Annotated in this window: 51 protein-coding genes, 4 pseudogenes and 1 riboswitch (1 of these 56 cut by a window edge); of the genes and pseudogenes, 21 read left to right on the plus strand and 34 right to left on the minus strand. The window is 64.9% G+C overall.

Features of this window, described 5'->3' with window-relative positions:
- On the minus strand, window positions 1–59 hold the beginning of the coding sequence (locus VE25_RS08320; protein ID WP_046108145.1) for an ABC transporter substrate-binding protein. 1918 nt of this gene lie to the left of the window's left edge; only the first 59 of its 1977 coding nucleotides appear in the window; its start codon is at window positions 57–59; the stop codon falls past the left edge of the window.
- A 227-nt stretch (window positions 60–286) separates the two neighbouring features.
- Between VE25_RS08320 and VE25_RS08325 the strand changes: the two genes are divergently transcribed.
- From VE25_RS08325 to VE25_RS08355, 7 genes are all read left to right on the plus strand, one after another.
- Window positions 287–1318 (plus strand): LacI family DNA-binding transcriptional regulator, encoded by a 1032-nt coding sequence (locus VE25_RS08325; RefSeq protein ID WP_160299966.1) that lies wholly within the window; start codon window positions 287–289, stop codon window positions 1316–1318.
- Window positions 1319–1489: 171 nt separating this feature from the next.
- Complete coding sequence (locus VE25_RS23150) at window positions 1490–2758, plus strand: HAD family hydrolase (RefSeq protein WP_046108146.1); 1269 nt, start codon at window positions 1490–1492, stop codon at window positions 2756–2758.
- Between the two features lie 125 nt (window positions 2759–2883).
- Entirely contained in the window at window positions 2884–4242 is a 1359-nt protein-coding gene (locus tag VE25_RS08335) for an extracellular solute-binding protein (protein WP_083988807.1), read from the plus strand.
- 56 nt (window positions 4243–4298) lie between these two features.
- Complete coding sequence (locus tag VE25_RS08340; RefSeq protein WP_046108148.1) at window positions 4299–5177, plus strand: carbohydrate ABC transporter permease; 879 nt, start codon at window positions 4299–4301, stop codon at window positions 5175–5177.
- Window positions 5177–6010, plus strand: coding sequence for a carbohydrate ABC transporter permease (locus tag VE25_RS08345; RefSeq protein ID WP_046108149.1), 834 nt, complete (start codon window positions 5177–5179; stop codon window positions 6008–6010). Before VE25_RS08340 ends, VE25_RS08345 begins: the two co-directional genes overlap by 1 nt.
- 26 nt (window positions 6011–6036) lie before the next feature.
- The gene (locus tag VE25_RS08350) at window positions 6037–6861 is read left to right on the plus strand and encodes a sugar phosphate isomerase/epimerase family protein (RefSeq protein ID WP_046108150.1); all 825 of its coding nucleotides are present in this window, start codon (window positions 6037–6039) and stop codon (window positions 6859–6861) included.
- Window positions 6862–6865: 4 nt separating this feature from the next.
- Complete coding sequence (locus tag VE25_RS08355; RefSeq protein ID WP_083988808.1) at window positions 6866–7912, plus strand: LacI family DNA-binding transcriptional regulator; 1047 nt, start codon at window positions 6866–6868, stop codon at window positions 7910–7912.
- A 96-nt stretch (window positions 7913–8008) separates the two neighbouring features.
- Here the strand turns inward: VE25_RS08355 and VE25_RS08360 are convergent, their stop codons facing one another.
- The 6 genes from VE25_RS08360 to VE25_RS08385 are packed head-to-tail and all read right to left on the minus strand — an operon-like array spanning window position 8009 to window position 13894.
- On the minus strand, window positions 8009–9121 hold the full coding sequence (locus tag VE25_RS08360) for an ABC transporter ATP-binding protein (protein ID WP_046108152.1): 1113 nt from the start codon (window positions 9119–9121) through the stop codon (window positions 8009–8011).
- A complete protein-coding gene (locus VE25_RS08365; protein WP_046108153.1) occupies window positions 9121–9861 on the minus strand; it encodes a tyrosine-protein phosphatase in 741 nt (246 codons plus the stop codon). Before VE25_RS08365 ends, VE25_RS08360 begins: the two co-directional genes overlap by 1 nt.
- Window positions 9861–10739, minus strand: a complete 879-nt coding sequence (locus VE25_RS08370; RefSeq protein WP_052731817.1) for a carbohydrate ABC transporter permease — start codon at window positions 10737–10739, stop codon at window positions 9861–9863. The genes VE25_RS08365 and VE25_RS08370 overlap by 1 nt, the downstream gene beginning before the upstream one ends.
- Complete coding sequence (locus VE25_RS08375; RefSeq protein ID WP_052731818.1) at window positions 10729–11661, minus strand: carbohydrate ABC transporter permease; 933 nt, start codon at window positions 11659–11661, stop codon at window positions 10729–10731. The genes VE25_RS08370 and VE25_RS08375 overlap by 11 nt, the downstream gene beginning before the upstream one ends.
- Window positions 11662–11717: 56 nt before the next feature.
- Entirely contained in the window at window positions 11718–13007 is a 1290-nt protein-coding gene (locus tag VE25_RS08380) for an ABC transporter substrate-binding protein (RefSeq protein ID WP_046108191.1), read from the minus strand.
- A 14-nt stretch (window positions 13008–13021) separates the two neighbouring features.
- Window positions 13022–13894: a metallophosphoesterase gene (locus VE25_RS08385; RefSeq protein WP_046108154.1), complete on the minus strand. Its 873-nt coding sequence runs from the start codon at window positions 13892–13894 to the stop codon at window positions 13022–13024.
- Between the two features lie 150 nt (window positions 13895–14044).
- Here VE25_RS08385 and VE25_RS08390 point away from each other — a divergent pair, with 150 nt between their 5' ends.
- Window positions 14045–14617 (plus strand): TetR/AcrR family transcriptional regulator, encoded by a 573-nt coding sequence (locus tag VE25_RS08390; protein ID WP_046108155.1) that lies wholly within the window; start codon window positions 14045–14047, stop codon window positions 14615–14617.
- A gap of 5 nt (window positions 14618–14622) precedes the next feature.
- On the opposite strand, the gene VE25_RS08395 is transcribed toward VE25_RS08390, so the two are convergent.
- The 12 genes from VE25_RS08395 to VE25_RS08445 all read right to left on the minus strand — a co-directional run bounded on the left by VE25_RS08395 (window position 14623) and on the right by VE25_RS08445 (window position 25342).
- Complete coding sequence (locus VE25_RS08395; RefSeq protein WP_046108156.1) at window positions 14623–15360, minus strand: tyrosine-protein phosphatase; 738 nt, start codon at window positions 15358–15360, stop codon at window positions 14623–14625.
- A gap of 54 nt (window positions 15361–15414) precedes the next feature.
- On the minus strand, window positions 15415–16713 hold the full coding sequence (locus VE25_RS08400) for an ABC transporter substrate-binding protein (protein ID WP_046108157.1): 1299 nt from the start codon (window positions 16711–16713) through the stop codon (window positions 15415–15417).
- Window positions 16714–16742: 29 nt separating this feature from the next.
- Window positions 16743–17594: a metallophosphoesterase gene (locus tag VE25_RS08405; protein ID WP_046108158.1), complete on the minus strand. Its 852-nt coding sequence runs from the start codon at window positions 17592–17594 to the stop codon at window positions 16743–16745.
- A 43-nt stretch (window positions 17595–17637) separates the two neighbouring features.
- A complete protein-coding gene (locus VE25_RS08410; protein WP_046108159.1) occupies window positions 17638–18309 on the minus strand; it encodes a TetR/AcrR family transcriptional regulator in 672 nt (223 codons plus the stop codon).
- 25 nt (window positions 18310–18334) lie between these two features.
- Window positions 18335–18610 carry a hypothetical protein gene (locus tag VE25_RS22705; RefSeq protein WP_152664555.1) on the minus strand — a complete coding sequence of 92 codons (276 nt, stop codon included), beginning with the start codon at window positions 18608–18610 and terminating at the stop codon, window positions 18335–18337.
- Window positions 18600–19658: a FecCD family ABC transporter permease gene (locus tag VE25_RS08415; RefSeq protein WP_052731819.1), complete on the minus strand. Its 1059-nt coding sequence runs from the start codon at window positions 19656–19658 to the stop codon at window positions 18600–18602. Before VE25_RS08415 ends, VE25_RS22705 begins: the two co-directional genes overlap by 11 nt.
- A 36-nt stretch (window positions 19659–19694) precedes the next feature.
- Window positions 19695–20642 carry an ABC transporter substrate-binding protein gene (locus VE25_RS08420; RefSeq protein WP_046108160.1) on the minus strand — a complete coding sequence of 316 codons (948 nt, stop codon included), beginning with the start codon at window positions 20640–20642 and terminating at the stop codon, window positions 19695–19697.
- A gap of 11 nt (window positions 20643–20653) precedes the next feature.
- Window positions 20654–21457: an ABC transporter ATP-binding protein gene (locus tag VE25_RS08425; RefSeq protein ID WP_046108161.1), complete on the minus strand. Its 804-nt coding sequence runs from the start codon at window positions 21455–21457 to the stop codon at window positions 20654–20656.
- A 108-nt stretch (window positions 21458–21565) separates the two neighbouring features.
- A riboswitch (cobalamin riboswitch) is annotated at window positions 21566–21778 on the minus strand.
- A 57-nt stretch (window positions 21779–21835) separates the two neighbouring features.
- Window positions 21836–22864 carry a WD40 repeat domain-containing protein gene (locus tag VE25_RS08430; RefSeq protein WP_052731820.1) on the minus strand — a complete coding sequence of 343 codons (1029 nt, stop codon included), beginning with the start codon at window positions 22862–22864 and terminating at the stop codon, window positions 21836–21838.
- Window positions 22861–23838 (minus strand): CobW family GTP-binding protein, encoded by a 978-nt coding sequence (locus VE25_RS08435; RefSeq protein WP_046108162.1) that lies wholly within the window; start codon window positions 23836–23838, stop codon window positions 22861–22863. Before VE25_RS08435 ends, VE25_RS08430 begins: the two co-directional genes overlap by 4 nt.
- Before the next feature lie 23 nt (window positions 23839–23861).
- Window positions 23862–24935 (minus strand): CobW family GTP-binding protein, encoded by a 1074-nt coding sequence (locus VE25_RS08440; protein WP_046108163.1) that lies wholly within the window; start codon window positions 24933–24935, stop codon window positions 23862–23864.
- Window positions 24936–24940: 5 nt separating this feature from the next.
- Window positions 24941–25342 carry a Fur family transcriptional regulator gene (locus VE25_RS08445; protein ID WP_046108164.1) on the minus strand — a complete coding sequence of 134 codons (402 nt, stop codon included), beginning with the start codon at window positions 25340–25342 and terminating at the stop codon, window positions 24941–24943.
- Window positions 25343–25428: 86 nt separating this feature from the next.
- On the opposite strand from VE25_RS08445, the gene aztA reads away from it, so the two are divergent.
- The 5 genes and pseudogenes from aztA to VE25_RS23610 all read left to right on the plus strand — a co-directional run bounded on the left by aztA (window position 25429) and on the right by VE25_RS23610 (window position 29905).
- Window positions 25429–26208 carry a zinc ABC transporter ATP-binding protein AztA gene (aztA, locus tag VE25_RS08450; RefSeq protein WP_046108165.1) on the plus strand — a complete coding sequence of 260 codons (780 nt, stop codon included), beginning with the start codon at window positions 25429–25431 and terminating at the stop codon, window positions 26206–26208.
- The gene (gene aztB, locus VE25_RS08455) at window positions 26205–27080 is read left to right on the plus strand and encodes a zinc ABC transporter permease AztB (protein ID WP_152664557.1); all 876 of its coding nucleotides are present in this window, start codon (window positions 26205–26207) and stop codon (window positions 27078–27080) included. Before aztA ends, aztB begins: the two co-directional genes overlap by 4 nt.
- Before the next feature lie 14 nt (window positions 27081–27094).
- Complete coding sequence (aztC, locus tag VE25_RS08460; protein WP_046108166.1) at window positions 27095–28030, plus strand: zinc ABC transporter substrate-binding protein AztC; 936 nt, start codon at window positions 27095–27097, stop codon at window positions 28028–28030.
- A gap of 126 nt (window positions 28031–28156) precedes the next feature.
- Window positions 28157–29266 (plus strand): annotated as a pseudogene (aztD, locus tag VE25_RS23605) (zinc metallochaperone AztD); the annotation flags it as partial.
- Window positions 29261–29905, plus strand: coding sequence for a metal-binding protein ZinT (locus VE25_RS23610; protein WP_439328898.1), 645 nt, complete (start codon window positions 29261–29263; stop codon window positions 29903–29905). The pseudogene aztD and the gene VE25_RS23610, both read left to right, overlap by 6 nt.
- Window positions 29906–30046: 141 nt before the next feature.
- Here the strand turns inward: VE25_RS23610 and VE25_RS08470 are convergent.
- The 4 genes and pseudogenes from VE25_RS08470 to VE25_RS08480 form a co-directional block, all read right to left on the minus strand.
- A pseudogene (locus VE25_RS08470) lies at window positions 30047–30248 on the minus strand (type II toxin-antitoxin system VapC family toxin); the annotation flags it as partial.
- Window positions 30247–30423: pseudogene (locus VE25_RS23310) on the minus strand (type II toxin-antitoxin system prevent-host-death family antitoxin); the annotation flags it as partial. The pseudogenes VE25_RS23310 and VE25_RS08470, both read right to left, overlap by 2 nt.
- 161 nt (window positions 30424–30584) lie before the next feature.
- A pseudogene (locus VE25_RS08475) lies at window positions 30585–31185 on the minus strand (NADPH-dependent F420 reductase).
- 156 nt (window positions 31186–31341) lie between these two features.
- Window positions 31342–32076, minus strand: coding sequence for an SDR family NAD(P)-dependent oxidoreductase (locus VE25_RS08480; RefSeq protein ID WP_046108168.1), 735 nt, complete (start codon window positions 32074–32076; stop codon window positions 31342–31344).
- 267 nt (window positions 32077–32343) lie between these two features.
- Between VE25_RS08480 and VE25_RS08485 the strand changes: the two genes are divergently transcribed.
- The gene (locus tag VE25_RS08485) at window positions 32344–33240 is read left to right on the plus strand and encodes a LysR family transcriptional regulator (RefSeq protein WP_046108169.1); all 897 of its coding nucleotides are present in this window, start codon (window positions 32344–32346) and stop codon (window positions 33238–33240) included.
- A gap of 117 nt (window positions 33241–33357) precedes the next feature.
- On the opposite strand, the gene VE25_RS08490 is transcribed toward VE25_RS08485, so the two are convergent.
- From VE25_RS08490 to VE25_RS08530, 9 genes are read right to left on the minus strand one after another with little or no spacing between them, the layout of a single operon-like run.
- Window positions 33358–34449, minus strand: coding sequence for an ABC transporter ATP-binding protein (locus tag VE25_RS08490; RefSeq protein ID WP_046108170.1), 1092 nt, complete (start codon window positions 34447–34449; stop codon window positions 33358–33360).
- Window positions 34436–35296: a phosphoenolpyruvate hydrolase family protein gene (locus VE25_RS08495; RefSeq protein ID WP_046108171.1), complete on the minus strand. Its 861-nt coding sequence runs from the start codon at window positions 35294–35296 to the stop codon at window positions 34436–34438. The genes VE25_RS08490 and VE25_RS08495 overlap by 14 nt, the downstream gene beginning before the upstream one ends.
- 13 nt (window positions 35297–35309) lie before the next feature.
- A complete protein-coding gene (locus tag VE25_RS08500; protein ID WP_046108172.1) occupies window positions 35310–36545 on the minus strand; it encodes a Tm-1-like ATP-binding domain-containing protein in 1236 nt (411 codons plus the stop codon).
- 27 nt (window positions 36546–36572) lie between these two features.
- A complete protein-coding gene (locus VE25_RS08505) occupies window positions 36573–36989 on the minus strand; it encodes a cupin domain-containing protein (protein WP_046108173.1) in 417 nt (138 codons plus the stop codon).
- A 13-nt stretch (window positions 36990–37002) separates the two neighbouring features.
- On the minus strand, window positions 37003–37893 hold the full coding sequence (locus VE25_RS08510; RefSeq protein ID WP_052731822.1) for an NAD(P)-binding domain-containing protein: 891 nt from the start codon (window positions 37891–37893) through the stop codon (window positions 37003–37005).
- A gap of 20 nt (window positions 37894–37913) precedes the next feature.
- Entirely contained in the window at window positions 37914–38774 is an 861-nt protein-coding gene (locus VE25_RS22710; protein WP_046108174.1) for a carbohydrate ABC transporter permease, read from the minus strand.
- Window positions 38767–39711, minus strand: coding sequence for a carbohydrate ABC transporter permease (locus VE25_RS08520; RefSeq protein ID WP_201776059.1), 945 nt, complete (start codon window positions 39709–39711; stop codon window positions 38767–38769). Before VE25_RS08520 ends, VE25_RS22710 begins: the two co-directional genes overlap by 8 nt.
- Entirely contained in the window at window positions 39708–41000 is a 1293-nt protein-coding gene (locus tag VE25_RS08525; protein WP_046108175.1) for an ABC transporter substrate-binding protein, read from the minus strand. Before VE25_RS08525 ends, VE25_RS08520 begins: the two co-directional genes overlap by 4 nt.
- A gap of 23 nt (window positions 41001–41023) precedes the next feature.
- The gene (locus VE25_RS08530; RefSeq protein ID WP_152664558.1) at window positions 41024–41905 is read right to left on the minus strand and encodes a sugar phosphate isomerase/epimerase family protein; all 882 of its coding nucleotides are present in this window, start codon (window positions 41903–41905) and stop codon (window positions 41024–41026) included.
- Window positions 41906–42265: 360 nt separating this feature from the next.
- On the opposite strand from VE25_RS08530, the gene VE25_RS08535 reads away from it, so the two are divergent.
- The 6 genes from VE25_RS08535 to VE25_RS08560 all read left to right on the plus strand — a co-directional run bounded on the left by VE25_RS08535 (window position 42266) and on the right by VE25_RS08560 (window position 48894).
- Complete coding sequence (locus VE25_RS08535) at window positions 42266–43495, plus strand: extracellular solute-binding protein (RefSeq protein ID WP_160299968.1); 1230 nt, start codon at window positions 42266–42268, stop codon at window positions 43493–43495.
- Between the two features lie 28 nt (window positions 43496–43523).
- On the plus strand, window positions 43524–44459 hold the full coding sequence (locus VE25_RS08540; RefSeq protein ID WP_046108177.1) for a carbohydrate ABC transporter permease: 936 nt from the start codon (window positions 43524–43526) through the stop codon (window positions 44457–44459).
- Window positions 44460–44536: 77 nt separating this feature from the next.
- Window positions 44537–45361 (plus strand): carbohydrate ABC transporter permease, encoded by an 825-nt coding sequence (locus tag VE25_RS08545; protein ID WP_439328899.1) that lies wholly within the window; start codon window positions 44537–44539, stop codon window positions 45359–45361.
- An 18-nt stretch (window positions 45362–45379) separates the two neighbouring features.
- Window positions 45380–46198, plus strand: a complete 819-nt coding sequence (locus VE25_RS08550) for an SDR family NAD(P)-dependent oxidoreductase (protein WP_083988813.1) — start codon at window positions 45380–45382, stop codon at window positions 46196–46198.
- A gap of 9 nt (window positions 46199–46207) precedes the next feature.
- A complete protein-coding gene (locus VE25_RS21765; RefSeq protein WP_052731826.1) occupies window positions 46208–47239 on the plus strand; it encodes a Gfo/Idh/MocA family protein in 1032 nt (343 codons plus the stop codon).
- 242 nt (window positions 47240–47481) lie between these two features.
- A complete protein-coding gene (locus VE25_RS08560; protein WP_046108179.1) occupies window positions 47482–48894 on the plus strand; it encodes an aminotransferase-like domain-containing protein in 1413 nt (470 codons plus the stop codon).
- 1 nt (window position 48895) lies between these two features.
- Here VE25_RS08560 and VE25_RS08565 read toward each other — a convergent pair whose 3' ends face one another.
- Window positions 48896–49912 carry a Gfo/Idh/MocA family protein gene (locus VE25_RS08565; protein WP_046108180.1) on the minus strand — a complete coding sequence of 339 codons (1017 nt, stop codon included), beginning with the start codon at window positions 49910–49912 and terminating at the stop codon, window positions 48896–48898.
- Window positions 49913–49948: 36 nt separating this feature from the next.
- A complete protein-coding gene (locus VE25_RS08570; RefSeq protein WP_046108181.1) occupies window positions 49949–50701 on the minus strand; it encodes an IclR family transcriptional regulator in 753 nt (250 codons plus the stop codon).
- Window positions 50702–50829: 128 nt separating this feature from the next.
- Between VE25_RS08570 and VE25_RS08575 the strand changes: the two genes are divergently transcribed.
- The gene (locus tag VE25_RS08575; protein ID WP_083988814.1) at window positions 50830–51978 is read left to right on the plus strand and encodes an NAD(P)/FAD-dependent oxidoreductase; all 1149 of its coding nucleotides are present in this window, start codon (window positions 50830–50832) and stop codon (window positions 51976–51978) included.
- The last annotated feature ends 100 nt before the right edge of the window (window positions 51979–52078 follow it).

Raw genomic sequence — 52078 nt, forward strand, 5'->3', positions numbered from 1 at the left:
GCGCCAAGGAACAGAGCCGCCACCGCGGCAAGGCTCTTCAAGCGGTCAATATTCTGCATCGGGTTCCCTCCCACACGGATTGAACGGCTGCCTCCCGGGCGCCGGCTGGTGGGGTTGAAAGCCGGGAGCCCATGTTGGGTGCCCGCGGAGCTTTAGTCCCCACCGTTATCGTTTCGGTGACGCTAACTTGTAAACGTTTTCAAAGCAACGTATGAAAAGTGTGGCCGTCACAACCCTCCAAAAAAGAGCCGAAACGGGTACGAATTGGCCGGATAGGGGTAACAGTTTGATAACCATTAAAGACGTAGCGCGACGCGCCAATGTCTCGATCGCCACCGTGTCGCGCGTGGTCAACGGCTACGCCCACGTGCGGCCGGAACTGCGCGAAGCCGTGGCCAAGGCCATCGAGGAACTGGGTTATCGCCCGAACGGTCTGGCCAGCTCCTTTCGCACGCAGCAGTCCAATGTCGTCGGCGTGCTCCTGCGCCAGCAGCGCACACCCTTCAGCAGTGCCCTGGCTTACGCCATCGAGACCACCATGTTCGACGAGGGCTATCGGGTGCTGCTCTGCTCGACCAATGGCGATCCGGACCGCGAGCAGGCCTATCTCGCCACAATGCTCGAGATGCGCGCGCAAGGCGTCATCGTTCGTCCCTCCGGCGCCGCCAGCCGCACGGTGCGGCAGGTGGAAATGCTGCGCGAGCGGGGGATCTCCGTCGCCTTCGTCGACATGAAGCCCCGCATCGCGGCCGTGAGCGCGGTCCTTTGCGACAACTTCTCTGGCGGCTACGAGGGCATGCGCCACCTCATCGAGCTCGGCCACCGCAGGATCGGCGTCGTCGCCGGGCGGATCGCCCAGAAGGGTGGCGCGTCTGACGTCGGCAGCGAGCGGGTGCGCGGCATCCGCCAGGCGGCGAGGGACCTTGCCTCCGACGTCGAGATCGTCTTTTGCGCGCCCTTCGAGGCGACGGCGAGCTTCGAGATCGGCCGGGAGGCCGGCGCCGAGCTGATCTCGGCGGGCAGGGGCCTCACGGCCATCTTCGCCACCACCGACATGCTGGCCCTCGGCGTCATGCACTCGGCCCACGCCATGGGCATCGAGCTGCCGCGCGATCTCTCCATCCTCGGCTATGACGGTGTGCTGGAATCGGCCGTCACCTTCCCGACGCTCTCCACCATCGCCCAGCCGATCCACGAGATGGGCCAGATCGCCGCCCGCACGCTCATCGACCACATGCGGGGCGTGAGCACCGCGCCGCGCCAGGTCGTCCTCGAAAACACCCTTATCCGCCGCGATTCGACGATCGCCCTGCGCTGACTTGTCCCCGCGCCGGCCACGGCTGTTAGGCTCCAGCCTGTCGATGGTATCGCTATCGGCAATAGCGTTCAAAGCGGCAACTGGTCTGACCGGCAATGAAGGAGTGACTTGAAGGTGTGAGTTGAAAACGATTACAAGAAACCCTCCCTCGATTCCACCGGACCATTCGCCATGCCGTCATCGTCCTCCATCGCCGAAACCGCGACGTTTTTCCCGCCAAACGAGGAGGAGATGGCGCTCGCCCGCCGTCTCGCGCCGGTCATCCGCTTTTGCGACAACGAGCCCTTCCTGCCCTCCCGCGTCGGAGTGAGTGTGCTTCACGAATCCACGCAGTCCCCCTCCGCGACGCTGCAGATCTCCTTCGAGCCGGGTATCGCCAAGGTCATTGAGTATGCGATCTGGTGGGACTGGGACATTCAGCACCTCTACGAGCTCGAGCACATCTGGCTGAAGCTCGACGCCGAAGACCGCGTGGTCGCCGTCTGCGCCAGTTCCCACGGCCACATGCTCGAGATGCATGGGCCGGACGGGGCGCTGCCGATGGAGGAGGGGCGCGTCGTCGTCTATTCGACCCCCGGCAAGCACGCCTTCACCGCGACGCTCGAAGAACAATCGAAGACGGCTGAGGGCACGATCGTCTCCTGCCTCGATCTTGCCGGCCGCGGCGGCGTCCTCATCAACGACATGTTCCGGGCCGAGTTCACCGCGCTGACGGCGGAGGACCACCGGGTCGTCAAGCGCTGGCTGCAGGCCCGCTCGTTCCTGCCGGCCTTCCGCTTCGGCCGGCGCTTTGATCTGGCCGATGTCCCGTTCGGCTCCTGGGCCGAGCTCGCCGAGTTCATTCCGGCGCGCGTCAAGTCGGTGCTGGCGGAAGTCCGCAGCGAGCAGCCCCTGCTGAAGGCCGTCTTCCTCGACAGCGGCGATACGCTGGTCGATGAATCGACGGAAAAGTTCGACGCGGAAGGCTACGTCATCGCCGCCGATCTCATTCCCGGTGCACTGGAGATGGTCCGCTCGCTTGCCGAGGAAGGCTACAGGCTCGCGCTCGTCGCCGACGGACGTGTCCGCAGCTTCTCGACGGTCCTCGGCGGCCACGGCATCAGCCCGCACTTCCACGCGCAGGTCATTTCCGAGTCCGAGGGCTGCGAGAAGCCGGATCAGCGCATGTTCCGGAAAGCCCTGGCGTCCCTCGGCCTGACGGCGGACGATGCCGGCTCGGTCGTCATGGTGGGCAACCATCTCGAGCGCGATATCAAGGGCGCCAACGGGCTCGGCATCATCAGCATCTGGCAGAACTGGTCCAAGCGCCGCAGCCACATTCCGGCCGATGGCGACGAGGTGCCGCGCTACACCATCCGCTCTCCCGGAGAGTTGCCCGCGCTCCTCGCCGATATCGAGCGGCAGATGGCGCGGGCCCGCGTCAACCCTTCGCTCGCCTGAGCGAAGGGCCAACCTGGCAGTCCCTCGTCATTTGCGCAACGTTACACGTGTATCGTCATCTGAGTGTCGTCTAGCCCCGATAGGAAGCGCTCCATCCAGCGCGATATCCCCATAAGGAGGGCCAGATGAGCGTGTTCACGGTGTCGAGGCGTACGGTTCTGAAAGGAGGCGCCGCGGCGCTCGGGGCAATGGCGTTGTCGCCGCTCGCGGCCCTCGCGCAGACGGCGCGGTTCCCCATTGCCGAGGCGGCCAGGAACCCGCTGAACCTTGCCGAGGGTACGGCGATCGAGGGCATCTTCTTCGAGGGCGGCTACGGCATCGACTACATCAATCACGCTGCCGACGTGATGAAGGAGCTGCATGCCGGTACGCAGATTTCCGTGACCGGCATCCAGGGCGTCGCCGACCGCTTGCGCCCGCGCTTCATCGCCGGCAACCCGCCCGACGTCATCGACAATGCCGGTGCCGGCTCGATGGATACCTCGGCCCTGCGGACTGAAGGACAGATGGCCGATCTCGCTCCGCTGATGGCGGCTCCGGCGCTCGATACCCCCGATAAGACCTTCGCCGAAACCCTCTTTGCCGGCTCGCAGACCGGCGGCGTCTACGAGGGCAAGCAGGTGAGCCTGACGGCTCCCTACACGGTCCACGGCATCTGGTACGACCAGGCGCTGATGCGCGAGAACGGCTGGGAATACCCGCGCACCTGGAGCGCGATGCTCGACTTCTGCGAGACGCTGAAGTCCGCCGGACATACGCCCTGGGCCTATGGCGGCCGCAATGCCGCCCACTACCTGGTACGCGGCATCGTCTACCCGCTCATCTATAAGCTCGCCGGTCGCCAGGCCGTCGACGACATCATGACGGCGAAGGAAGGCGCATGGCTGAAGCCTGAAGTGCTCGAAGCAGCCCGCATGGTCGCAGAGCTCGGCAAGGGTGGCTTTATCATGGATGGCTCCGAGGCCTTGAGCCACACCGAAGCCCAGGCCGAATGGCTGCTCGGCGGCGCCGTGTTCTATCCCTGCGGCAGCTGGATCGAGAACGAGATGCGCGACGTCATCCCGCAAGGCTACGAGATGACCATGAGCCCCATCCCCGGCCCCACCGAAGAAACGTTCAACTCGGTCCTCGCCGTCGGCTCGGAGACCTTCTTCGTGCCGAGCGCGGCCAAGAACATCACAGGCGGCATGGAGTTCCTGCGCTGCCTTTTCTCCCGCAGCACCGCTGCCTTCTACGCCGAAACGGCCGGCGTCATCATGCCGGTGCAGGGCGTCGAGGTCGAAACCTTGAGCTCGGCGGTCAAATCCGCCATGGCCGCGGTCACCGAAGCGGGCGAAGACGTCTTCCCGCTCGACCTTCCCTACCAGGCCGTCTGGCAGGCTTGGGGCGCGCTTTCGCCCGAACTGCTGCAGGGCCGCCTGTCGCCCGAAGACTACGTCGCGGGCATCGAAGAGGCATCCGCCTCCGCCCGGCAAGCCGCCTGAGGTCCATCGCAGCGCGCATCCGGCGGACCTCCGCCGGATGCGTCCCGAGAACAGCCATGCGCGCGCATCAAATCCGCTTCATCGTCCTGTTGCTGGTCGTCCCGCTGGGGGCGTATTCGCTTTTCGTCGTCTACCCTTACGTCTGGGCCATCGGCATCAGCCTGACGGAATGGCGGGGGCTTGCAACGCCGCCGAGTTGGATCGGCTTGGCCAACTTCGCCGCGATCCTCGGCGATCCGGGCTTCTGGAACGCGCTGCGCAACAACGGCGTCTACCTCCTCTTTGTCCCGGTGGTCACCGTGACGCTCGCGCTCGTGCTCGCCGCACTGATCTGCCAGCGCTGCACGCGCCTGACCGAGTTCTACCGGGTCGTCTTCCTCTTCCCGCAGGTCATGTCGATCGTCGTCGTCGCCATCCTCTGGGGCTATGCCTTCCACCCGCGCATCGGCCTTCTCAACAGCGCGCTCGAAGTCTTTGGCATTAACGGACCTTCCTGGCTCGGTGACCCGAACCTGGCGCAGGCGAGCCTCGTCGCCGTCATCGTCTGGAATTCGGTCGGCTTCCATACGGCGCTCTTCATTGCCGCGATGCGGGCGGTGCCGGAGACCTACTACGAGGCAGCGCGGCTCGACGGGGCCGGCAACTGGCGCATGTTCCGCGACATCACCCTGCCGCTGCTGCGCGATCCCGTCCGCACCTCGCTGATGTTCATGGCCTTCGAGGCTTTCGACCTCTTCGCCATCACCCGCATCATGACCGGCGGCGGCCCCAACCACGCCACCGACGTGCTCGCAACCTACGTCTACGACCAGGCTTTCTCGCTCAGCCGCTTCGGCTACGCTTCGGCGCTGGCGGTGGTGATGTTCGCCCTCATGCTCGGGTTCTCGGCGGTGATGCTGCTCGTCATGCGCGAGAACAAGGTGGAGTTCGCCTGATGCGCTGGCTGGAGCTCGCCTGGGGATCGCTTCGTCACCTCTTCCTCGCCGTCTGGGCAGCGATCGTCATCGGTCCGCTCGTCTGGGTGGTCGTCACCTCGTTTAAGACGGATCGGGAAATCCTGACGGACCCGTGGTCGCTGCCGCAGGATTGGCACGCCGACAACTATTCGCGCGCCTGGGATGTCGCCAACATCGGCGGCTATTTCGTCAACAGCATCACCGTCGTCATCCCGAGCGTGCTCCTGACGCTCGCACTCTCAGCGGCGATCTCCTACGTCATCGCGCGCTTCGACTTCCGCGGACGGCAGTTGCTCAACGCCTTCGCCCTCAGCGGGCTGCTGTTCCCCGTGTTCCTCGCGCTGGTGCCGCTCTTCTTCCTCGCCAATGATCTCGGGCTCACCAACTCGCATCTCGGCCTCTCAGTCATCTACGCGGCCTATTCGATTTCGTTCACGACGCTCTTCCTCACCAACTTCTTCCGTACGATTCCTCAGGAATTGCATGAAGCGGCGACGCTCGACGGGGCGGGGGAGTTCCGCATCTTTCTCACCATCATGCTGCCGCTGGCCGCGCCCGGGCTCGTCACCATGGGCATCTTCAATTTCATCGGCCAGTGGAACCAGTTCATCCTGCCCTATGTGCTCATCAACGACGAGCGCCTGTTCGTGCTGCCGCAGGGCATGCAGTACCTGATGATCCAGCAGCAATACGACAGCGACTGGAGCGCGCTTTTTGCTGCCGTGACCATCGTGATGGTGCCGACCATCGTCATCTACACCGTCTTCCAGCAGCGCATCCAGGCGGCGCTGACCAGCGGTGCGCTCAAATAACCTCCTCCAACAAAGGCAAGAGACCAATGAGGAACAGCCAACGCGCCCTCGGCGCACAATCGCATATCGAAGCCATCACGCCCGACGTCGTCGACTGGCTGAACGAAGCCGGTCGCGCGCTCGAGGTGGACGATTTCGCGCGCGAGTTCGTGCTCGACGATCCGGAGGCCCATATCGCCGAGCTCGCCCGCCGGCTCGACGGCTTCACCGGCTCGTTCGGCATCCACGGACCGGTGCCGACCCCGTCCTTCGTCGTCGGCGATCCGGCGATCCAGGCCATCGTCCTCAAGCGTTTCGAGCAGGCGCTCGGCATCTGCGAACGGATCGGGGCGAGCCACATGGTAGTGCATAGCCCCTTCCTGTTCCTCGGGCGCCCCTACATGACCTACGACAACAAGGACGCGCTGCCGCTCGCCATTCAGCGGGCCGCCGATCTCATCGCGCCGGTCGCGGCGCGCGCGCAGGAAACCGGCGTCGTCCTCTGCCTCGAGAACATCTTCGATCCGACACCCGATCCGATGATCGACCTCGTCGACCTCGTCGACTCCCCCGCGCTGCGATTGAGCCTCGATACCGGACACGCGGCGGTGGCGAGCACCATGGCGCCCGACTTCTGGGTGCGGACCATGGGCGATCGCCTGGCGCACCTGCACGTTTCGGACAGCGACGGCCAAGCTGACAGGCACTGGGTGCCGGGGCAGGGGCAGCTCGGCTGGGCCAGCATCTTCCGCGAGCTCAACGCCCTTCCACAGGACATGCGGCTCATCATGGAGTTTCGCGTGGAAGACCGCGCTGCCGCGGTTTATAAGCGGGCTTCCGACTGGATGGCGGCAAACGACTGGGCGCACTAGCCATATGTTGCAAAAGACCAATGTCAGCCTGGGAGACATTGCGCGAGAACTAGGGGTGTCGGTAACGACGGTGTCGCGGGTGCTGAATGCCCGCGACGGCGACATCCGCATCAGCCGCGAGACGCAGGACCGCGTCCTCAAGGCCGCCGAGAAGCTCGGCTACCAGCGCAACGAGCTGGCATTTGCCATCAGGAGCAAGCGTTCGGGCCTCGTCGGCGCCATCAATCGCAGCGTCAGCGGCTCGATGGGCAGCGTCTTTGCCCATCAATTGCAGGTGCAGGCGCACGAACGCGGCATCGAGGTGCTCTGCGGGCTGATGTGGACCGACCGCACCGGCATGGCCCGGCAGGTGGCCGCGCTCGAGGACCAGCTCTTCGACGGCTACGTCATACTCGGCGAGCCGGTGAACCTGCCCGAAACCATCGACAAGCTGGCACAATCCGGCAAGCCGTTCCTTTGCCTGGGCTCGGTGCAGGACGAGGGCATCGGCTATGTGTGCACGGACTATCCCCGGGGTGTCGAGATGAGCATCGACTATCTCTGGGGAAAGGGGCACCGCCGCATCGCCTATCTCGGCATCGCCGGCATCAAGGCGGTGGCGCACATGCAGGAGCGGTTCACGCAGGTTCTTTCCGGGCGCGGATGCTTCGACCCGTCGCTGGCCTACGACCTCGACGGGCTCGCTTACACGCCCGAAGACATGGCCTTCATGCAAAAGCTCCATCTCGAAACGCGCAAGGCAGCCACGCAGATCCTTGCTTCACCCGAACGGCCGACGGCCGTCGTCTGCGGCGCCGACGGGCTCGCCTTCGGCCTCGTTAAAGCGCTGACGCGGGCAGGGGTGAGGGTCCCGCAGGACATCGCCGTCACCGGATTCGACGACAGCCGCGAGGCTTTCTGGTGCAGTCCGGAGCTGACGACCGTACGCCATCCGCTCGAGGCCATTGTCGACAGCGGCCTCACCAGCCTGATGAACGCCATCGAGACCGGTGAGCCGGTGACCGACCAGCAACTCGTCGCACCCGAGTTCGTCGTGCGCGGCAGCGCCTAGAGCGTTTCCAGGAAAAGTGGACACCACTTTTCCTGGAAACGTGACAAAACGAAGAGTTAGAGATCGTTCAGCGTTTCAAAGAAACGGTGAACAGCTCTAGGCTTCGGCCAACCGTCGCGTCGAGGCGCGCGGTTGGACGAGATTGTCGAGGCGGGTGCCGGTGGTACGGTCGAAGAGGTGCCAGGCGCGCCGGTCGAACTGCAGGTACACCTCGCGGCCCTCGTAGCGCTCGTCGCTGGGTGGCAGGACCACGGCCAGCTCGCGGCCGTTGACGGTGCAGTAGGCGACGCGTGAGCCGCCGAGCTCCTCCACGAGATCGACCGTTGCGGGCAGGCCCCGGCTCGAGTCGAAGGAAAGCGTGATGGCTTCCGGACGCATGCCCAGCACCAGCGGCGTGCCCTTGGCGACGCCCTGCGCTTCGGCGACCGGCAGGTGCGGGGCGATGTCGAGGGCGACAAGCCCGTCGACGTCCACCGAGGCATCAATGAGGTTCATGGCCGGCGCACCCATGAAGCCGGCAACGAACACCGATGCGGGCTTGCGGTAGACCTCGGCCGGCGAGCCGATCTGCTCGACCCGGCCCCCGTTCATGACGATCAGCGTGTCGGCGAGGGTCATCGCCTCGACCTGGTCATGGGTGACGAAGATCGAAGTCGCCTTAAGCCGCTTGTGCAACCGCTTGATCTCGATGCGCATCTGTACGCGCAAAAGCGCGTCGAGATTGGAGAGCGGCTCGTCGAAGAGGAAGACCTCCGGCTCGCGCACGATGGCGCGGCCCATGGCGACGCGCTGGCGCTGGCCGCCCGAGAGCTGCGCCGGGCGGCGGTCGAGATACTCGGTGAGGTTGAGGATGGCGGCCGCCTCCTCGACGCGCCGGTCGCGCTCGGCCTGGGCAACCTTGGCGATGCGCAGCGGATAGGCGATGTTCTGCCGCACCGTCATGTGGGGGTAGAGCGCATAGTTCTGGAAGACCATAGCGCAGCCCCGGTCGGCCGGGTCGATGTCGTTCATGACGATGCCGCCGATGGATATGGTGCCCTCGGTCACGTCCTCGAGCCCCGCGATCATGCGCAGGAGCGTGGACTTGCCGCAGCCGGACGGGCCGACGATGACGACGAAGTGCCCGTCGGGCAGGGTCACGTCGACGCCGTGCAGCACCTGCTTGCCATCATAGGATTTCTTGAGGTGCGAAAGGACGAGTTCGGCCATCAGGCATCTCCCAGCAGGCGGTTGCGAAGGCGCTCGATCGTGTCGGCGGAAAGCCCGATGCGCTCGAGATAAGCCGTGGCCGAGCCATAGGTCTCCTCGAGATGGGCGATGGTGGCCGCCATGGTGGCGGGATCGGCCGCGAGCAGCGGGCGGAAGGCTTCGACGTCCGCTCCGCGGGCGGCGGCGTCGGCCACGATCTCTTCGATCATCGGCGCGATGAGCGCGCCAGTCAGCGCATAGTCCTCGACGATAAGCGCGGCTTCTACGCCGGCGACGGCGAGGAGCAGCGCCGAGACGATGCCGGTTCGGTCCTTGCCGGCGGTGCAGTGGAAGAGCACCGCCCCCTGCGGCGGCGCCTCGGCGATGATGGTCAGGACCCGCGCGACCGCGTCCTGCCGGTGCGTCAGCGCCTGTCGATAGAGCTCGAGCAGCACGTCGATGCCCTCGCGCGGCGTCGGCGAGAGCTGCTCGAAGAGCGGGACGTTGTGGTAGGCGACGACAGGATTGATGCTGAACGGGTTGGGGTGGCTGGCGACCTCGCCGGGGTGGCGCAGGTCAATGATCGTGGTAACGCCTTCGGCGATGAGCGCTGCCATCCCCTCGGCATCGATCCGATGCAGGCCATCGGCACGCAGCACCCGGCGCCAGCGCGTCTCGCCCGCCGCCGTCGCATAGCCGCCGAGATCGCGGATGTTGAAGGTGCCTTTGACCGGCAGGTGGCGGGTGAACTGGCTTTCCATCAGCGGATTCCCGATTTCATGAAGGACTGGATGACCTGCCGCTGTAGGATGACGTAGATCAGGAGGATCGGCAGGCTCGCCATGGTTGAGGCGGCCATCAGCGGCCCCCATTGGTTGCCCTCGGCCGTCATGAACATCTGGATGCCGATCTGGATGACGCTGTTTTCGGGCGTGCGCGAGAGCAGCAGCGGCCAGAAATATTCGTTCCAGGTGGAGATGAAGATGAGGATGGCGAGCGAGGCGATGGTGCCGCGCAGGTTCGGCGTCATGATTTCCCAGAGGATGCGCCAGCTGCGCGCTCCGTCCATTCGCGCCGCCTCGATGACTTCCTTGGGGAAGCTGCGCATGGATTGCGCGAGCAGCAGGATGGCGAGCGCCGAGGCGAAGTGCGGCAGGATCAGCGCTACGACGCTGTCGAGTAGGCCCATCTGCGCAACGAGCAAGTAGTTGGGGATCATCACCACCTGGAACGGCACCAGCCAGGTGAGCGCGACGCCGGTATAGACGAGCTTGTCGAGCGGGAACCGCCAGCGCGCGAAGGCATAGGCGGCAAGTAGGCCCGTGAAAAGCTGGATGACCGTCACTACCACCGAGACGACAAGGGTGTTGACGAGCATCTGCACGATGGGAATGGCGTTGAGCGCATAGACGTAGTTGTCGAGCGACATCGTCGTCGGCCAAAGGCTCGTTTCGAAGATGGCGTTAGTCGGCCGGAATGACGTCGCCACCATCCAGTAAACCGGGAAGAGGCAGAAGATCGACATCAGCACCATGACGAGGTGCCCGGCGGCGCTGTTGAGGCCGGTGCCGGCAGCGGTCTTTTTGCGCAGGCGCGCGGGGGCGGCGGAAAGCGGCTGGGGTACGGCTTCAGTTGTCATGGAACGAGTACCGGTCGATGAGACGGAAGAGGACGAAGGCGATGGCGCCGAACCCGAGGAAGAGGATGACTGCCGAGGCCGAGCCCCAGCCGACGGACATGGTCGAGAAGCCGAAATCCCAGAGCAGGTAATAGATGTTGGTGGTCGCCCCGAGCGGCCCGCCGCCGGTCAGGACGTTGATGTAGGTGAAGCTCCACTGGGCGCCCAAGAGGATCGTCATCATCACGAGGAAGAGGACCGAGGAGCTCAAAAGCGGCAGGCGGATGTCGCGGATGATCTCCCACTTGCTGGCCCCATCCATGCGCGCCGCCTCGATCAGCGACGGGTTGATGTTGGCGTTGGCGGCCGAGAGGATGAGAGTGGAAAAGCCGATGAGCTTCCAGCCGGTGATGGCGATGATCGTCCAGATGGCGACCTTGGGATCGGCGAGGAACTTGACGGGATCGAACCCGAACCACTCGATCATCAGGTTGACCATGCCGTAGCCGGGGTCGAGCAGCCACCGCCACACGGCCGCGGCGACCACCGGGGCGATGATCATCGGCACGAAGATGATGGCCCGGTAGATGTTGCGCCAGCGCGCGGGCAGGTCGTGGGTGTAGATGGCGATGGCGAGCGGAATAAGGACCGAGAGCGGCAGCAGGCCGAGGACATAGATGCCGGTGTTGCGCAGCGCCTGCCAGAACTTGGGCAGCGCGAAGATGCGCTGGTAGTTCTCCCAGCCGACGAAGAGCTGCGGTGAGGTCGGCAGCATGTTCCATTGATAGAAGCTCAAGCGCAGCGCATCGACCAAAGGCCAATAGATCCAGACGACGAGGGTGAGGATCGCCGGGGCGAGATAGAGCCAGGGCGAAACCCGCCACACGCCCGAGCGGCGGGCGGGTGCGGTCGCGCCACGGCTGGAAAGGGTCAGTTCGGCCATCCTCTTGTGCCTCCCGGAAGGTGGCGCCCGCCCCGGTAAAGGGGCGGGCGGTTGGATCAGGGCATCAGCGCCTGGGCGTTGGCCTGCGCATCGGCGAGCGTCGCTTGGACGTCGGCACCGCCGAACACCGCCATCTCGACGCTGTCCATCATGGTCTTGACGATCTGCCGGTAGTTGGGGCCGGGCATAGGGTCCCACGGCTCGAGCACGTCGAGTTGCTCGAGGTTGGGCTGCACCAGCGGGTGCGCCTTGATCCAGTCGCCCAGGTACTGCGGGTCATCGACAATGGCCGGACGCAGCGGCAGGTAGCCGATCTCGGACGTGATGATGGTGTAGCCGTGCTCGGAGGTGAGGAACTTCATCAGTTCCCAGGCAGCGCGTTGCTTGAGTGGGTCGGTGGTGTGGATGGTCAGCGCCGAGCCGGAATTGTTGGGCCGCACCGGCTTGTCGCCGAAGCTGGGCATGGTCGAAGCGCGCAGCTCGAAATTGTTTTCGGCACCGGCAACGAGCACGCCCTGCACGGCGCTGGTCTGTAGGTACATCCCGAAATTGCCAGCCGCCATGCCTTCCATCGCTGCGGCGATGTCGAGGCTGTCGTAGACGCCGGCGTCGTAGAGATCGCGCAGCATCGCCACCGCTTCCACCGCTTCGGGCTCGGCGAACTTGAGGGTGGTGCGGTCGCGCGAGATGACCTCGCCGCCATTGGAGCGGATGACGCCCTGGAACAGCCAGTCGCCGGCGCTGGGGCCGGTGATGCCGGCGGCAAAGCCCTCGGCATCGGTTTTCTCTTCGATGGTGAGGGCGGCTTCCTTGACGGCAGCCCAGGTCTTGGGCGGCTGGTCCGGATCGAGCCCGGCGGCGCGGAAGAGGTCGGCATTGTAGAACAGCACCGGCGTCGAGAAGGTGTAGGCAAGGCCATAGGTCTTGCCGTTTAGGACACCGAGCTTGAGGCCGTTGGGATGCATGCCCGCGAAGTGGGCGGTGAGTTCCTCGGCCGGAATGATGTCTTCCAGCGCCTGCGCGCCGAAATTGGTCACGGCGAAGTCGAGGTCGCTGAAGACGGTCTGCACGAGGTCGACCGGCAGGCCCGCCGCGAGATCGGCCTGGATACGGCTGGCGTCGGCGCTGGAGTAGGGCACGCCTTCGACCGTCACGTTGGGGTTGGCCGCCATGAACTCGTTAATGAGCTTCCTGGTGGCTTCAGCGCCGATGCCGGCACTGCCCAGATTGTAGTTGTAGAAGGTGATGGTCACCGGCTGGTCGATGGTCGCCGGGATGGCCTGGGCGAAGGCCGGGCCGGCGGCGAGGAGCGCCAGGGCGCTGACGAGGAAGGTCTTGCGGTTCATCTTGAACGGTCCGGTCATTCGGCGGCGACGGAGGCGCTGGTTTCGAATTTCTTGAGCATCTCGGCCATGCCCGCGAAGGTGAAGCTGTGGAGCTCGCGGCGGTCGGAAGGCTGCGGCGCGAAGGTGATGGTGAGGCCCGAGGGGCGCACGGTGCCGATGGCGAACGAGGCGCCGGAGAGCATGCGCAGGCCTTCATGCAGCCACAGGACGTCGGTGGCGGCGTGCTGGCCGATGCCGACGACGACCGGGATGCCGTACCAGTTGCTGACGCGGTCGAAGTGGATGTGGCCGGAAAGGATGCCGATGACGTTCCTGCCGGCGACGGCGTCGCGCAGCGCCTCGGTGTCGGCGATGGTGAGCGATTCCCACTGCATGTCCGGCCGGTCGGCGTCGAGCGCCGGCGCGTGGTGCATGACGAGGAGCTTGGGCAGCTCGGCATGGCTGTCGAGCTCGGCCTTCAGCCACTCGATCTGGCCCGGTTCGAAGGCACCGCCGACTTTGCCGGGCACGCTCGAGTCCATGACGATGACGTGGATACCGGCGATGACGGCCGAGTGGTCGTAGGGCGCCATGACGTCGTCGGTGCGGCCGAGCATGGCCGGGTAGAAGCCGTCGCGGCGGTCGTGGTTGCCGAGCGCATAAAGGATCGGCATGTCGAGCCCGGCGGCGGCGATGAGGCGCTTGAGCTCTTCGTAGCTTTCCGTATCGCCCCGGTTGGTCAGGTCACCGCTCGCCACGATGAACTTGGGCTGCGGCACCAGCGTCTTGATGTCGGCAAGGATGCGGGTGAGCGTGGTCGAGGTGTCGGAATAGAGGTGATCATCCTCGACTTGCGGATTGCCGACGTGCAGGTCGGTGAGATGCACGAATGTGACGAGCTCGGACATGGCGTCCTCCTGTTGCAACGGCGGCCGGCTGCGACCGGCTCTGGATGGAAGCTCGCTGCTCGGGCGATACCGGATGCCGGACCCCTTGCGCGAAAGCGGCTGCATCGGTAGCTTGCAGGTATGACAGGTGAATGAACGTTCATTCAGATTATGGATCTCAGCCCAGACAAGCGCGAACGCATTCTCGCCGCCGCCTCTCGCCTCATCGTGCGCAACGGGCTGCAATGCTCGATGTCGGCCATTGCCGAGGAGGCGGGGGTCGCGACCGGTTCGCTCTACAATTACTTCGACTCCAAGGAGGCGCTGGTGCGCGGCGTCTACGGGCGCGTCGCCGAGGTGATGACAGAGCGCCTTTCCGCGCCGCCCGACCCGGCAAGCTCGCATGAAGAGCGCGTGCGTCGGTATATCGAGCGCTACATCGACTTCATCTGGGAGGATCCGCTGCGCGCCCGCCTCTTCGATTATCTCGACAACAATCCGCTGATGCCGATCAGCGAGGCCGCGGCGATCTTTGGCCAATTCGTCGACCATGCGATCGAAATGCTGCAAGAGGCTCAGGCGGTCGGCGTGGTGCGTGCCGGTCCGGTTTCGCTCATGGCGAGCTTCGTGCGTGGGGCCATCCGCAACACGCTGAAGCGCCGTCGCATGAGCGAAACCCCATTCTCGCGTGAAGAGCGTGCGCACATTGCGCAGATGTGCTGGGACTCGATCGCCGTGCACTGACGGGATCATGCACATAACCGAGCGGCCAGCCGGTCCGTGTCGGCGGGTGTCAGCCCGATTCGGCGCATATAGGGTTCGGTCCCGCCATGGGTATCGCGCAGGTGAGCGAGCATGGCGTCTATGGTGGCCGCGTCGCTGGCGAGCACCCGCTCGACATGCACTGCGTCCAGTCCCGCCGAGAGGGCCCGGTGCCGCAACCGCGCCAGCAGCGGATTGGCCATGGTCGCGGTCAGCGCGTAGTCGGCGGCGATTTCGGCTTCGTCGACGCCGGCGATGAGGAGGATGAGCGCGGCGAGGACACCGGTGCGGTCCTTGCCGGCCGTGCAGTGGAAGAGCACCAGTCCCGCCGGCGCCGTCGTGACAGCCATCAGCGCCTCCGCCAGCCGGTCCCCGCACCGGTCGAGAGCCTCGCGGTAGCGCGCTGCCATGTCGAAGACTCCGGCCATCGCCGCCACGGGGGCGAGGGCGTCGAACAGGGCGATGTTGCGGTAGGCGACGCGCTCGTGCCCGGCGAACGGGTTGGGCAGGGCGCCGATCTCCTCGGGCCTGCGCAGGTCTATGACCGTCGAGAGGCCGCGATCGACAAGCGTCCGGGAGCTGTCTTCGCGCAGGTGGCTGAGGCTGTCGCCGCGCAGGATCCGGGACCATTGCGTCGTGCCGCCGCCAGCCCTGCGATAGCCACCGAGATCGCGGATATTGTGCGTGTCGGGCAGGTGCCACTGCCGCATCGGGGCCGCCTGCATGCAAACCTCCAAGTCGTAGATGGAAAAGGGGCGCACGAGGCGCCCCCAGCTAGATCAGGGCATCAGGCTTTGGGCGTTCTGCTGCGCGGCGGTCAGTACTTCGGCGACGTCTCCCTCGCCGAACACGGCTTCGGTCACCGCTTCCTTCATCATGCTTTCGGCCTGACGGTAGTTCGGGCCGGGGAAGGCAACATTGGGCGTGAGGCGCGAGAGCTGCTCGAGGTTGGGGCGGATCAGCGGGTTCTGCTCTGTCCACGGCCCGAGGAATTCCGGATCGTCGACGATGTCGAGGCGCAGCGGCAGGTAGCCGATCTTGCTGGTGATGATGGTGTAGCCGTATTTCGACGTCAGGAACTTCATCAGCTCGTAGGACGCCCGCTGCTTGACCGGGTCCTTGGAGAAGGTGAAGAGGGCGCTGCCCGAGTTGGTGGGCGCGGTCGGCTTGTCGCCGAAAGCCGGCATCGGCGCGACCCGCAGCTCCCACTTGCCTTCGGCCGCGGCCGAGAGGGTGCTCTGCAGCGCGCTGGTATAGAGGAACATGCCGAGCTGACCGGCGAGCATCGCATCGCTCGGGCTCGCCGGATCGAGCCGGGCATGGCCGCCGCCGTCGACCATATCGCGCAGCATCTGCACCGCTTCGATGCCTTCGGGATCGGCGAAGGTCAGGGTGTTGCCGTCTCGCACCTTGCCGCCGTTCGACATCAGGATCGCCTGGTAGACGAAGGTGCCGTCCGCCGGACCGTAGGCGCCCGGGAAGAAGCCCTCGGCGTCGGTTTTCTCGACGATCGCTTCGGCTGCCGCCTTGACTTCGTCCCAGGTGCGCGGCGGCTGGTCCGGATCGAGGCCGGCGGCGCGGAAAAGGTCGGCGTTGTAGTAGAGGATGGGGGTCGAGAAGGTGTAGGCGAGCCCGTAGGTCTTGCCGTCGACGCGTCCGAGGTCGACACCGCGCGGGATCATCCCGTCGACGAGCGCCGCATAGGCCTCCTCTCCCGCCATGTCCTCGAGCGCGTTGCCGCCGAGGTCGCTGGCTATATAGAGCAGGTCGCGGAAGACGAGCTGGGCGACGTCCGGCTGCTGCCCGGCGGCCATATCGGCCTGCAGGCGCGTGATGATCTCGTTGGAGGGCACCCCGATGGTCTCGACCTTGATGTTGGGGTTCTCCGCCTCGAAAGCGGCGATGAGCTCGCGGGTGGCGTCGGCGCCGATGCTCGCGCTGGCGAGATTGTAGTTGTAGAAGGTGATGGTCACCGGCTCGTCGATGCTGGCGGCCATTTCGGCGAACGCCGCGCCGGTCAGGGCCGTGAAGGCCAGGCTGCCGGCGGCCAGCAACTTGATGAAGTCGCGCTTGAGCATTGGGGCAAACTCCTGTTGCGGATGAGGTTCTAGCTTGCGGCCTTGGCGAGCGCGGCGTCCTGCCGCTCGCGCAGAAGCTTCAAGGGATAGCGGTTGAGCTCGGCACGGGTCTGCGGCAGCGGCACCAGCGCCATGGTAAGTCCCGAGCGCCGCACGGTGCCGATGCCGAACGACGCGCCCTCGACCATGCGCAGGGCTTCGGTCTCGAGGATATCGGTCGCCGCGTGCTGGCCCATGCCCACGATAACCGGGATGCCGTGCCAGACCGAGAAACGGTCGTGATGGATATGGCCGCTGAGGATGCCGAGGACGTTGCGACCGCGCAGGACTTCGGCAAGACGCTGCGACTGAGCAAAGTCGATGCAGCGCCAGTGCGCCCAGTCCGGTGCGTCGCCGAGCGCCGGGGCATGGTGGGCAACGATCAGTTTGGGAAGCTCGGGATGAGTATGGAGCACGCGCTCGAGCCACTCGAACTGGCCGGGCTCGATGGTACCGCCGATCTGCCCGGGCGTACTGGTGTCGAGGACCACGATGTGGACCCCGCCGATCACCCGGTCATGGTCGTAGGGCGCATCGAGGTCGTCCTTGTGGTCGAGCATGCCGGCATAGAAGCCGGGACGGGTATCGTGATTGCCGAGCGCATAGACGACCGGCAGGTCGACCTTGGCCATGATGCGCCGCAGCCGCCGGTAGCTCTCCGCGTCGCCTCGGTTGGTGAGGTCCCCGCTCGCGATGATGAAGCTCGGTGCCGGCGAGATCGTGCCGATCATGGAGAGGACCAGCTCGAGCGTTGCCGAGGTGTCGCTGAAAAGATGCGGGTCTGCCACGGCGGGGTCGCCGATATGCAGATCCGTTATGTGGATGAAAGTGGTTTCGGCCATGGCGTCGTGCTCCTTGCGCACGACGACCTAGCCTTGCGTCGTCTCAGCGTCGTGACGGATTTGGAACGCTGTTTGAACCTTGCCGCAGAGGTGTCGTGAACATCGGCTCGGTCGCTGCCACCACGTGGGCGATGACCACCTCCGGATCGCTGAGATCGAGCGCGTGGCCGGTCAGCACCTCGGTCCTGTCGCGGCTGCGCGTCATCTGCGAGCGCACGCCGAGAAGGCAGCTGATGCGGAAGCCGATCTCGACCTCGCTGAGCCACGGAGCGACCTTGCGGAAATGCGGGATGAACATGCGGTGGTGCTCGATATCCTCGACGATCGGCTGGAATATCTCCGGGTGCTGGCTGGCCTGCGCGATGGACGTCATGTGCCGCAGCACCCGGTAGCCGGACTTGGGATCTAGGCTCCAGCGGATGGAGGGGCCGATGAGGGCGGCGATGAGATCGCCCGCCGGCGCCGGTTCGGGCGCCGCCCGCTCGATGGCCTTGTGCAGGAGCGCGAGCCGCTCGGCGTTGAGCCGCAGGTAGGCCCGCTCCCCGACGAGGAAGATCAGCCGCTCGAGGCTGCCGAAGTGGTAGCTGATCGCTCCGACCCCGGTCCTCGCGCGCGCGGCGATGGCGCGCACCGTGACTTCATCGGGATGGCTGGCGCCGAGCAGCAGTTCCTCGCAAGCCGCCTGCAGAGCCCGGGCCGTGGCGCTGTCCCGCATAGATCCCTCCGATGTCCGGCAGCACCTACTTGATGGGCAAATCGGCGCCGTTGACGGGTCGCGAGCTGTTTCGCGCCACCACGCTCGGTTCTACCAGAAAATGCTCCGTTTCGGTGCGGCCACGGATGCGCTCGATGAGCAGGCGGGTTATCTGAAGCTGCGCCTCGAAGACAGCTACGAACCCACGAGCAGGATCTTCCGCTACGACCTTTCCGGCCGAGCGGCCATTCGGGATTGCCCGGACAGACCTTTCCGAGACTGGCGACCGGTTGAGGCGTTCAGCGCCGTCCTCATCCGGCATTCGACCTGCGCCGCATCAGCATGACGAAGAAGACGCCTCCGGCAAGGCCTGTGATGATGCCGATGGGGATGTCCTGCGGCGGGATGATGATGCGGGCCACGGTGTCGGCAACGACGAGGAAGATGGCGCCGACGAGGGCCGATAGCGGCAGGACGCGGCGGTAATCGCCCCCCACCACCAAACGCACCAGATGCGGGATCATCAGGCCGACAAACGAGATGATGCCCGAAAAGGCGACGGCGGCACCGGTAAGCAGGGCGCAGACGACGAAGACGATCATGCGGAAACGGCCGGCGGGAATCCCGAGCGTGGTGGCGCTCTCGTCCCCGAGCGTCATGGCGTTGAAGTTGCGCGCGTTGAGCAGCAGGTAGGTGCCGCATGCGGCGAGCGCCAGCAGGGGGTAGGGCAGCTGCGCCCATTGGGCGAGGCCGAGTCCGCCCAGCATCCAGAAGATCACCGTATGGGCGGCGCGCGGATCACCGAGGAAGATGCCGAGGCTGCCGAGCGAGGTGATGACGAAGGAGATGGCGACGCCCGTCAGCACCAGGCGGCTGGCATTGGTGGCGTTGGCGAGGTTGGCGACCCCGACGACGATGATGGTTGTGGCGAGCGCACCGATGAAGGCGAAGAGCGGCACGGTGGCGAGGCCAAGGAACAGCCCCGTGTGCAAGAGGACGACGATTGCCCCGAGCGCCGCGCCCGACGAAATGCCCAGAAGATGCGGGTCGGCCAGTTGGTTGCGGGTGACCGACTGCAGGGCGGCGCCGACGATGGCAAGGCTCGCGCCCACTATGGCGGCGAGCATGACGCGCGGCAGGCGCACCTCCCAGACGATGCTGTCGCGCCCCGTTGACCAGGTCACCTCGACACTGCCCGGGAAGAAGTGGCTGGCGATGACGCTCCAGACGACGTCGGGGGGAATGCCGATGGCGCCGACACTGACACCCGCAATCATCACAGTAACGAGCAGGACGATGAGCCCGGCCGCCAGCAGCGGCAGGTTGTGGAGGACGGCGTGGCGCGGACCGGCAAGGTGCTTGTGGCTCATGGGAGGTGGCCGGCGCGAGGCCGGCCGTCCGATCGATCAGGAGGGCAAGAAGGCCGCGGCGAGACGCTTGATCGCCTCAATGTTGCGCGGCCCGGGCGTCGCTTCGACATAGTCGAGCACCACGAAGCGGTCGTTGACCACGGCCGGGATGTCCTTGAAGGCCGCGTTCTCTCTCATGAAGGTGATCTTTTCCTCGGCGGTGACCTGGCCGTAGTTGACGATCACCACCACGTCCGGATTGCGCGCGATGACCGGCTCCCAGCCGACCTCCAACCAGCTCGATTCCACGTCGTCCATGATGTTGATGCCGCCCGCCGCTTCGATGAGTGCCGTGGGGATGGCATAGCGGCCGGCGGTGAAGGGTTTTGCTTCGCCCGAGTCGTAGACGAAGACCTTGGGCGCGGTTTGCGCAGTTGGCAGGCTGGCGATGAAATCCGCCAGTTCCTGCCTGTAGTCTGCAATCAGCGCCTCGGCCCTCTCCTCGACGCCGAATATCCGGCCGAGGTTGAGGAGGTCGTTGTACATGTCTTCCATGGAAGCCTTGGGCTTTTCCATGATGTGGATGCAGCTTTCGGTGAGCTCGTAGACCTTTATGCCGAATGCGGCGAGCGTGTCGGGCGTCACCTCGCCGCCGACCCGCATGCCGTAGTTCCAGCCGGCGAAGTAGAAATCGGCGTCGGCGCCCAATAACACTTCCTTGGTGGGGTAATCGGGGGAGAGTTCGGGCAATGCGCCGGTGCTCTCGCGCAGCCGTTCGTCGAGCTTCACCCACTCGGAGACGCCCGTATAGCCGGCCATACTGTCGGCAAGGCCGAGCGCCAGCATCATCTCGGTCAGGTTCACGTCGTTGGAGACCGCCCGCGTCGGCGGCGCCTCGAAAGTCACCTGCCGATTGCAGCTTTCGACGGTGACCGGGAAGGCGAGGACAGATGCGGTAGTGGCGGCCAGCAGGGCAGGCGCGAGAAGGGCGGAAGCGGGACGCACGATGATCTCCGTTATGCGTTGCGGTCGAGATGGAAGGAAAAGCGGGGGCGACCGGTCGCGGGATGCGCGTCGATGACGACCCCGACCGCGAAGGTCTGGCTGATGGTCGCGGGGGTGAGCACATCGAGCGGCGCGCCGAAATGCACCTGACGGCCCTGGTCGATGACCAGCACCCGGTCGGCATGGGCGCAAGCGAGCGCCAGATCGTGCAGCGACACGACGACGGTGATGGGCAGGCTCGAAAGCAGCGCCAGCACTTCGAGCTGGTGGCGGATGTCGAGATGGTTGGTGGGCTCATCGAGAATGATGAGGTCGGGCTTCTGCACCAGCGCGCGGGCGATCATCACCCGCTGCTTCTCGCCGCCGGAGAGGGTTGCGAAATCGCGCGCGGCGAGGGCCGTGAGGCCCATCATGGCGAGGGCGTCCTCGACCGGGCCGTAGACGTGTCCGGTCAAGCGGTCGAGATGCGGGGTGAGGCCAAGCTCGATGATCTCGGCGACGGTGAGGCCGAAATCGGAGGCCGGCTCCTGCAGCACGGTCGCCACGCGCCGGGCGAGCGCGCGTGGCCGCATGCCCCAGATGTCCTCGCCATCGAGGCGCACGACGCCCTTGTCCGGGCGGTGAAAGCGATAGAGGCAGCGCAGGAGGCTCGACTTGCCGGCCCCGTTCGGCCCGACGACGGCCAGCATCTGGCCGGGCTCGACCGTGAAGCCGAGGCGTTCGATGATCCTCCTTCGCCCCGGCCGGCCCCAGCAGAGGGATTCGACCGTGAGGGCGGCCGGCCTATCGCCGACGAGGCAACGCGCACGTTCCATCGGGAACCTCCGCCAATGGGCAGGAGATCCCGGAAGAACCGATCAGGCAACAAGCTGCGATATGGTGGTCGAGCGCCATTTTCGTTCCCTCGGCACACCCCGGCCGGGTTGAAATGAATGTCGAGGGCAGGTCTCCTGGCTCGCGGGTCGCCGCCGCATCCGGCCTTCCCAACCTTGCGGTCAGTGGCAGTTCGGATGCGGCTCTCCGCTTACAGTTGCGGGGGCAGCCACGGCATCGGTCCCTGTTGGGTACGCCTCACCGTGTTCCCTTTTCATCCCCTTGGCGCGAACCGTTGGGGAACCTTCAACGCCCCCGATAGAACGGATTCGCGCCTCGGGCGTCAAGGTTACCGCTGGCCCTGCCGATGTGAAGCCTGTCTAGCTCTCGCCTCCTGCCGACAATGCGAACCGGGCGAGCCTGCCCTGCTCGCTCAGCGCGGCAAGGCTCGCGCCGGCCGGCGAGAAGCTGAGGTGGCTGATCGGCTCGCCGTTCGGTTCCAGTAGCGGCAGCATCGCCCCATCCTCGGCGCGGCAGAGCCGGACGGCGCCATCCCGGTAGCCGAGCGCCAGCATCGGCGCGCCCGGATGCCAGGTGAGTGCGGTCACCTGCACGCCCCGTTTGCCGAGGGTGATGGCCGATGTGCCCATCGGTCCGTCCCGGCCGGCGAACGACCAGATGATCGCGCCATCGGCGCCCGAGGAGGCCAGGAGCCGTCCGTCGGCGGACCAGGAAAGAGAGCGGGGCTTGGCGGGATAGCCGGACATCGCCATGTTTGCCGCGTCCTTGACGCGCCAGCCATGGAGGGCGTTTTCGCTCATGACCGAGACCACGAACTTGCCGTTCGGGCTGAAGGTGACGCGGATATGCGAGCCCTTCCAGACGAGCCGCTGCGGCGCGCGCTTGGGATGGGCGGGATCGAAGAGGCTGACGCCGCCATAATGCGCCACGGCCAGGCTCGCGCCCTTCTGGTCGAAGGTGAGCGCGGCGGCGGTGGTCGGAACCTCGAAAGTGCTCGGAGTCCCCTCGCGCCAGACGAGCACTTCCTTGCCGATCCCGACGGCAACCACGCCCTTGCGCGAAACGGTGACCGCCTCGATCCAGCGTCCGGGCCGGGTCAGCATTTCCTCGCTTCCATCAGGCGTCGCGGCGCAAACGCGGCCGTCATCGCCGCCGGTCACAACTCGCTGGCGCGCGGGATCGGCGGCAATCGCAAAGATGGTGCCGCGGTGCAAATCGAGCGCGTTCAGCGCCTGTGCGCCGGCTTCGGCAAAGTGCAGTCGGCCGTCTCCGGCAGCGGCCACCAGGGTTTCGCCGAGCCAGGCGAGTCCGGTGCCGGGCGCGCCGAGCCGCCAATCCTGCGTCAGCGCGCGAATGCCCGCTTCCGGCGCCTCGATATCCGACATCATGCCCGGCACTGCTCGAAGCCCTCGCGCAAGGTTTCAACGGGCAGGTTGCGGCCGATAAAGACGAGCCGGCTCTGCCGCTTCTCATCGTCCTTCCACGGACGCTGATAGTCGCCTTCGAGCAGCATATGGACGCCCTGCACGACGAAGCGTTCGGGATTGTCCTTCAGGGCGATGATGCCCTTGAGGCGCAGGATGTCGGTGCCATAGGTCTGCGTCATCAGCCGCAGCCAGCCGGAGAACCTGTTGGCATCGAGCGGCTTGTCGCTGATGAGGGAGATGCTCGTCACATCCTCGTCGTGCTCGTGATCGTGCTCTTCGGTCAGGAAATCCGGCTCGATTTCGAGCACGCGCTTGAGGTTAAAGGCGTCGCGGCCAAGCACCTGGTCGAGCGGCAGATTGCAACGCTCCGCGTGCTGGATCGGGGCCATCGGATTGATCTTGCGGATACGCGCTTCGACCTCGGCCAGCTCCTGGGCCGTAACGAGGTCGGTCTTGTTGAGGACGACGAGGTCGGCGAAGGCAAGCTGCTCCTGCGCCTCAGGAGCCGTGTCGATCTCGCCGAGCACGTGCTTGGCGTCGACCACGGTGACGATCGCATCAAGCTTGGTGCGCTCGCGCACGTCCTCGTCGACGAAGAAGGTCTGTGCGACCGGCGCCGGATCGGCAAGGCCGGTGGTTTCGACGATTATGCCGTCGAACCTGTCGGCCCGCTTCATCAGGCCTTCGAGGATGCGGATCAAGTCGCCGCGAACCGTGCAGCAGATGCAGCCGTTGTTCATCTCGAAGATTTCCTCGTCGGCATTGACGATGAGATCGTTGTCGATGCCGACCTCGCCGAACTCGTTGACGATGACGGCGTATTTCTTGCCGTGCTGCTCGGAGAGGATGCGGTTGAGAAGGGTGGTCTTGCCCGAGCCGAGGAAGCCCGTCAGCACGGTGACGGGAGTCTGTGCGATCTCTGCTGATGCGGTCATGCTGGATGGTCCTTTCATAAGGGTCAGGCGCGCTTGCGCTGCGGCTTGCGTTGGAGCGTCAGGAGGAATTTTTCGAGCGAGGTCTCGTCGATGCCGTCGGCGATCAGGACAAGGCGCGTGCGCCGATCGTTGCTCGGCCAAGCCTCTAGCCGTATGGGCGGGTGGAAGATGTCCTGGACGAGGTGCACCAGGATCGGCCGGTCCGGATCGTCGTCGAGCGCCACCAGCCCCTTGAGGCGCAGGAGGCGCTTTCCGGCGGCGCGGCGCAGGATATCGATGAAGGCAAGGAGCTCGTTGGGCGAGACGAGCCCGTCCATGACCATGCTCTTGGTATAGATGCCCGAATGGCGCGCGAGGTTATCGACCGGCGCCTTGGCACGGGGCGCGAATGCGCGCACGATCGGGTTCTCGGCTGCAAGCCAGGCGGCGATGTCGCCGCCCGCCGGCGCGTAGGCGCCGGGCGCCAGAAGCAGCTCCGGCTGCGCCAGCGGATCCTGCACGTCGATGAGCCGCGCGCCCGGATTGATCCGCGCGACAAGGGCGTCGAGACCGCTGCGCCGCTCGGCCGCATCATGGCCGAGAAGATCCGATTTGGTCAGCGCGATGCGATCGGCAAAGGCAAGCTGCTTATGGCCGACGATGCGCTCCTCGACGGTCGCCTCGCCGCGCACCGCATCGAGCGTGGTGATGACGGAGGCGAGCGTGAAGAGCCGGCCGGCGATGCGGTAGGGCGAGGCCAGGAGCATCTGGTTGACGATCGGCGCCGGATCGGCAAGGCCGGTGGTCTCGATGACGACGCGCTCGATCCTGCCGGTCTTGCCTTCGTCCATGGCTTCGGAGAGGCGCGACAGCGTCGAGACGATGTCGTTGCCCGGCTCGCAGCAGATGCAGCCGGTCGAGGTCTCGGCAAAGCTCATGTCGTTGCCGTCGACTTCGATGAGATCATTGTCGATGGGCACATCGCCGTATTCGTTGACGATGACGGCGGTGCGCGGTCCGCCCGGAACCATCATCCGGTTGAGAAGGCTGGTTTTGCCCGAACCCAGGAATCCCGTGAGCAGGAAGACGGGGATGGGGCTCGACAAGCCCGGTTCCATGGACGTCACTGAACATCTCCGTTGCACGTCTCGCACAATCCGCGCATCTCGACCGTCACGCGCTGCGCCTTGAAGGCATGGCCCTTCGACCAGCGCTCGAGCCCCCGTTCGACCGAGGGCTCGAGGAACTCGGCCACCTGCCCACATTTGTCGCAGATGGCGAACGCCACGGGCTGTCGGCAGCGGCCGCCATGCTCGCAGGCGATGAAGGCGTTGAGGCTTTCGAGGCGGTGGACCAGGCCATAGTCGAGGAGCTTTTCAAGCGCCCGGTAGACCTGCAGTGGCGCCTTGATCCGATGACCCTCGATACGCTCGAGGATGGCATAGGCGCTCAGCGGCGTGCGTGCCTTTAGCAGGGCATCGAACACCACTTGCTGGTTGGCTGTCAGTACCCGCTCAATGAGCATCTGGAATCCGTCTTGCGTCGTAGAGTTCGTAATGTAATAACATCACCAACTTTCGTACTCAAGCGCTTCCAACCCCCAAAGGTCTCATGCCGGATGCATGCCTGACATTCACCGATCTGACGCTGGGTTATGGCGGCCATCCGGCCGTGCACCACCTTTCGGGCACGGTGCGCAAAGGGTCTCTCACCGCCGTCGTCGGCGCCAACGGCTCGGGCAAATCGACCTTGATGAAGGGGATCGTCGGCATGCTGGCGCCAATGACCGGCCGTTGCGTGGTGCAGCCGGGCATGCGCGTCGCCTATCTGCCACAGCAATCCGAGCTCGACCGCTCGTTCCCCGCCCGCGTCGCCGATCTGGTTTCGCTCGGCCTCTGGCCGAGACGCGGTCTGTTGGGGCGGCATAGGGCAGGGGACCGCGAAGCCGTGGCCAGGGCGCTGAGCGCCGTCGGTTTGGAAGGATTCGAGAGGCGGCCGATCGACACGCTCTCGGGCGGGCAGATACAGCGGGCGCTGTTCGCGCGCGTGCTGGTGCAGGATGCCGACCTGATCCTCCTCGATGAGCCCTTCAATGCCATCGATACACGCACGGTCGGAGACCTTGTGGAGTTGATCAAGCGCTGGCACGGCGAAGAGCGTACCGTGCTCGTGGTCGTCCACGATCTGGACCTCGTGCGTGAAAACTTCCCGCAAGCCCTGTTGCTAGCCCGGCGGCCGGTGGCCTGGGGCGACGCGCGCGAAACGCTCGCGCCCGAAAACCTCCTGAGGGCACGGCGGTTTCACGAGGCCTGGGACGAGGATGCGCCCTGGTGCGAGCAGGATCACGGCCATGGCGATTCGCGCGCCTGGGAGCAGGGGAGAGTGCCGTGAGCATCCTGCACGAGGCTCTCGTCGCGCCGTTCCTCGAATTCGGCTTCATGCAGCGCGCGCTGCTGGGCGCGCTGATGCTCTCGATCGGCGCCGGGCCGGTCGGCGTCTTCCTCATGCTGCGGCGCATGAGCTTAACGGGCGATGCAATGGCGCATGCCATCCTGCCGGGCGCTGCCGCGGGATTTCTCCTCTACGGGCTGGAACTGGTGCCGATGACCATCGGCGGCCTCGTTGCCGGTGCGGTGGTGGCGCTCGGCGCCGGCGCCGTGTCGCGCCTGACAGTGCAGAAGGAAGACGCGTCCATGGCCGCCTTCTATCTCATCGCGCTGTCGGTCGGCGTGGTGATGGTTTCCATGCGCGGCTCGAGCATCGATCTGATGCATGTGCTGTTCGGCACCGTGCTCGCCCTCAACGGCGATGCGCTCACGCTCATCGGGCTTGTCGCGGCCATCACGCTTACGACCATGCTGGTCTTCCGGCGCGCGCTGATCGCCGAATGCCTCGATCCGCTGTTCCTGCGGTCGGTGTCCCGCCTCGGTTCACCCGTGCATTTCATTTTTCTCGGGCTCGTCGTGCTGAACCTCGTTGCCGGTTTTCAGGCGCTGGGCACTTTGCTTTCGGTCGGGCTGATGGTGCTGCCCGCGGCTGCGGCGCGGTTCTGGGCCAACAGGGTCGAGACCATGTGCCTCATCGCCATGGCCATTGGCGTCCTCGCTTCGGTGTCGGGACTGCTGCTCTCTTATCATTTCAGTCTGCCATCGGGCCCGGCGATCATCCTCTCGGCGGGCTTAGCCTATGCGGTCTCGGTCCTCGTCGGCGCGCGCGGCCTGCTGACGACGCTGCGCCCCCACACCTCCCACCGCATTGCGTAACAAGGAACCCGTCCATGAACCGCTTCTCCAGGCTCACCTTCGCTTGTTCCGTTATATCGTTTGGCGTGCTTTCGGGCGCAGTCGCGCAGGAGAACAGGCTGCAGGTCGTCGCCACCTTCTCCATCATCGGCGATCTTGCCAGGCAGGTCGGCGGCGAACGGATCGAGCTCAAGACCCTGGTGGGTCCGAACGGGGACGCCCACGTCTACGAACCCAAGCCGGCCGATGCGATCGCCCTGGCGCGCGCCGATGTCGTGCTGGTGAATGGGCTCCTGTTCGAGGGTTTTCTCTCCCGTCTCGTCGAAGCGAGCGGCACCGCGGCGCCGATCGTCGAGCTGACGCAAGGCATCGATATCCTCGAGGATCCTGCGGGCGGGCACTACCACTTCGTCAACGGCGAGGCGGTCTTCCATGCCGCCCCTAACGATCCGCACGCCTGGCAGTCGGTCGTCAACGCCAAGCTCTATGTCGAGAACATCGCCGAAGCCTTCTGCGCCGCCGATGCAGGGGGTTGCGCCGACTACCAAGCCAATGCGGCGGTCTATTTCGACGAGCTGACCGCCCTCGACGAGGAGGTCCGGCAGGCGATCGCCGCCATACCCGAGGACAAGCGCGTGGTGGTCGTTGCGCACCACGCCTTCCGCTACTTCGAAGATGCCTACGGGATCACTTTCCTCTCCCCGCAGGGCGTTTCGACCGAATCCGAAGCATCGGCCGCCGATGTGGCGGGGCTCGTGCGCGAGGTGCGCGAGCGCCGCGCTTCAGCGGTTTTTGCCGAGAACATCTCCGACGCGCGCCTTGTCGAGCAGATCGCCGCCGAAGCCGGGCTGACGCTGGGCGGCACGCTCTTTTCCGACGCCCTGTCCGGACCGGAAGGACCGGCGTCGACCTATGTCGATCTCATCCGCGCCAACGTCGCCACCATCACGTCGGCCGTCACTGCCGACTGACTCGCCGCGGGGGGGCCGTGCGGTCCTGCCGCCTCTCTTCATCACCAACTAGGAGACCAATTCATGAAAAGATTGGCATTGGGCACCTCGGCCCTCGCCCTTATGGCCTGCTTCAGCGGCCTCGCTATGGCGGACGAGCACGTGACCGCATGGCGACTGTTCGTTTCCGATCACGCCGAACCAGTCGTTCATGTGATCGACGCGGTGGAAGGCGAGACCCTCGCCACCTTCGACATCAAGGGACCGGCTTCCCTTTATCGCAGCGACAGCGGCGAGGCGGTCTATGCGGTCCAGGGCGACGCGGATGTCGTGACGGCCATCAAGACCGGCATTGCCTTCCACGATCACGGCGATCATGCCGACATCGACGTGGAGGATCCGGCGCTGACCGGCGCCGAGATCATGGGCGACTACCCCGTCCACTTCGTCGAGCACGACGGCCACTGGGCGACCTTCTTCGACAAGGAGGGCGTTGCCCGAATCTTCAGCGAGCGCGATGCGCTTGCGGGGCACGCCGAGACCCGCGAGGTCGATTCCGGTGCGCCGCACCATGGTGTCGTCGTCTCCTATGGCAATTACGACCTCGTTTCCGAGCCGCACCCCGAGGATCCGTCCAACCTGCCCATCGGCATCAAGACGCTCGGCCGCGACGGCAACCAGGTTGGCGATCTCGCCGAATGCCCCGACCTTCACGGAGAGGCAGCCTCAGGCAATGTTCTGGCCTTCGCCTGCGCGACCGGTCTCCTGGTCGTCACCTCGGGTAGCGGCGGCGCCCCGTCGATCGAGCATCTAGCCTACGCCGATACCCTGCCCGAAGGCAAATCGACGACGCTGATCGGCGGCCGCGGTCTGCAGTACTTCCTCGGCAACTACGGCGCCGATGCCGTCGTGCTGATCGACCCGAGCGAAGAGAATGCCTTCCGGCGCGTCGAGTTGCCGACCCGCCGCGTCCACTTCGCCGTCGATCCGGTGCGGGCGCGCTTCGCCTATGTTTTCACAGAGGATGGGCGGCTGCATCAGCTCGACGTCATCGGAGGCGAAATCACCAAGTCGCTGGCCCTCACCGAACCCTACTCCATGGACGGCCATTGGAGCGATCCGCGCCCGCGCATCGCGGTCGCCGGCGAACATGTCGTCGTCACCGATCCGCTGGCTGGCAAGCTCCACCTCGTCGATGCGGTGACCTTTGAAGAGGACGGCGAGATCGATGTCGAGGGGACCCCATTCAATATCGTTGCCGTCGGTGGCACCGGCACGGCTCATGGTCACGCCGAGCGCGAGGAGCACGATCATGGCCATGAAGGCGATGCGCATGATCATGCGCATTCCCACGATCACGATGACCAGATTTACCAGGGCTATTTCGAGGACGACCAGGTAAAGGAGCGAGGACTGTCGGACTGGGCCGGGGACTGGCAGTCGGTCTATCCTTACCTGCAGGATGGAACGCTCGATCCTGTGATGGCTCACAAGGCGGAACACGGCGACAAGAGCGCCGACGAATACCGCGCCTATTACGAAATCGGCTACCGGACCGATGCCGGGCGGATCGCGATCGACGGCGACACGGTCACCTTCTATGAGCAGGGAGAGCCGATTGAAGCGCGCTATGCGAGTGACGGCTATGAAATCCTGACGTACGAGAAGGGTAATCGCGGCGTGCGCTTCATATTCGAGAAGACCGGGGGCGACGAGGCCGCTCCACGATACATCCAGTTCAGCGACCACAAGATCGCGCCGGAAGCGGCCGACCACTATCACCTCTACTGGGGCGATGATCGCGCCGCCCTGCTCGAGGAACTGACGAACTGGCCGACCTACTATCCGTCCTCCTTGAGTGCCGAGGAGATCGTGGCCGAGATGATGGCGCACTGACGAAGGCGGTCGCTGGAATAGTTTGTGCCCGGCAGCTCCGGCCGGGCACTATCCCACCATGCTTTGCCTCTGCGAAGCAGAAGGAAGGCGATCGGCGAATAGTCATGCGGACGGCATTCTCAGTTCCGAATGGACCAGCAAAATCAGCTGCGCGGCCGCGCACTGCTCCAGGCCGATCTTCATGGTCCGCTGCTTGATCGCCATGGCGGATGACATCTCGGTGTGGTCCAGTCGCTGATCACGAGTGCGCCGGGTCCTGCTCCGCCAGCCAAGCCTGAACACGCGGCGTCATCGCTTCGTTGGAGAGCGCCGCGACGATCAGCGACGTGTCGAGATAGAGCATCAGTATCCCACATCGATCGCACAAGATCGGCTGCACTCCGGAACTGGGGCGGCATCGCTGCCGTCAGCGTTTGAAGCAGCGCGGCATCGATCGGCTAGCGCGGTCTGGCGACGGTTGTGAGCCGCGCGACCGGCTTGCCGCGGCAGGTGATGTCGATCGAATGCTGCCCTTTCACTTATGACAACCCCGAAGACGAGGCTCGAATGGTTTTCGCTAGCAGAAACAACATCTTATGATAGGTTCAAATCATAGAGTAGGAGTGACGGAGGTCGCGCGCTGCTCGAAGACGTTAGCGCGCGACCAGTTCTCGGCGTCGATCACGCGGTCGTAGATCGATTACTGTTCCTTCTTGAACAAGTCCTGGAAGATGAGCGGGCCCCAGGTGCGGCCGCGTGCATGCACCAGCGTGCCGCCCTCGTTGAGCTTTCCCAGCGTGACCGGTGCGAACCCGAGTTGTTTGGCCAAGGCCGCCACGGGAGCGATCGCGTCGTCGTCGTCGCTCGACAGAAAGACGACCCGGTGCCCGCCCTCGACGATCGGATCGGCAGCCAGGGTGGCTGCGACCAGGTGATTGAAACCTTTCACGAACTTGGCGCCGGTGAACGCCTTCGCGACGAAGGCAGAGGACGGGAGGCCGTCCAGTTCTTCAGGGACGGGAAACGCGTTCGTCGCGTCGATGACCGTCTTGCCTTCCCAGCTCGGCAGGGCTTTTCGCAACCTCGCGATGCTCCCCGAAGGGGACCGCGAGGATGATCGTATCGGCCTCGAGCGCATCCCGCAGCGACCTGGCGACGACCGTGGGTCCAATCGCCCGAGCCTGCGGCGCCAGCGCCTCGGGTGGCCGGCGGCTCGCGACGGTCACGTCGATGTTTTTGCGGGCGAAGGCGTGGGCGAGGGCCTGGCCGATCTTGCCGAATCCTACAATTGCGTAGCTCATGATAGTTCTCCGATGCGTGTTGACAGTGATTCCCGGCCTTCAACGGCGCTGGGTAACCCGTTCTGCTGTATGGTGATCTTCACGTAGACGTCCCGTCGTGAACCATGGACATGCTGGTTCCCGCCGATCGGCCGCCTGCCGCGATCCGGCGCGAATTCAGATGGCCGAGAGGCCGCCGTCGACAGACAACTCCACCCCATTCACGAAGCTCGAATCGTCCGAAGCCAGAAACACCGCGACCGCCGCGATTTCCTCGGGACGCCCCATCTTTCCCCGCGGGATCACGGATTCGAACATCCACTTGGCTTCCTCGGTGAGAACCTGGTCCTGCATCGGTGTGTCGGTCGGCCCCGGGTGCAGCACGTTCACCCGGATATTCCTGTCCTTGAGTTCGTTGAGCCACCCGCGTGCGAATGCGAGCAACGTCGCCTTGCTCGCCGCATAGACGCTGTAGCCAGGAAAACCTTTGATCGCGGCAACCGACCCGGTCATGAAGATCGACCCGCCATCGTTGAACAGCAGCAACGCCTTCTGCACCGTGAACAGCGTGCCGCGCGCATTGAGGTTAAAGGCCGCATCGAAGTGCTGCTCGGTAATCTCGCCCAGTGGGGCGGCTTCGCCCATGCCGGCGCTCGCATAGAGGACGTCGATCTTGCCCTTTTCCCGCCTGACCGTGTCGAACAGACGGTCGAGGTCGTCGAGATTGGCCGCGTCGCCGCGCACGCCGGTCACGTTCCGGCCGATGAGCCTGACGGCCTCGTCGAGCACTTCCTGCCGACGGCTGGTGATGAAAACATAGGCGCCTTCTTCAACGAACCGCCTGGCGCTCGCCAGCGCCATGCCGCTCGATCCACCGGTGATGACTGCAACCTTACCTTCAAGCTTTCCCATGACTTCTTCTTTCAGATTTCGTCTTTGGTTGTTCGGGGATGCCCCCCGGGAGCCTGAAGATGGGTCTGCCGGTGTCAGGCGTTGAGTGCGCAAGCGCGCATATCGGTGGTGCGAAATCGATCCGGCTGAACGACTGACGCCCACCGCGACGATCGGTGTCCGCCGTTCGCAATTGGGTCCGCTCGAACTATGATGGCCGCCCGCACTGCTGTACGATGCGTTAGATGCGGGCTTGGAAGGCGCACCCCAGCGGTGCCGGATTGCACCATGATCGACTGGGATGACGTTCGCTACTTTCTTGCCGTCGCGCGCGGAGGCTCGGTGCGGGCGGCCGCCGGGCGGCTTGGGGTGAACCACTCGACCGTGCTGCGACGCATCGCCCAGCTCGAGGAACGCCTCGGTGCGCACATGTTCGAAAAGCTGCCTTCAGGCTACCGCCTGACGGCTGCGGGCGAGGAGGTCCTCGAGCTCGCCAACCAGATGGAAGCGTCGTCGCACCAGCTGGAGACGCGCGTCTTCGGACGCGACCAAAGCGTGCGCGGGCTTCTGCGGGTGACGTTGGCGCCGACCCTCGCGACACACCTGCTCATGCCGGACCTCGCCGATTTCGCGCTTCTGCATCCGGACATCGAGATGGAAATCCTGTCGTCCGGCGAGCTGGCAAATCTGACCAACCGAGAAGCCGATGTCGCGATCCGCATCGTTCACGACCGCAAAACCCTGCCGCTCAATCTTCACGGCCTCAAGGGACCGGATCTGTTCAGCGGCGTCTACATATCCCGCGATCGGCTGGCCGCGTGGCGCGCAGGTGCGCCGGATCCCGTCCGGTGGATCGTCATAAGCGTTCAAGGCATCCCGGACTGGGCACGCGAGGGGGAGGTTCGCAGCACAGGGGTTCCGTTCAGGACCACGGACGGCGAGGCGCAGATCGTTGCAGTGCGGCAAGGGCTCGGGATGACGACATTGCCGTGCTTCGTCGGAGATGCCGACCCCCTGTTGGCGAGGGGGCCGGGCACCGACCTGCACATGCATGGAACGCTCTGGCTTCTCACGCAGGGGGAGACACGCAAGACGAAGCGCGTGCAGCTTTTTACCGAGTTCGTATCCCGCAGGCTCGCCGCGTACGCTCCGCTGCTCGCGGGGCTGTCCATATCGCGCGACTGACGCGCGGGAGCTCGCCGGCGACGCTCGGAAGCCGAGCTGCGGTCGCCTGAAATGGCGGCGTGTTGACCATTGCCGCATCCGGAAATGCTGGCGAATTTCGCCAAACAGCTCGTTGAGCTACGTCGACTCCGCTCCGGTTTCTCGTCTCGATTTTCCAGACTTGCGGTCGAAGACCTGCACGAGGTCGGGGTCCACACGAAAATGGAGGGTTTGTCCTGTGCTGACCTGCTCTTCTCCGTCGACCACGACAGTGGCGGACGTGCCGCCGATATCGACGACGAGATGGGTTTGCGCGCCCGTCGGCTCGATGAGGGTGACGTTGCCGAAGAGAGCCGTACGCTCCCGGCTGATCTGGAAGTGCTCCGGACGTACGCCGATGACGACCTGGTCTCCGGCTGACGCTTGGCATTGCGGCAACGCCACGGCGATTCCTTCACCGAGTTTGCCGACGAGCCGGTCGCCGGCCGCTTCGATATGGGTCTCGAAGAAGTTCATGGCCGGGGAGCCGATAAATCCTGCAACGAACGTATTGGCCGGACGCCGATAGAGCTCCAGTGGAGAGCCCTGCTGCTCGATCCGCCCCTGGTTGAGAACGATGATGCGGTCGGCGAGGGTCATGGCCTCGATCTGGTCGTGGGTCACGTAGATCGAGGTGGTCTTGACCTTGCCGTGCAGCGCCTTGATCTCGGTGCGCATCTGCACGCGCAGTTTGGCATCGAGGTTCGAGAGGGGCTCGTCGAAAAGGAAGGTCGCGGGGTCGCGCACGATGGCCCGCCCCATGGCCACGCGCTGGCGCTGTCCGCCCGACAGATGCGCGGGCCTGCGATCCAGCAGGTTGATCAGGTCCAGCATTCGCGCCGCTTCCTCGGTGCGTCGCGCAATCTCAGGCTTGGACATCCCCGAAAGGCGCAGGTTGAAACCTATGTTCTCGGCCACCGTCATATGCGGGTAGAGCGCGTAGTTCTGGAACACCATCGCTACATTGCGTTCGCGCGGGTTGAGCGCATTGACGAGCATGTTGTCGATCCGGATCTCGCCGGAGGTGGGATGCTCCAGGCCGGCGATGATGCGCAGGATGGTGGATTTGCCGCATCCGGAGGGGCCTACAAGCGCGACGAACTCGCCGTCTTCGATACTCAGGTTGATGTCATGGATGACATCGACCACGCCGAACGACTTCTTGAGATCCTTGAGTTCAACGGATGCCATCGTGATCCACTCCGTTTGGCAGCGACATGTTGAGGAACTCCCGAGCCCGGCTCGTCACCGCGACTTCGACCGGCAGCCGCTCCATCGAGGACGCGCCGTAGAAGCCGTTGATGCCGTGGGTCCGGTCGAGCACGTATTGAGCGTCCGCCGGTTCTGCGATCGGGCCGCCGTGGCAGAGGACAATGACGTCTGGCCGGACCCGCCGCGCTGCGGCTGCCCATTCCGCGATTTTATCGACGCAGTCATCGAGGGTTACGGCGGTATGGGCGCCGATCTGGCCCCCCGTCGTCAGGCCCAGGTGGCACACGATGATGTCCGCCCCGGCCTTGGTCATGGCGGCCGCATTCTCGCTCGAGAATACGTAGGGAGTGGTCAGCAGGCCGAGGCTGTTCGCCTTTGCGATCATTTCCACCTCCTTGTAGTAGCCCATGCCGGTCTCTTCGAGGTTGGCGCGGAAGATGCCGTCAATGAGCCCGACCGTCGGGAAGTTCTGGACGCCCGAGAAGCCGATGCGGGCGAGTTCGGGCAGGAAGACATCGGGATCGTAGAACGGGTCGGTCCCGTTCACGCCGGCAAGGACAGGTGTGTGCTTGATCACCGGAAGGACTTCCCGCGCCATGTCGACAACGATTTCGTTCGCGTTGCCGTAGGCCAGCATGCCGGCAAGCGAGCCGCGGCCGGCCATGCGGTAGCGGCCGGAGTTGTAGATGATCAGAAGGTCGATCTCTCCGCCCTCCTGCAGTTTGGCGGTGATGCCGGTGCCTGCGCCGCCTCCCACAATGGGGAGCCCGGCGGCCATCTTGGCTCTCAGCCGGGTCAGAATTTCGGTGCGGGTAAGTCGTGCCATAAGGTTCAGTCCTTCAGTTACGCAACGCAGGCTTGGCGCTTGCCTCGCCGATCAGGTGCTGCAATTCCGCGGCGGCGCGGGCGGCAAAGAGCGGGTCGTTGATGTCGGTGTCGACCTCGATCAGGCGTATTCGACCATCAAGACCGGCGCGGATGGCGCTGAAAAGCGCATCGTCGGCGTCCGGATCGTGGAAGGGGCCATCGGCCTTCGCTATCGCGGAGACTCCGCGCAGCGGCAGCATCACCACGCAGGCAACGTTGAGCGCGGATACGCGCTCGGCGAGCCGGCGGCCGAGCTCCGCGCATTCCTGCGGCGTCGTTCGCATCAGCGTGACGCTCGGATTGTGGACGAAGAGGTTGCGCGCGCGAAACTGGGCCGGCACCGTATCCATCGGACCGAAGTTGACCATGTCGAGCGCGCCGACTGAAACCACGCGGGGCGTCGCCTCGGGCCCCGAATGGGTGAGCCGCCCCGGTCCAGCCGAGAAAACACCCCCGACAAGCTCATCGGCGAGTTCGGTCGTGGTGATGTCCAGGACGCCCGCGAGAAGGCCATTGTCCACCAGCGACTCCAGCGTGCGTCCGCCCGAACCCGTCATATGGAACGTGAGGACCTCGAACCCCTTGCTCTCGAGGATCCGACGTCCCTCCGTCACGCAGGGGGTCGTCACCCCGAACATGCTCGCGGCGACAAGGGGGCTGGCGTCGATGGACTCGACCCGCGAAGCGCCGATCATGCCGGCGAGCGCGGCCGCCGCATTGGCAAGGATGCGGGCCGAGATGCGGTTGACGCCCGCGATATCGACGACGCTGGGAAAGAGCACGAGGTCGGTTTCCCCGACATAGACGCTGGTGTCGGCGGAGGCGGCGGTCGAGACGATCAGTTTGGGAACGCCGAGGGGAAGCCCGCGGAACGCCTGGGCGGCGATGGACGTGCCGCCTGTTCCGCCGAGGCTGATGGCGCCGTCGAGCTTTCCATTCCGATGGAGATCGGCAACGACCCGCTCGGCGCCGCGCGCCATGGTCGTTACTGCCGCCCCACGGTCATTCCTGCCGGCGAGCTCACCAAGATCGCTGCCGGCCGCCTTGGCGACCGCCTCGCGTCCAATGTCGGCAGGGATTGTCGGCTCGCCCAGTACGCCGCAGTCGATGAGCGTGACCGTCAGTCCCGCATTTACCAGCCGGTCCCTGACGAAGGCGAATTCCGCCCCCTTGGTGTCGAGCGTTCCGAGCATCACCACATTGGCCATTTTCCCCTCCCCGAAAGCCGATGCGGATCAGCCGATATTGCCGATGCCGGGGATGGCCCCGGCCGGCGCCTCGCGGAAATCGGGCAGTTCGCGTAGCGCCCGCTCGGCCCCACCTGGGGTGTAGACCACGAGGAGGGTGAGATCGCTCCAGCCGGTGTTCAGCGTGGAGTGGTAGACGCCGCGCGGGATGTAGAACATGTCGCCCGCAGCGATCGGAAACGGCTCCTTGTCATCGATCATCTGGCGTCCATGACCGGCGACCACGTAGATCAGCTCATCGGCGTCGGGATGGTTGTGGCGGTCATGACCCTTGTTGGGAAACACGACCACGTCGCCCGCGGTCATGCTCGCCCCACCGGCCGTCACGTCGGGGCTGACGCGCCACTTGATCCGTCCCCAATCGAAGAGACTGGTGGCAAAGTCGTTGGGATGCAGGTTTTTCACGGAAGTTTCCTCCTCAACGCCGCGCCGGGCTTTCGACGTGGATGCCCATGCGGTCTTCGTAGTAGGTGATGCACGCGCTCTGGCCCCAGAGCTTGTCGCCCTTTTCGAGGGCGCCGCCGAAGACTTCGAGCAGGGCCTCGGAGAAGGGCGTCGTTGCGCCGAGTGCCTTGGCCGTCTCCAGCACGTAGCGCATGTCCTTGGTGTGGAGCGCCAGCTGCCCACCCTGGCCGAATTCGCGTTTGGCGATGCGCGGATAACCGCGCTCGACCTGGTTCACGGCCGCTCCGGTCGTGCGGATGGCCTCCCACACCCTGTCGATATCGAGCCCGGCCTTGGCGGCGAACGCCATACCCTCGGCGACAACGGCGATGTTGACGCCCGAGATCATGTTCTGGACGAGCTTGGTGTAGTGTCCGTGGCCGTTCGGTCCGACGAGAGTGGTGCGGTGCCCGACGATCTCGAAGACCGGATAGATCTCGTCGAACAGGGCCTGCTCGCCACCGACCATGATATCCATGCCGTGGGGACCGAAGCTGATCGGCGCGTCGAGGAAGCGGATGCCCTTTTCCTGGCACAGCCCAACGAGTTCGGCGGTGCGCGAGGGCAGGCTCGTGCTCATGTCGACCAGCACCTGCCCCGGCCGCATGCGTGCGAGCAGACCATCGGGACCGCGGGTCACCGCTTCGACGATGTTGGAGTTCGGCAGCGAAAGCAGCACGACGTCGGTTCGCCCGACCATATCGGCGTAGCTGCCCACGCGCCTGGCCCCGTTCTGCTCGGCCCGCGCGAGTGCCGCCTCCGATGGGTCCATCACCAGGACCTTGTAACCGGCGTCAGCCAGGTCCTTGGCCATGCGGCCACCGACATTGCCAACTCCGATGATGCCGACGTTCTTTTCGGACAATTTCCATTCCTCCCAAGTGTTCAGAGTTTCATGCCGGTCGTGGCGAGGCCCTCGACGATGAGCCTCTGGAAGAGCATGAAGATGATGAGAACCGGCACGACGGAGAGCGTCGACATGGCCAGGAGCTGGCCGTAGAACGACGAGCCGGTCGTATCGAGAAAGCGGTTGAGACCAACGGCGACCGTCAGCTTCTCGGCGCTGTTGAGGTAGACGAGCTGGCCGAAGAAGTCGCCCCAGGTCCAGATGAAGGTGAAGATGGCGACCGTCGCCAACGCCGGCTTGCAGAGCGGCACGATGACGTACCAGAGCACCTGCCAGCGCCCGCACCCGTCGACGATCGCCGCCTGGTCCAGCTCCTTGGGCAGGCCGCGGATGAAGATCGTCATCAGGTAGACGAAGAAGCCGTCGACCGCGAAGAACTTGGGCACCGTCAGCGGCAGGAAGGTGTCGACCCAGCCGATCTGGTTGAACACCAGGTATTGCGGCAGGATCAGGACCTGCAGCGGCAGGATCAGCGATACGATCAGCACGGCGAACATCAGCGTCATGCCGCGGAACTCCATCCGGGCGAAGGCATAGGCCGTGATGGTGCAGGCGACGAGGTTTCCGACCACCGCGAGCCCCGCGATGATGAAGGAATTGAGAAAGAACACGCTGAAGGACTGGCCCTGCGTGCTGCGCCAGCCGAGGACGAAGTTCTCGAGCGTCGGTTCGGCCGGGATCAGCGAGGGGCTGGCGAAGATCTGCCCCTCGGGCATGAAGGACCGGCTGATCATCCAGATCAGCGGATAGAGCATCACATAGGTGCAGCCGAGCAGGACGGCGTGCTTGAGGAGGAGCCTCATCATGGAGCCGGAACCGGTCATGGCGCGATCAGTCATTGTTCACCCACCTGCGTCCGGACTTGAGGATGAGGAAGGTGGCGCAGCCGATCACGACCAGCAGGAACCAGGCCATGGCGGAGGCGTAACCCATCTGAAAATTGGAGAAGCCCTTCTGGTAGAGGTAGAGCGTGTAGAAGAGCAGCGAGTTGGCGGGCGCGCCGGTGCCGCCGCTGATCACATAGGCCTGCGTGAAGGTCTGTGAGGCGCTGATCATCTGCATGATCAGGTTGAAGACCACCACCGGCGCCAGCAGGGGCAGCACGACGAAGCGGAACCGCACCCAGGACGTCGCGCCGTCTATGGCCGCGGCCTCGAGCAGTTCCTTGGGAATCTGGCGCAGCGCCGCCAGGAAGATCACCATCGATGATCCGAATTCCCAGACGCGCAGGGCAATGAGCGTGTAGATGGCGTAGCGCGGGTCGTTGAGCCAATTGGCGCCCTTGATGCCGAAAACGGCGAGGGCCGAGTTGACGATGCCCGGATTGCCGAACACCTGGCTCCAGAGCACCGCGACGGCCACGCTCGCTCCCAGCAGGGACGGCACGAACAATGCCGCGCGATAGAAATCCGCGCCCGCAAAGCGCTTGTTGAGCGCGATCGCGACGAGCAGCGAAAAGGCGACCTGCAAAGGCACGCCGAAGAAGATGTAGATGCCGGTGACCCGTAGCGCCTGGATGAAGCGCGGGTCGTTGAACAGCATCGTCTGGTAGTTGGATAAGCCCACGAACTGCGTGTTCGGCGAAAAGCTGTAGTTCGTGAACGAAATGACGAACGACCAGACGATGGGCAGCGCCATGAAGGCGAGGATGCCCACCAGCCAGGGCGCCATGAAGAACCAGGGCGACTCCACCAGGCTGAACCATGCCGCGCGCCTGCGCGGCATGGGCAGGGCTTCCCCGCCTTCTGGAGGCATGGTTCGGGTCGCCTCGATCACGCCGCGATCTCCGCGATCGAAGCGACCTCGCCGAAGAATTCCTCGACGGTCTGGTCGACCGAGGTCATCCCGAAGACGACACTATCCGACTTGGCATTGAAGAGGGACGTGATGTCCGCCCCATTGGCCGGATAGTTGGGGAAGGTGACTGCGTTCGGTACCATCTCGTCGAGGAACTGCGACACGATCTGGCTCGGGGCCGGCAGCATCGGTTCGACCATCGCCTGGAGATCGCTGTTGCCGAGCCGGCCGTGCTCGTTGAGAAAGACGCGCGCCATCTCCTCGTCGTTGACCCACCAGTTGATGAGCTCGGCCGCGAGCTTGGGATCGCGCGAGTTGTTGGCGATGCCGAAATAGGCACCCACGATCACGCTCTTTCCCGGCTCGCTCGCGTGCGGCAGGTACTGGATGTTGAGCGGATCGTTGCGATGCGCTTCCTGGTAGGCCTGCCAGATGTGCAACTGGTTGGCATTGGTCGACATGATCGCCGCCCGGCCGGTGGAGAAGAGGCGTTGCGGCTCGGGATTGCTTTCGTCCTGGGCGGCCGTCGCGGCGTCGGGAATCCCCCCGCCATCGCGCAGGCGCTGCCAGAGCCCATACCATTCGGCCAGGTGCTCGCGCTTGAAGGCGATGCGTCCATCACCGTCGAACATCGAGGTATCGAACTGGCGCAGGAACACCTCGAACATGTTGGCGTTCTTCGAGCCGTCGGTGGCGCCGTAATAGCCATCGGGCAGCTTGCCGACGAACTCGAGCACCTTGGCCTCGAAATCGGCCCAGGTCGTCGCGTCCGGAAGGGGCTCGACGCCCGCTTCGTCGAACAAGGCTTCGTTGTAGAAGACGACGGGCCCCGAATTGCCGGTCGAGATGGTGTAGGTCACCCCGCCGACCTTGCCGCTGTCGATCACGGACTGAGGAAACTTCGACAGATCGATGGTCCCATCCGCGATGAAATCGTCGAGCGGCAGCATCCAGCCGCGGTCACTCAGGCCACGCAGCTCGCGGTGCGTGACGTTGACGATGTCGGGCAGCTGGCCGCCCACGGCCTGGGTGCCGAGCTTGAGGAAGTAGTCGTTGTAGGGTGCGTATTGCCTGCCGACGGAAACCCCGCGCACCTCCTCGAACATGTCGACGAGCTTGTTGTAGAGGTCGGCACGGGCGTTGCCGCCGAACCAGGAGACCGAGATCGCGTCGGCCTGGGCGAAGGCAGGCCGGGCCAGCGAGGCCATAGCGAGGCCGGCCCCGCCGAGCTTGAGCAGCGAGCGCCGCGATAATCTGTTGCAGTTCATGGATTCCCCTCCCTTGATGTCCGCTAGCGAACGGACGTGTACTTGCGGACGAGCTCCACGCCCGCCCGCAGGTCTTCGACCATTGTCGACTTGTCGATCCGCGGCAGCTCCACGACGATGTAACCGGAGAACCCGAGTTCCACGGCTCGTGAGATGACCGGATCGAACGGCACGATGCCCGCGCCGAACCGCACGAAATCCGTCGTGCCCTGCGCGCGGCAGTCCTTGGCATCGATGTGATGGATCTTGTCGGGCATCGTTTCGATCAGATCGACCATGTCGACGCCCGAGGAAGCGAAGTGCCCCATGTCGAGGCACACGCCGATATTGGGCGAGTCGATCTCGGAGAAGATCGCCTCATAGTCTTCCTTGAACTCGAAAGCGTTCTGGAAATGGTTCTCGACGACGAGGGAGATTCCCATGTCTTCTGCAACCGGAACGACATGGCGGAACACCTCGATCGCAGCCTTGAGCCCGCCTTCGGCCTTGCGGCTCGCGCCGGTGAACTTGAGAACGCTCGCGCCAAGCTCCCGGCAGGCGTGCAGCATCCAGAGGAAGTTGGCGACTTCCGTGGTGAGGTGAAACGGCCCCTGACCGCGAAACGGCAGGAAGTGCACTGAAACGGGGTTCAGTCCGGCGTCGAGGAAGCGCCCTCGGTTCCGCTTCAATCCGTCCGGAGTGATGTTCCGCGGATGCCAGCACATGAGCTCGGCGTTCGGAACACCGAGCTCGGGCAGAACATCCAACGCATATGCAAAGTCTTCATCGCCGAAATGATCGGCGCCAATACTTGCAACAGCCAGTTGAATAGGTTCACCGGCGCGCAATAGCGCGGTGTCGCGAACGTTATCGCGCATGAACACCTCTCCCAGGAGCGTTGTTTCTTGTTCGCTCTTGGGGTTCACCTCACATCGGATGCTCAGAAGGGTCAAAGGCCAATTTGCCGGAAGTGGACTTTACCCCCTCCGAGCGACTCCCAATTGAGCGCCGGCGATCGCCGGGACACCTCGGAAGCATTAGGCATGCCGCGGCACAATCGTAGACGGCGATAACTTCGCGCAGGGGCCGGGACTTCTATGGAAGGGTGGCCTCACACCCCTCATAGGCCACTACCGGCAAATTGGCTTTTGACACCCCTGGTCGCGAAAGGTTCCCTTGGATGGGTTCGTCCGCACAAAAACCAAACACAAGCGGGGAACGTCTATGGGAGGAAACGAATGATACGACCAGCTATACCAGCCCTCATGGTTGCCATTGGAGCCTGCATGGCCCCCGCCGCAAGCGCACAGGAGGTCAGCGGCGAGATTTCCTTCGCCTGGTGGGGCGCCGAGGCGCGTAACCGCGCCATTCTGGAAGTGGTCGCCGCCTTCGAAGAGGCGCATCCAGGTGTCAAGGTCCTGCCCCAACCGACGGAATTCGCGCGCCACTGGGACCGCGTGACGGTTCAGGCCGCCGCCGGCCAGGTTCCCTGCATCCCCATGATGCAGACACGCTATCAGGTGCGCTACGAGAACCTGGGGGCCTTGCTGCCGCTCGACGATCTGATCGCCGAGGGCAAGATCGACGTCTCCACCATCCCCGAGGAGTTGATCGAAGGCCATCGCAACGCCGACGGAAACCTCTACACGCTGCCCATCGGCCTCTGGTTCGAGACCTACCAGTACAACTGGACCAGACTCGAACCCACCGGTGTGGGCGAGCCCCAGAACGACTGGACCTACGAGGACTATATCGAGTGGGCCAGGCAAGCGCGGACCGAGCTGGATGAGGGGGTTTATCCCCTGTCCCAGCTGGGTACTTCGATTACCCAGTTTCAGATGTACGCCCAGGCGCGCGGAGAAGACCTGTTCGACGGCGTCGAGCCCGGCTTCTCCGAGGAGACGCTGGCCGACTGGTTCCGCCTTTGGGCGACGGCAAGCGAGGAGCGCCTGGCGCCCGACATGGCAATGAGCGCGGAAGAACCGACCGCCACGCCGCAGACCTACATGGCGCAGGGGATCACCCTGTCGCGCACGGGCGGGGACGTCACCGCGTCCGAGCTGCAGGCCGTACTCAATGAGCTCGACGGAAGCGTCGTGCACCAGGCCAAGTCGCCGAACGGCAACAACCCGCTGGTGTCCGGCAGCCACACCCTCGCCATCTCGACCAACTGCGCCAATGTCGACGCAGCGGCTGCGTTCATCGACTTCTGGCTGAACGACGAACCCGCCGCTGTCCGGCTGCAATCCCAGGTCGGGCTCGTTCCTTCGGCGTCTCTTCTCGAGGCGCAGGCCGCCGACCCCAACTCCCCGCCCACGCTCGTCGACCGCATCGAGATGTATACCGACTTCGCGGACACCTATGGGGTGAGGATCGACGTCTGGCCGGACAATACCCAGCATCTGGTCAACGAATTCCGCGACATCTACCAGCAGGTCGGCTTCGGTCAATCCTCGCCCGAAGATGCGGCGTCGCAGTTTGCCGAGGAAGTGCGCCGGTCCCTGGCCCTCAACTGACCACCGACCAGGCGAGGGAACTCCTGCCATGTCCTTATCCGGACCAAATAAGCTCGCCCGGTCGGCCTGGCTCTCCGACCGTGCACGCGAGAGCATCGCCGCCTACGTGTTCCTTTTGCCCTGGCTCATTGGCTTCGTGTTTATAACGCTGGGCCCGATCCTGGCTTCGCTCGCCCTCTCCTTCACCAATTTCAGCGGCTCGCTGGAGCGGATGCAGTGGGTCGGGCTCGACAACTACATACGCATGTTCACCTCGGACCGGGCCTATTGGGGCTCGGTCCGGGTGACGCTGCTCTATGTCTTCGTCTCGGTGCCCATCATGCTGGCCTTCGCGCTGGCGGTGGCGGTGGTGCTGAACCGGGGGCTGCGGTTTCTCGGCATCTACCGCACCATCTTCTATTTGCCGTCGCTGCTCGGCACCAGCGTCGCCATTGCGGTCCTCTGGCGCTACGTTTTCGGCCAGTACGGCTTGATCAACCAGCTTCTCGGCCTGTTCGGCATCGAGGGCTTCAGCTACATCGGCGATCCCCGCTCCGCGCTCCAGACGATCATGGTGCTGAACGTATGGACGTTCGGCGCGCCAATGGTCATCTTCCTCGCGGGCCTACGCCAGATTCCGGCGCAGATCTATGAAGCCGCCACCCTCGACGGCGCCAACGCATGGCAGCGCTTCTGGTCGATAACGCTGCCCTCGCTTTCCCCGCTCGTGCTCTTCAATGGCGTCCTCAGCATGATCGGCGGCTTCCAGGCCTTCACGCAGGTCTATGTGATCAGCGACGGTTCGGGGGGACCGGCGGGCTCCACCATGTTCTACACCCTGCTGCTCTACCAGCGCGCCTTCACGCAGCTGCAACTCGGCTACGCCTCCGCCATGGCATGGGTGCTGCTGTTGTTCATCGGGGTGGTCACGGCGGTTCTCTTCCTCAGCGCCAAGTACTGGGTCCACTACGGAGAAGGACGATGACCAATCCGGCCGCGTCGAGATCGCAGCGCTCCGTTGCGGCTCCCCGTCGCGACACCTGGAGCCACATCCCCGAAGGGATGCGGCCGATCCTGGCGCATACCGCACTGATCAGCGCCTGCTTCGTGATGATCTACCCGCTCCTGTGGCTGACCGCCTCGGCCTTCCGCGAGCCGGCCGCAATCTTCACCTCTCCCGGCCTGTGGCCCGGCGAACATTTCACGCTCGAGAATTTCGTGACGGGCTGGCAGGGATTGGGTTTCGTCGGGTTCTCGACCTTCTTTGCAAACTCACTGATCGTGGCCGGCCTCAGCGTGGTCGGCAACGTCTTTGCCTGTGCGCTGGCCGGCTACGCTTTCGCGCGTCTCAACTTTCCGTTCCGGCGCACGCTGTTCGCCCTGATGATGGGCACGATCATGCTGCCGCTGCATGCCTTGCTCATTCCGCAATACATACTCTTCAGCTCTCTTGGCTGGCTCGACACGTTCCTTCCGCTCGTCGTGCCCAAGTTCTTGGCCACCGAAGCGTTCTTCGTCTTCCTGTTCGTGCAGTTCTTCCGGACCATACCCGGCGAGCTGACGGACGCTGCGCGCATAGACGGGTGCGGACATTTCCAGATCTTCTGGCGGATCTTCGTGCCCCTGGCCCTGCCGGCCATGGCGACCACCGCCGCGTTCTCGTTCATCTGGGCCTGGAACGACTTCCTGCACCCGCTGATCTACCTCAACAGCCCTCAGAACTACACGGTCACCGTGGGTCTCTCGCTGTTCCTCGATGCGACCAGCGAATCCAATTACGGCGCCATGTTCGCCATGTCCCTGGTGTCACTGCTGCCGGTCGTCGGCTTTTTCCTGTCGTTCCAGAAACTGCTGGTGGCGGGAATAGCGACCACCGGAATGAAATAACCCGAACTGGAGACGAGAATGCCTGAGACCACCACTCTGGGACAGCCAACCGCGATACCGGGACGATTCTCCGGCCGCAGGGTCGTGGTCACGGGGGGAGCGGCGGGGATCGGCCGCGCCTGCGTCGACCGGTTCATCGACGAGGGCGCCGAGGTCGTCATTCTCGACCATAACGGCGAGGCCGGAGAACGCGTGCTGGCGGAGATCCGGGCGCGGGGGAAGGACGCCCGCTTCGTAGCGCTCGACCTGTCGGACAGCGCCGCCACGGAGGCGGCCGCCAAGGCTCTGGACAGCGAACTGGGCGCCATCCATGTGCTCGTGAACTCGGCAGGGCTGGTTCATGTCGATGGCCGGCAGAGCAATCCTTTCGTCGAGCGCGGCCTTGCCGGGTGGGACCCGCTGACGACCGTCAACCTCAAGGCTATCGCCATACTCGTCCACGGCATGCTTCCCGCCCTGACGGCCGGCCGGGCCTCGATCATCAACATTTCCTCCGAGGCCGCCTTCAAGGCCCGGTCGGACCGCTGGATCTACGACATGACCAAGGCCGGCCTGCTCTCCATGACGCGTTCGATGGCGGCGGCGCTCGTCAGTCGCGGCATCCGGGTCAACGCGGTCGCGCCCGGCGGCACGATCACCGAGATGCACCTCAACGATTCCCCCGATCCCGAGGCAAAACGCGCCGAGATGGAAAAGCAGAAAACGGCGAGCCTCCTCGGCCGGCTGGCGCGCCCGCATGAGATCGCTGCCGCCATCACGTTTCTGGCCAGTGACGACGCCTCGTTCATAACCGCCACGACGCTGCAGGTCGACGGCGGACTGCAGAGACTGGGTTAGGAGCACAGCATGGCCGCACAGGCACCCATCGGCGTCGGTCTAATCGGGCTCGGCAACAGCGGCTGGTATTATCATGCCGAGGGAACGCTGCGGAAATCGGAGCAGTTCGACCTCGTGGCCGTGTCGGGTCGCACCCGGGCCCGGACCGACGCGGCGGCGCGCGCCTTTGGCGCAGCGCCTCACTACGACTGGCGTAAGCTCATCGAGGATCCAAGAGTACAGCTCGTCGTGATCGCGACCCCGCACGACCTCCACTCTCCGATGGCCGTTGCCGCGGCTGCTGCAGGCAAGCACGTCGTCGTCGAAAAGCCGATGTCGAACACCGCCGCGGAAGCCCGCGAGATGATCGCGGCGGCAGAAGAGAGCGGTGTCGTGCTCAGCGTCTTCCAGAACCGGCGCTGGGAACACCAGTACCAGACGATCCGCCAGCTCGTGCGGGAAGGCGCGATCGGCAATGTGTGGCGTGTCGAGGAGCGCCGCATGCACCGCGGCAAATACACCGTATCGGGCCCCGATTCTCCCCATAGCGGTACGGAGCCGGCCGCCTGGGCGCACACTACCGAACAGGGCGGAGGCGTGACTTATCTCATCTCCCCGCACCTGATCGACCACCAGCTTCAGCTGTTCGGTGAGGATCCGCTGGATGTATCGGCTGTGATGCATACCTTTCCCGGCGACGCCGTCGAACACTATGCCGATATCAGAATGACCTTTCCGGGCGGCGCACTGTCCCGCATCGAAATCTACCGCGAAGCGATCGAGGAGTTGCCGAGCTGGGTGGTGGCTGGAGACCGCGGAACGATCGTCGGCCCCGACCTGCGCACGCTTCACGTCCGCCTCCAGGGCCAGGATCCAAAGACGCTAGACGACCTGCCTCAACTGCGCGAATGCGATGCCTTCTACGAGCAGCTCCATCGCGCCATCACCGAAGGCGAACCGCCCCCCGTCGAGCCGCTGGATAGCGCCAAGGTCATCCGGGTCATCGAACTGGCCCACATGTCCGCACGCTCCGGTGGCACCCGGCAGTCGTTCGCCTTCTGACGCATTCCGTCGCGCATGCCGGGAGGTCGCGCGGTATCGACGGACGAGACAGACGGACGAGCTCCACAGCGTCTACAGGGTCCTCCTCGATGGAGCGGCTGCCGATGGAAGCCGCGGCAGCCGACCGGCCCGCTCGTTCCTGATTACGTCTCCGCCGCAATTCACAAAGGAGGATCATTGGGGCTGGCATCAGACGTGCGCGGCAACAGGCCGATCGGGGGTGCCGGTAGCGGAGGATATCGATGTCGGAAATCGTCAACGTTCATCAACTCGTCCGTCTGATTGACGGCTGGGAGTCTGGCCAGGGCAAACGCAGCGAACTGTTGGCGAGCACAATCAAGAGCCTGATCGACAGAGGGCGCCTGCCGGCTGGCGTGCGGATGCCTTCGGAACGGCTGGTGGCTACGACACTCGGCGTAGCACGTGTCACGGTCAGCGACGCGTTCAATATCCTGCGCGATGTCGGGGCGCTCTCCAGCCGAGCCGGTGTGGGAACCTTCGTGTCGTCAATGGGGTCAACAGTATCAGCCGGCGGGGATGCACGTTTGCAGTCATTTCTTCAGGTGCGCGGGTCCGATCGCATCGATCTGCGCAACGCCGCGCCGCCCGCGGTGCCGATGGTCGGCGAGGTCATGGCCGACTTGCCGTTCGAGAACATCGAACCGCTTCTTCGCTCGCACGGCTACGTGCCTCAGGGCCTCGACGGGCTCATCGAGGCCATCTGCATCTACTATACCAATCTTGGTCTGCCGACACGGTATGAAGAGGTGCTCGTCACCGCCGGCGCACAGCAGGCAGTGCACCTGGTTGCGAGCTGCGTGATCGTCCCCGGCGACACGGTGGTGGTCGAGGATCCGACCTTTCGCGGTGGCATAGAGTGCCTGAGGTCGATAGGGGCGCGACTGGTCGGCGTGCAAAGCGGCGTCGAAGGGGTCGACCTCGACGAACTCGAGACAAGCTTCCGCAGATATCGTCCGCGCCTAGCCCTGCTCATGACCACGGTTCACAATCCGACGGGCACCTCGATCAGCGAGTCCAAGAGACGGTCCATCGGCGCGCTTGCCGACCGCTACAATGTTACGGTGGTCGACGATGCCTCTACGAGCGATCTCCTGTTCTCCGATGAGCTGCCGCGACCCATGGCGGCGTTCAGCGACAACTGCATCACCATCGGGTCTGCCAGCAAGAGCTTCTGGGGCGGATTGAGGATCGGTTGGATCAGGGCCCGCGCCCAGGTCCTGGGCGGGCTGCTCGCCGCCAAGGGCGCCGAGGACCTTGGCACGTCCATTCCAGCCCAGCTCATCACCAGCCGGCTTCTGCCGCATATCGATCGTGCCCGTGCATTTCGACGAGCATCGCTGCAGGCTGCGCTCCAAGCCGTCATGGACGATGTCGCCATCCACCTGCCCAAGAGCTCCGTCAAGAGACCGACCGGTGGGGCGTCGCTATGGCTGCGATTGCCGGAAGGCCTCTCGGCCAGCGTGGTCTGCGCTGCTGCATCTCGGGACGGCGTCGACCTGCTGCCCGGCCCCACCTTCAGCATCAGCCACAGCTTCGATGATCACATCCGCATCGGCTACGCCGCACCACGCATGCTCATCGCCGACGGCATTGCGCGTCTTGGCCGAACCATACAGCGGCTCCGCCCTGCGTGAATCACCGCTTTTGGACCGAGGCCCACGCGCCTGTCCTCTCGCTCTCGAAGATCGCATCGAGGACATGCATGGAGCTGATCGCATCTTCGACGCCGTAGGGCAGGGCCTGCCGGCCCAGCGCGGCCAGAGCGAACGCCTCGGCCATCTCGGTATATTGATCCGACGGCGGCAGGACCTCGCGCCGGGCCAGCGAACCGTCGAGCGTCAGGCCACGGTCGACCAACAGCGCGGTGGCGGTGTCGGCGGGCGCGTTGTAGGGGATGACGATCTCGACCCGCCCCCTGGTGCCCAGCAGCTCCAGCGACTGATTTGGCGCGAGCTGCGTGGAAACCAGGAACGTCAGGTGGCGGCCCTGGCCGAAATCGGCGATGACGCTCGCCTGGCGGTCGGTGCCGAAATTGGGATCGCGGTCGACCAGGGCGACGACGCGCTCGGGCTCCGCCTCGAAGAAGAAACGTCCGCCGGTTACGGGATAGCAGCCGATGTCGAGGAGGCCACCGCCGCCGATATCGGCCTTGTTGCGCACGTTTGCCGGGTCGGTGTTGAAGTAGGTGAAGACGGCGCGTACGCCGCGCACCTCCCCGATCTCGCCGGAACGGGCGATTTCGCGGGCCCGCAGCCATTGCTGGTGGAAGCGGACCATGAAGCCTTCGAGGATCAGGCGGTCCGTCCGGGCGCCGCGCAGTTTCCTGGCATCCTCGGCGGTGATGGCGATGGGCTTTTCGCACAGCACGTGCTTGCCCTGCGCATTGGCCGCCAGCGTCAGCTCGACGTGCAGGTGGTTGGGGAGCGGATTGTAGATGGCGTCGATATCGGGATCGGCCAGCAGTTCCTCATAGGAGCCGTAGGCTTTGGGGATGCCGAGCTTGTCCGCCGCCGCGCGGGCCTGTTCGGCATTGCGCGAGCAGATGGCGACGACCTCGGAATGGGCGGACTTCTGGATGGCCGGGGTGACCTTGGTCATCCCGATGTTGGCGGTGGACAGAATACCCCAGCGAATTTTGTCGGATTTCGTCATGACGGCTCCAGCAGTGAACGTTCGGAACGGAAATATCTATTCGGGGTCGCACCGCCTGATGGCGGCCTGGATGATCCCGGCGATCTCGGCAGCGCGCGCGGCATCAAGCAGGGAGGCAGGAATTGCGATGGATACAGCGGCCGCCGTGATCCCCCGGCTCGAACGCACCGGCACGGCGACACCGCCCGCATCGGGGTAGGTTTCGCCGATATCGTAGCTGAAGCCGAGGGCGCGGGCCCGGTCGAGCTCGCGCGTGACCTTGGCGAGGTCGGCGTGATTGTACTGATCGAAGCGCGGCTCGTTGTGCTCGAGAATGCCGGCGACCAGCGGCGGGTCGAGCAGGGTCAGGATGCTGATCGTGCCCGGACCGATGCCGAGGGGGACCCGGCCGCCGATGCCGCCGGTGAGGGTCTGCACGAAGGCGGTGCCCTCGTGCATGTCTACGCAAATGGCGTCGAACCCGGCGCGGACCATGAGATAGCTCGACTGCTGCGTCACAGCGGCGACTTCGGTGACCGCCGGCCGATAGCGCCGCACCAGCTCGCTGATCGACGTGGAGCGGTTGGCAAGGCCGAATATGGCGGGGCCGAGGCGATAGTGCCCGTAGCGGGCGGCGTTCTCCACGAAGCCGCGCTTCGACAGCGCCACGAGCGCCCGGCGGGTCGCCGATTTGGCCTCGCCGAGCTGCTGTGACAGGGTTTGCAGCGAAAGACCGTCCACGCCGGCATTGCCCAGATGGATCAGAATCTCTCCCGCGCGCTCGGCATTGCTTGAGCTTTCGCTGGCCATTGGCACAAAACCTCTTGTAAATCGAACTGTAGTCCGATTATCGGAACTCTGTCTATAGATAGAAACCGACTATTGCACTATCTTCGGTTTGACGGTGCCATTTTGTCCTCTTGGGGGTAGAAACTTCGATGTTCGACTTTGCGGTTGTCGGTGCGGGGATCAGTGGGTCGGCTACGGCCTACGAGCTGGCCAAACGTGGCCACAGTGTAGTTCTGATAGATCAATACGGTCCGGCGTCAATGGCTTCGGGATGGACGCTGGCCGGTGTGCGCCAGTCGGGCCGCCATCCGGCCGAATTGCCCCTGGCCAAGGCGGCGGTGGCGATCTGGCAGACCCTGTCCGAAGAGCTGGATGGGCAAACCCACTACCGCCAGGTCGGCAATCTGCGCTGCGCCCGCAACGCCGCCGAGGCGCAACGGATCGAGGCCATCGTGGCCGAGCATGGTGCGGCCGGACTCGAAATGCACCTGCTCGAAGGCAAGGACGTTCAGGAACTGGCGCCACTGGTTTCCCCGGACGTGCTTTGCGCCTCGTTCTGCCCCAGTGACGGCCATGCGGATCCGCAGGCGACGGTGCACAGTTTTGTCGAGGCGGGCAAGCGGCTGGGCGTTGAGGTTCGTTTCGGAGAGACCGTCACGGGGCTCGAGGTGACCTCGGGCAAGGCGAGCGGAGTGCGGACTAAAGACGGGGTCATTGCAGCCAGCCAGGTGGTTCTCGCGGCCGGCATCCACGCGAATGAACTGATTCAGCCTTTCGGCTACCGCGTGCCCTACGAGGTGATGAGCGCCACCATGATGCGCTCGGTGGCGATGCCGGCGCGGGAGATGCCGGTCATCGGGGTCGCCAATGGCGACACGACGTTGCGGCAGGAGGCTCACGGCCAATTCCGCATCGGCGGCGGACACGAGGTGTGGGATGGCCAGCTCGATCTCGACCCATGGCCGCAGGTGCGGCCACGCGCCAGCAGCGTCCTGGAGCTGATCGAGCGCTACTCGGCTCTGGTGCCTGCCCTGGCCGACGTCAAGCTCGACCGCCTCTGGTGCGGCCTGATCGACCAGACGGTGGACGCCTTGCCGGTTCTCGACGTCCTGCCCGAAGCGGGAGGAGTCGTTCTGGCGACCGGGTTTTCCGGCCACGGCTTCTGCCTCGGTCCCGTCACCGGGCAGATCCTGGCAGACCTGGCGGAAGGCAAGGCGCCGGCATTGCCGATCGCGCCGTTCCGGATGTCGCGCTTTGCCGATGGTGGCACCGGAAGCACCGTGGAACTGCACGGCTGAGAGCGCGTCAGGCTCGTTTGGAGTCGTCGGTTCTTGCGCCTCCCTCCCCCTTGAGGGGAGGGAATGAGGGTGGGGGTGGTTGTGGGGATCACCGATGGAC

This window comes from Devosia geojensis (genome assembly GCF_000969415.1).
Lineage (GTDB): Bacteria > Pseudomonadota > Alphaproteobacteria > Rhizobiales > Devosiaceae > Devosia > Devosia geojensis.

Coding starts and splice junctions, on each gene's coding strand:
- VE25_RS23150 (WP_046108146.1), top strand. CDS start 1,490: ATGCCGTCATCGTCCTCCATCGCCGAAACCGCGACGTTTTTCCCGCCA.
- VE25_RS08335 (WP_083988807.1), top strand. CDS start 2,884: ATGAGCGTGTTCACGGTGTCGAGGCGTACGGTTCTGAAAGGAGGCGCC.
- VE25_RS08340 (WP_046108148.1), top strand. CDS start 4,299: ATGCGCGCGCATCAAATCCGCTTCATCGTCCTGTTGCTGGTCGTCCCG.
- VE25_RS08345 (WP_046108149.1), top strand. CDS start 5,177: ATGCGCTGGCTGGAGCTCGCCTGGGGATCGCTTCGTCACCTCTTCCTC.
- VE25_RS08350 (WP_046108150.1), top strand. CDS start 6,037: ATGAGGAACAGCCAACGCGCCCTCGGCGCACAATCGCATATCGAAGCC.
- VE25_RS08355 (WP_083988808.1), top strand. CDS start 6,866: ATGTTGCAAAAGACCAATGTCAGCCTGGGAGACATTGCGCGAGAACTA.
- VE25_RS08360 (WP_046108152.1), bottom strand. CDS start 9,121: ATGGCCGAACTCGTCCTTTCGCACCTCAAGAAATCCTATGATGGCAAG.
- VE25_RS08365 (WP_046108153.1), bottom strand. CDS start 9,861: ATGGAAAGCCAGTTCACCCGCCACCTGCCGGTCAAAGGCACCTTCAAC.
- VE25_RS08370 (WP_052731817.1), bottom strand. CDS start 10,739: ATGACAACTGAAGCCGTACCCCAGCCGCTTTCCGCCGCCCCCGCGCGC.
- VE25_RS08375 (WP_052731818.1), bottom strand. CDS start 11,661: ATGGCCGAACTGACCCTTTCCAGCCGTGGCGCGACCGCACCCGCCCGC.
- VE25_RS08380 (WP_046108191.1), bottom strand. CDS start 13,007: ATGAACCGCAAGACCTTCCTCGTCAGCGCCCTGGCGCTCCTCGCCGCC.
- VE25_RS08385 (WP_046108154.1), bottom strand. CDS start 13,894: ATGTCCGAGCTCGTCACATTCGTGCATCTCACCGACCTGCACGTCGGC.
- VE25_RS08390 (WP_046108155.1), top strand. CDS start 14,045: ATGGATCTCAGCCCAGACAAGCGCGAACGCATTCTCGCCGCCGCCTCT.
- VE25_RS08395 (WP_046108156.1), bottom strand. CDS start 15,360: ATGCAGGCGGCCCCGATGCGGCAGTGGCACCTGCCCGACACGCACAAT.
- VE25_RS08400 (WP_046108157.1), bottom strand. CDS start 16,713: ATGCTCAAGCGCGACTTCATCAAGTTGCTGGCCGCCGGCAGCCTGGCC.
- VE25_RS08405 (WP_046108158.1), bottom strand. CDS start 17,594: ATGGCCGAAACCACTTTCATCCACATAACGGATCTGCATATCGGCGAC.
- VE25_RS08410 (WP_046108159.1), bottom strand. CDS start 18,309: ATGCGGGACAGCGCCACGGCCCGGGCTCTGCAGGCGGCTTGCGAGGAA.
- VE25_RS22705 (WP_152664555.1), bottom strand. CDS start 18,610: ATGCCGGATGAGGACGGCGCTGAACGCCTCAACCGGTCGCCAGTCTCG.
- VE25_RS08415 (WP_052731819.1), bottom strand. CDS start 19,658: ATGAGCCACAAGCACCTTGCCGGTCCGCGCCACGCCGTCCTCCACAAC.
- VE25_RS08425 (WP_046108161.1), bottom strand. CDS start 21,457: ATGGAACGTGCGCGTTGCCTCGTCGGCGATAGGCCGGCCGCCCTCACG.
- VE25_RS08430 (WP_052731820.1), bottom strand. CDS start 22,864: ATGATGTCGGATATCGAGGCGCCGGAAGCGGGCATTCGCGCGCTGACG.
- VE25_RS08435 (WP_046108162.1), bottom strand. CDS start 23,838: ATGACCGCATCAGCAGAGATCGCACAGACTCCCGTCACCGTGCTGACG.
- VE25_RS08440 (WP_046108163.1), bottom strand. CDS start 24,935: ATGGAACCGGGCTTGTCGAGCCCCATCCCCGTCTTCCTGCTCACGGGA.
- VE25_RS08445 (WP_046108164.1), bottom strand. CDS start 25,342: ATGCTCATTGAGCGGGTACTGACAGCCAACCAGCAAGTGGTGTTCGAT.
- aztA (WP_046108165.1), top strand. CDS start 25,429: ATGCCGGATGCATGCCTGACATTCACCGATCTGACGCTGGGTTATGGC.
- aztC (WP_046108166.1), top strand. CDS start 27,095: ATGAACCGCTTCTCCAGGCTCACCTTCGCTTGTTCCGTTATATCGTTT.
- VE25_RS08480 (WP_046108168.1), bottom strand. CDS start 32,076: ATGGGAAAGCTTGAAGGTAAGGTTGCAGTCATCACCGGTGGATCGAGC.
- VE25_RS08485 (WP_046108169.1), top strand. CDS start 32,344: ATGATCGACTGGGATGACGTTCGCTACTTTCTTGCCGTCGCGCGCGGA.
- VE25_RS08490 (WP_046108170.1), bottom strand. CDS start 34,449: ATGGCATCCGTTGAACTCAAGGATCTCAAGAAGTCGTTCGGCGTGGTC.
- VE25_RS08495 (WP_046108171.1), bottom strand. CDS start 35,296: ATGGCACGACTTACCCGCACCGAAATTCTGACCCGGCTGAGAGCCAAG.
- VE25_RS08500 (WP_046108172.1), bottom strand. CDS start 36,545: ATGGCCAATGTGGTGATGCTCGGAACGCTCGACACCAAGGGGGCGGAA.
- VE25_RS22710 (WP_046108174.1), bottom strand. CDS start 38,774: ATGACTGATCGCGCCATGACCGGTTCCGGCTCCATGATGAGGCTCCTC.
- VE25_RS08525 (WP_046108175.1), bottom strand. CDS start 41,000: ATGAACTGCAACAGATTATCGCGGCGCTCGCTGCTCAAGCTCGGCGGG.
- VE25_RS08535 (WP_160299968.1), top strand. CDS start 42,266: ATGGCCCCCGCCGCAAGCGCACAGGAGGTCAGCGGCGAGATTTCCTTC.
- VE25_RS08540 (WP_046108177.1), top strand. CDS start 43,524: ATGTCCTTATCCGGACCAAATAAGCTCGCCCGGTCGGCCTGGCTCTCC.
- VE25_RS08545 (WP_439328899.1), top strand. CDS start 44,537: ATGCGGCCGATCCTGGCGCATACCGCACTGATCAGCGCCTGCTTCGTG.
- VE25_RS08550 (WP_083988813.1), top strand. CDS start 45,380: ATGCCTGAGACCACCACTCTGGGACAGCCAACCGCGATACCGGGACGA.
- VE25_RS21765 (WP_052731826.1), top strand. CDS start 46,208: ATGGCCGCACAGGCACCCATCGGCGTCGGTCTAATCGGGCTCGGCAAC.
- VE25_RS08560 (WP_046108179.1), top strand. CDS start 47,482: ATGTCGGAAATCGTCAACGTTCATCAACTCGTCCGTCTGATTGACGGC.
- VE25_RS08565 (WP_046108180.1), bottom strand. CDS start 49,912: ATGACGAAATCCGACAAAATTCGCTGGGGTATTCTGTCCACCGCCAAC.
- VE25_RS08570 (WP_046108181.1), bottom strand. CDS start 50,701: ATGGCCAGCGAAAGCTCAAGCAATGCCGAGCGCGCGGGAGAGATTCTG.
- VE25_RS08575 (WP_083988814.1), top strand. CDS start 50,830: ATGTTCGACTTTGCGGTTGTCGGTGCGGGGATCAGTGGGTCGGCTACG.